Source organism: Parabacteroides acidifaciens (assembly GCF_003363715.1).
In the GTDB taxonomy this organism is placed as follows: Bacteria; Bacteroidota; Bacteroidia; order Bacteroidales; family Tannerellaceae; genus Parabacteroides; species Parabacteroides acidifaciens.
Genome location: NZ_QREV01000020.1, coordinates 1 through 57,671, shown reverse-complemented (window position 1 = coordinate 57,671; position 57,671 = coordinate 1). Strand labels below are relative to the sequence as shown.

The 57,671-nt window shown below is 47.6% G+C and carries 46 protein-coding genes and 1 tRNA gene (1 of these 47 running past the window's edge); 13 read left to right on the top strand and 34 right to left on the bottom strand.

The window, feature by feature from the left end; translation table 11 throughout:
- Positions 1 to 850, bottom strand: the start of a protein-coding gene (gene cas3, locus DWU89_RS10270) for a CRISPR-associated helicase Cas3' (protein WP_222940349.1). 1,373 nt of this gene lie to the left of the window's left edge; only the first 850 of its 2,223 coding nucleotides appear in the window; the start codon lies at positions 848 to 850; the stop codon falls past the left edge of the window.
- A gap of 235 nt (positions 851 to 1,085) precedes the next feature.
- Entirely contained in the window at positions 1,086 to 3,230 is a 2,145-nt protein-coding gene (locus tag DWU89_RS10265; protein WP_115499557.1) for an outer membrane beta-barrel family protein, read from the bottom strand.
- 151 nt (positions 3,231 to 3,381) lie between these two features.
- On the opposite strand from DWU89_RS10265, the gene DWU89_RS10260 reads away from it, so the two are divergent.
- A complete protein-coding gene (locus tag DWU89_RS10260; protein WP_115499556.1) occupies positions 3,382 to 4,878 on the top strand; it encodes a sensor histidine kinase in 1,497 nt (498 codons plus the stop codon).
- Positions 4,868 to 5,560, top strand: coding sequence for a response regulator transcription factor (locus tag DWU89_RS10255; protein WP_115499555.1), 693 nt, complete (start codon positions 4,868 to 4,870; stop codon positions 5,558 to 5,560). Before DWU89_RS10260 ends, DWU89_RS10255 begins: the two co-directional genes overlap by 11 nt.
- Positions 5,561 to 5,564: 4 nt before the next feature.
- Here the strand turns inward: DWU89_RS10255 and DWU89_RS10250 are convergent, their stop codons facing one another.
- Together DWU89_RS10250 and tpx are read right to left on the bottom strand one after the other, a co-directional pair.
- The gene (locus DWU89_RS10250; RefSeq protein WP_115499554.1) at positions 5,565 to 6,782 is read right to left on the bottom strand and encodes an MFS transporter; all 1,218 of its coding nucleotides are present in this window, start codon (positions 6,780 to 6,782) and stop codon (positions 5,565 to 5,567) included.
- Positions 6,783 to 6,915: 133 nt separating this feature from the next.
- Positions 6,916 to 7,419 carry a thiol peroxidase gene (gene tpx / locus DWU89_RS10245; RefSeq protein WP_115499553.1) on the bottom strand — a complete coding sequence of 168 codons (504 nt, stop codon included), beginning with the start codon at positions 7,417 to 7,419 and terminating at the stop codon, positions 6,916 to 6,918.
- Between the two features lie 160 nt (positions 7,420 to 7,579).
- Here tpx and DWU89_RS10240 point away from each other — a divergent pair, with 160 nt between their 5' ends.
- From DWU89_RS10240 to dinB, 3 genes are read left to right on the top strand one after another with little or no spacing between them, the layout of a single operon-like run.
- Positions 7,580 to 8,854, top strand: a complete 1,275-nt coding sequence (locus DWU89_RS10240; RefSeq protein ID WP_115499552.1) for a DNA recombination protein RmuC — start codon at positions 7,580 to 7,582, stop codon at positions 8,852 to 8,854.
- Complete coding sequence (locus DWU89_RS10235; RefSeq protein WP_115499551.1) at positions 8,851 to 10,434, top strand: YfcC family protein; 1,584 nt, start codon at positions 8,851 to 8,853, stop codon at positions 10,432 to 10,434. The genes DWU89_RS10240 and DWU89_RS10235 overlap by 4 nt, the downstream gene beginning before the upstream one ends.
- Positions 10,434 to 11,519, top strand: a complete 1,086-nt coding sequence (gene dinB / locus DWU89_RS10230; RefSeq protein WP_115499550.1) for a DNA polymerase IV — start codon at positions 10,434 to 10,436, stop codon at positions 11,517 to 11,519. Before DWU89_RS10235 ends, dinB begins: the two co-directional genes overlap by 1 nt.
- Positions 11,520 to 11,541: 22 nt before the next feature.
- Here dinB and DWU89_RS10225 read toward each other — a convergent pair whose 3' ends face one another.
- The 3 genes from DWU89_RS10225 to tamL all read right to left on the bottom strand — a co-directional run bounded on the left by DWU89_RS10225 (position 11,542) and on the right by tamL (position 15,351).
- Complete coding sequence (locus DWU89_RS10225; protein WP_115499549.1) at positions 11,542 to 11,931, bottom strand: L-rhamnose mutarotase; 390 nt, start codon at positions 11,929 to 11,931, stop codon at positions 11,542 to 11,544.
- Positions 11,932 to 12,761: 830 nt separating this feature from the next.
- Positions 12,762 to 12,835: transfer RNA gene (locus DWU89_RS10220), tRNA-Arg, on the bottom strand.
- A gap of 167 nt (positions 12,836 to 13,002) precedes the next feature.
- Positions 13,003 to 15,351 (bottom strand): translocation and assembly module lipoprotein TamL, encoded by a 2,349-nt coding sequence (gene tamL, locus DWU89_RS10215; RefSeq protein WP_115499548.1) that lies wholly within the window; start codon positions 15,349 to 15,351, stop codon positions 13,003 to 13,005.
- Between the two features lie 74 nt (positions 15,352 to 15,425).
- On the opposite strand from tamL, the gene DWU89_RS10210 reads away from it, so the two are divergent.
- Positions 15,426 to 16,196 carry a TrmH family RNA methyltransferase gene (locus DWU89_RS10210; protein WP_115499547.1) on the top strand — a complete coding sequence of 257 codons (771 nt, stop codon included), beginning with the start codon at positions 15,426 to 15,428 and terminating at the stop codon, positions 16,194 to 16,196.
- Here the strand turns inward: DWU89_RS10210 and DWU89_RS10205 are convergent.
- From DWU89_RS10205 to ileS, 5 genes are all read right to left on the bottom strand, one after another.
- Positions 16,116 to 16,499, bottom strand: a complete 384-nt coding sequence (locus DWU89_RS10205; RefSeq protein WP_115499546.1) for a hypothetical protein — start codon at positions 16,497 to 16,499, stop codon at positions 16,116 to 16,118. The two genes, DWU89_RS10210 and DWU89_RS10205, sit on opposite strands and share 81 nt — an antisense overlap.
- Positions 16,500 to 16,508: 9 nt before the next feature.
- Positions 16,509 to 17,312: a DUF4296 domain-containing protein gene (locus DWU89_RS10200; protein WP_115499545.1), complete on the bottom strand. Its 804-nt coding sequence runs from the start codon at positions 17,310 to 17,312 to the stop codon at positions 16,509 to 16,511.
- A gap of 13 nt (positions 17,313 to 17,325) precedes the next feature.
- A complete protein-coding gene (locus tag DWU89_RS10195) occupies positions 17,326 to 17,940 on the bottom strand; it encodes a lipoprotein signal peptidase (RefSeq protein ID WP_115499544.1) in 615 nt (204 codons plus the stop codon).
- Complete coding sequence (locus DWU89_RS10190; protein ID WP_115499543.1) at positions 17,941 to 18,321, bottom strand: TraR/DksA family transcriptional regulator; 381 nt, start codon at positions 18,319 to 18,321, stop codon at positions 17,941 to 17,943.
- Positions 18,322 to 18,434: 113 nt separating this feature from the next.
- Positions 18,435 to 21,860 (bottom strand): isoleucine--tRNA ligase, encoded by a 3,426-nt coding sequence (gene ileS / locus DWU89_RS10185; protein ID WP_115499542.1) that lies wholly within the window; start codon positions 21,858 to 21,860, stop codon positions 18,435 to 18,437.
- Between the two features lie 259 nt (positions 21,861 to 22,119).
- On the opposite strand from ileS, the gene DWU89_RS10180 reads away from it, so the two are divergent.
- Positions 22,120 to 23,016, top strand: coding sequence for an Abi family protein (locus DWU89_RS10180; protein WP_115499541.1), 897 nt, complete (start codon positions 22,120 to 22,122; stop codon positions 23,014 to 23,016).
- 16 nt (positions 23,017 to 23,032) lie between these two features.
- Here the strand turns inward: DWU89_RS10180 and DWU89_RS10175 are convergent, their stop codons facing one another.
- The 20 genes from DWU89_RS10175 to DWU89_RS10070 form a co-directional block, all read right to left on the bottom strand.
- Positions 23,033 to 24,094 carry a DUF3810 domain-containing protein gene (locus tag DWU89_RS10175; RefSeq protein ID WP_115499540.1) on the bottom strand — a complete coding sequence of 354 codons (1,062 nt, stop codon included), beginning with the start codon at positions 24,092 to 24,094 and terminating at the stop codon, positions 23,033 to 23,035.
- A gap of 28 nt (positions 24,095 to 24,122) precedes the next feature.
- On the bottom strand, positions 24,123 to 26,141 hold the full coding sequence (locus DWU89_RS10170) for a tetratricopeptide repeat-containing sensor histidine kinase (protein WP_115499539.1): 2,019 nt from the start codon (positions 26,139 to 26,141) through the stop codon (positions 24,123 to 24,125).
- 97 nt (positions 26,142 to 26,238) lie between these two features.
- Complete coding sequence (gene metH, locus DWU89_RS10165) at positions 26,239 to 29,946, bottom strand: methionine synthase (RefSeq protein ID WP_115499538.1); 3,708 nt, start codon at positions 29,944 to 29,946, stop codon at positions 26,239 to 26,241.
- Positions 29,947 to 29,955: 9 nt separating this feature from the next.
- Positions 29,956 to 30,417, bottom strand: coding sequence for an SsrA-binding protein SmpB (gene smpB / locus DWU89_RS10160; RefSeq protein WP_115499537.1), 462 nt, complete (start codon positions 30,415 to 30,417; stop codon positions 29,956 to 29,958).
- Positions 30,418 to 30,429: 12 nt separating this feature from the next.
- Positions 30,430 to 30,996, bottom strand: coding sequence for a YIP1 family protein (locus DWU89_RS10155; protein WP_115499536.1), 567 nt, complete (start codon positions 30,994 to 30,996; stop codon positions 30,430 to 30,432).
- Between the two features lie 33 nt (positions 30,997 to 31,029).
- Positions 31,030 to 31,791, bottom strand: a complete 762-nt coding sequence (locus tag DWU89_RS10150; RefSeq protein ID WP_115499568.1) for a BFO_2992 family lipoprotein — start codon at positions 31,789 to 31,791, stop codon at positions 31,030 to 31,032.
- A 795-nt stretch (positions 31,792 to 32,586) separates the two neighbouring features.
- On the bottom strand, positions 32,587 to 32,781 hold the full coding sequence (locus tag DWU89_RS20625; protein ID WP_158543363.1) for a hypothetical protein: 195 nt from the start codon (positions 32,779 to 32,781) through the stop codon (positions 32,587 to 32,589).
- Between the two features lie 19 nt (positions 32,782 to 32,800).
- Entirely contained in the window at positions 32,801 to 33,700 is a 900-nt protein-coding gene (locus DWU89_RS10140; protein WP_115499535.1) for an Abi family protein, read from the bottom strand.
- Between the two features lie 1,251 nt (positions 33,701 to 34,951).
- Positions 34,952 to 35,734, bottom strand: coding sequence for a BFO_2992 family lipoprotein (locus DWU89_RS10125; protein ID WP_115499533.1), 783 nt, complete (start codon positions 35,732 to 35,734; stop codon positions 34,952 to 34,954).
- Positions 35,735 to 35,785: 51 nt separating this feature from the next.
- Positions 35,786 to 37,021 carry a porin family protein gene (locus DWU89_RS10120; RefSeq protein ID WP_115499532.1) on the bottom strand — a complete coding sequence of 412 codons (1,236 nt, stop codon included), beginning with the start codon at positions 37,019 to 37,021 and terminating at the stop codon, positions 35,786 to 35,788.
- A 12-nt stretch (positions 37,022 to 37,033) separates the two neighbouring features.
- Positions 37,034 to 37,561, bottom strand: a complete 528-nt coding sequence (locus DWU89_RS10115) for an RNA polymerase sigma factor (RefSeq protein WP_115499531.1) — start codon at positions 37,559 to 37,561, stop codon at positions 37,034 to 37,036.
- Positions 37,562 to 37,718: 157 nt separating this feature from the next.
- Positions 37,719 to 38,051, bottom strand: a complete 333-nt coding sequence (locus DWU89_RS10110; protein ID WP_115499530.1) for a cation transporter — start codon at positions 38,049 to 38,051, stop codon at positions 37,719 to 37,721.
- Positions 38,052 to 38,075: 24 nt separating this feature from the next.
- Entirely contained in the window at positions 38,076 to 40,286 is a 2,211-nt protein-coding gene (locus tag DWU89_RS10105; protein ID WP_115499529.1) for a TonB-dependent receptor, read from the bottom strand.
- Positions 40,287 to 40,368: 82 nt separating this feature from the next.
- Positions 40,369 to 40,773, bottom strand: coding sequence for a hypothetical protein (locus tag DWU89_RS10100; RefSeq protein ID WP_115499528.1), 405 nt, complete (start codon positions 40,771 to 40,773; stop codon positions 40,369 to 40,371).
- A gap of 48 nt (positions 40,774 to 40,821) precedes the next feature.
- A complete protein-coding gene (locus tag DWU89_RS10095; protein ID WP_115499527.1) occupies positions 40,822 to 42,300 on the bottom strand; it encodes a glycoside hydrolase family 10 protein in 1,479 nt (492 codons plus the stop codon).
- A gap of 13 nt (positions 42,301 to 42,313) precedes the next feature.
- Positions 42,314 to 43,090 (bottom strand): glycerophosphodiester phosphodiesterase family protein, encoded by a 777-nt coding sequence (locus tag DWU89_RS10090; RefSeq protein WP_115499526.1) that lies wholly within the window; start codon positions 43,088 to 43,090, stop codon positions 42,314 to 42,316.
- 376 nt (positions 43,091 to 43,466) lie between these two features.
- Positions 43,467 to 44,420, bottom strand: coding sequence for a thioredoxin-disulfide reductase (gene trxB, locus DWU89_RS10085; RefSeq protein ID WP_115499525.1), 954 nt, complete (start codon positions 44,418 to 44,420; stop codon positions 43,467 to 43,469).
- A gap of 36 nt (positions 44,421 to 44,456) precedes the next feature.
- Entirely contained in the window at positions 44,457 to 45,116 is a 660-nt protein-coding gene (locus tag DWU89_RS10080; protein WP_115499524.1) for a LolA family protein, read from the bottom strand.
- Between the two features lie 9 nt (positions 45,117 to 45,125).
- Positions 45,126 to 47,615: an FtsK/SpoIIIE family DNA translocase gene (locus DWU89_RS10075; RefSeq protein ID WP_115499523.1), complete on the bottom strand. Its 2,490-nt coding sequence runs from the start codon at positions 47,613 to 47,615 to the stop codon at positions 45,126 to 45,128.
- 49 nt (positions 47,616 to 47,664) lie between these two features.
- The gene (locus DWU89_RS10070; RefSeq protein ID WP_115499522.1) at positions 47,665 to 49,230 is read right to left on the bottom strand and encodes an ATP-binding protein; all 1,566 of its coding nucleotides are present in this window, start codon (positions 49,228 to 49,230) and stop codon (positions 47,665 to 47,667) included.
- A 203-nt stretch (positions 49,231 to 49,433) separates the two neighbouring features.
- Here DWU89_RS10070 and DWU89_RS10065 point away from each other — a divergent pair, with 203 nt between their 5' ends.
- The 4 genes from DWU89_RS10065 (at position 49,434) to mdh (ending at position 52,833) form a co-directional block, all read left to right on the top strand.
- Positions 49,434 to 49,982, top strand: a complete 549-nt coding sequence (locus tag DWU89_RS10065; RefSeq protein ID WP_115499521.1) for a DUF5063 domain-containing protein — start codon at positions 49,434 to 49,436, stop codon at positions 49,980 to 49,982.
- A complete protein-coding gene (locus tag DWU89_RS10060; protein WP_115499520.1) occupies positions 49,979 to 50,560 on the top strand; it encodes a 3'-5' exonuclease in 582 nt (193 codons plus the stop codon). Before DWU89_RS10065 ends, DWU89_RS10060 begins: the two co-directional genes overlap by 4 nt.
- Complete coding sequence (locus tag DWU89_RS10055; RefSeq protein WP_115499519.1) at positions 50,561 to 51,745, top strand: class I SAM-dependent rRNA methyltransferase; 1,185 nt, start codon at positions 50,561 to 50,563, stop codon at positions 51,743 to 51,745.
- 146 nt (positions 51,746 to 51,891) lie between these two features.
- The gene (gene mdh, locus DWU89_RS10050) at positions 51,892 to 52,833 is read left to right on the top strand and encodes a malate dehydrogenase (RefSeq protein ID WP_115499518.1); all 942 of its coding nucleotides are present in this window, start codon (positions 51,892 to 51,894) and stop codon (positions 52,831 to 52,833) included.
- 127 nt (positions 52,834 to 52,960) lie between these two features.
- Here mdh and DWU89_RS10045 read toward each other — a convergent pair whose 3' ends face one another.
- Positions 52,961 to 53,701 (bottom strand): 3-keto-disaccharide hydrolase, encoded by a 741-nt coding sequence (locus tag DWU89_RS10045; RefSeq protein ID WP_115499517.1) that lies wholly within the window; start codon positions 53,699 to 53,701, stop codon positions 52,961 to 52,963.
- 55 nt (positions 53,702 to 53,756) lie between these two features.
- On the bottom strand, positions 53,757 to 55,298 hold the full coding sequence (locus tag DWU89_RS10040; protein WP_115499516.1) for a tannase/feruloyl esterase family alpha/beta hydrolase: 1,542 nt from the start codon (positions 55,296 to 55,298) through the stop codon (positions 53,757 to 53,759).
- A 69-nt stretch (positions 55,299 to 55,367) separates the two neighbouring features.
- Between DWU89_RS10040 and DWU89_RS10035 the strand changes: the two genes are divergently transcribed.
- On the top strand, positions 55,368 to 56,486 hold the full coding sequence (locus DWU89_RS10035) for a glycoside hydrolase family 43 protein (RefSeq protein WP_115499515.1): 1,119 nt from the start codon (positions 55,368 to 55,370) through the stop codon (positions 56,484 to 56,486).
- Positions 56,487 to 57,470: 984 nt separating this feature from the next.
- A partial coding sequence (locus tag DWU89_RS20875; RefSeq protein ID WP_208642465.1) for a hypothetical protein occupies positions 57,471 to 57,671 on the top strand: 201 nt, incomplete at its 3' end.

The following is a 57,671-nucleotide window of genomic DNA, read 5'->3' as shown; positions in this document are numbered from 1 at the left end:
AAGGAATAACGATGACAATCCGGTCTTTTTGATAACGAACGGCATGGGTGAGCGCCCAGGCCATCGACGCCAATGTCTTTCCCCCACCAGTCGGAACCGTCAGGCTAAAAAAACCGGGAAGCCCACCGCCCATCTCCCGGCAACGGGACAGGATAGCCGCCCGTTTCCCATTGATAAAAGAAGCAGGAGCATTTGCCGTAAGCGATTCCATATAGGTATCAAACCGGTCTTTCAACGTTTCCATAGAATCATATTGTCCGCGCCTGTTCGCCTGTTCCGGCTGCATAAACCGCTCCGTATCCAGATAGTCGGCATCAACCAGACAGGAGAACAACATGCGAATCCATTGATGTATCTCCTTCTCAAAATCATCAACCAAAGGCTGGTCTAACGAAGCAACCACCTCTTGCATCTCTTCCGGCGCATCTTTCAGCATCTCCTGATAGCAGTCTGTTTTAGACAAACGCCTATCCAGATTTGCCTCACCCGAAGAAGTCCAGTCTAACAATCCCGAATGGTGTCCGGCGATGCAATAAGCCAAAGGTTGATAATATCCCGGCAATTTCACCTTAGCCAGAATCGCTCCGGCCGAGGAATGGTCGGGTTTATTCACTACTTTCTGTTCCACCGCCATACCGGATGCGCTACGGATATAAGGTTGAAAACTATTCCTTGTATATTTTCCCATATCATGCCACCAGCCATTCTGCTTTCCCCAGGCCGCCGCCCCGAAAACAGCAGCAAACGATTCGCTTAAAAGGGCTGTACCGACAGAGTGTTCCTTTACCGTCTGTATCCGGAAAGCATCATCCTCGACCTTGACATGCGCTATAAAATCTTGTTCTTTCATTATATACGTGAAGGGATTTTAGTCCTCTGAAACAAACGGTTAAGGAAAAGTTTATACTATACCTCCCTACTTTTGTTTTATATTCAGTAATAACAAAGGTATGAAAGTTTTCCGTACTAAAGAACGAAAACTACGGGATAGTCAGCTATTTATCAAAACTCTTCTTCAAGTCCATGATTCCCGGAGAGATAAAAGAGAAAACTGAAAATCACGACCAGCTTGCAATTCCAATATATCAGATTCCCGTTCCAAAACGCGAAGTATCCACCTCTTTTGCTTTTTTCTCTTTGTAGCCACCGAAACTATAGCGCAATGTAAATGTCACATTCCGGCTGTCCTGCCAGAGTTTCATCCGGCTTTTCTGTCCCTGTTCATCCACGTGGGTGACGGGATTGCCGCCCTCGAACAAATCATTGCCCCGGACCGTCAGGCGCATCTTCTTTTTCGCGAATGTCCAGGTCAGGCCGGCCGAGACGTTATAGATAAAGTCGACATCATACAATCCCTGGATAACCGGAGAGATACAATAGCCCCGCAGATCCAACGACAAGTTACGGTCTTTGGTCAGATAGAACGTATTGTTCAGTTCGGCACGGCCAAACAGTTTTTTACGGTCGAAAGAGACATCATAAAGTGTCCCTTTGTTATGGATGGCACAACCCATCAATGTCAGCCTGGAACTCATAAAATCAAAAGGCCTGAAAGGGATGACGGCTACCGCACCGTACATATTGTAGATATCCATATTCACCGTCTGGAATACGGAGCGCAACTCATCGTGGCGCTGGTAGGTCATCTGCTGTATTTTATCGGGCTGGATATTGGCAAACAGGCCGAATACATACTTGCTCTTCAGGATATAATTCAGTTGCATCGAATAAGAGAGTTGCGGCTTCAAATCCGGGTTTCCGATAATAGAACTATAAATATTCATATAATAGGTATTGGGAGTAGTCATCCAATAAGAAGGGTAGGATTTATCACTCGAAAAGGAAAACATCAGCATACCGGACGGGGCTACTTTGTAAGTAAAGTTCAATTGAGGGAAAAGGCTGACCCTGTTCCATAATGTCTTTTTCTTGCCCGCCGAATCGACGGATGCCCTATAATATTGCAAGGAGACGGATGCATCCAATGAAATCTTTTTCCCGAACTGTTTCGTAAAACCGGCAAAAGCCCCCACGGAATAGTCTTTTTGTTTAAGGCGGAAAGTTCCTTCAGGAGCTTCTTCATCATTGATCGACTGGCCGGACTCGTTACGGGTATCGGAAAGAGAAGCCTCCACTCCGTAATTCAACATCCATCCTTTTTCCAACTTACGGCTGTCATTCAGATAAAGATCAGCACGTTGTACCTGCTGGGAAGACAGAGTCGAGATTGTCTGTTCTTCCTCTTTTTCAAAGTCATTCACCAAGTGTTGCTTGTCGTCATTCTTATAAAAAGTATAATCCATCCCGGCACTGAACCCTTTGTGGCTGACATAATCCATCCGGGCATTATGCAGATTGGAAGCTCCGGACAATTCCAACTCCGTCTCTACCCGCTGGATACCGACAAACTCGGTTAACGCGCCTCTTCTCGATATTTTATCCGGATCGTAAAAACGGCCGGTATAGGAAAGTGACAGCCGGTCTTTGTTCTTCAAATCGAAATCGAAAGCGCCCCGTATATTGTGGGAAAGGCTTACAAAATTATACCAGTCATCCTGCCTGATATCGTACGGCCGGCCGTTTACAGTCGGTTGGGCAGTCATTTCCTCTTCCTGGCGTCCGTGATTATAAGAAGCCGAATAAGAGATATCCGCCGAATAGTTCTTTCCGATATACGAAAGGTTTGCCTGGCCGGACGGAGAAAAGAAATAGCCTTGCTTGCCCGTCAAAGAGATTTCTCCCTTCAGCACGTCTTTTAATGATTTGTCATTTTCTATTACAACATTGATGGATGCTCCTTTCACGCCAAACCGGGGAGGTGTGCTATACATCACATCGATTTGCTTTACTTTGGATGAAGAGGTTGATTTCAATAAATCGGCTAATTGCTCCGCAGTCATCGAACTTTTCCGTCCGTTGATCAGGATCGAGGTCGAAGGGGTTCCGATAATCGACACCTTATCCCCTTCTTTTTGTATGCCGGGCAGCTCGCCTATCACATCAAAGGCGTTATCGACCGGCTTGTCTTTTACCAGGTTCGGAATGTCGTACTGCAATTTACCTTCCGACACCTTTACTAATGGCCGCTCGGCTTTCACGAACACCTCCGGCAGGTCTACGGTTATACTGTCATTCACGAGGATATGTTTCTTTTCCGTTGCGTTCTGTCCCCATACAGGTGCCTGGCCTGCCAGGAAAGCGATCCACAAATAATAATAGAAGTGTTTCATCGTATTCTTTTTTTTGTAAAGGTTGTATTCGGAAACGAGAGTTCCAAACTTTGCCTTTCTTTCGTAAGACTATATAACATCGTCCGGCCCGAATGTTATTTAGTCTTACCAAATGAGCCGGATCAGATAAACTTTCTCTACATTTGTTTATATGAAATCTTCGTTCAAATATATAGTCATACTGGTCATTCTTTCCTTGTCCGGAATCTTCATTTACCAGCTGTTCTGGCTAACCGGCCTCTATCACTCCCGGCAGGCCCAGAACCGGGAAGATATCCGGATGGCTATCAAAAACGCAGACCATATCGAACTGTTCGACCGGGCAGACTTCCTTAGCAAGGCATTACACAAACAGCGGGAGACTTCAGCCATTGCCGATACGGAAGGCGGTGTCGCTATCAGCACCAGCTTTCCGGATAAAGACTCGATCATCTCCGAACGGAGCATTTTACCGCTCGACACAAACATATACAATCCCAGCTACAACAGGAAGACACTCAGCAAAGAAGCGGGGGAAATGCTTAAAAGCACGGCCGTAAAAGTAGGGGATGATTTCAGTTCGCTGGGAGAATTGGGGCTACAGATGCAACGTGCCCTGCACGAAACAATCGACACGATCAAACCGATTAGCCTTGCCAGGTTCGACAGTATTCTTTCCTCCCATTTGCAAAAGAGCGAACTGGACATTCATCATTATACCGAAATATGGAACCTGGAGGACAGTTCCATCATATCCTCATCCGTTCCAGCTAACCTGGACCGGACAAAATATGAGCTATATAAATGGGATTACACGACTTACCACAAAAGGGCTTACTTCGTATATACCGAACCGACAAAGTGGGAAACGGTCCGGATGATGTCGGGCATCCTGTTTTCGTCTTTCCTGATCCTTCTGATCCTGACTCTTTCTTTTGCGTATATGCTCTGGTTCCTTATCCATCAGAAAACAGTGGAACAACTGAAAGATGATTTTACACACAATGTCACGCATGAACTAAAGACTCCGATCGCCATTACGTATGCGGCAGTCGAAGCCATGATCCATTACAACATAACCGGCAATAAAGAAAAAACGAACAAGTATCTGCATGTCTGCCATGAGGAACTGCAACGCCTCGGAAACATGGTCGAACAGATCCTTTCCCTCAGCCTGGAACGGAAAAAGGAGTTTAAACTCAAATTCGAACGGATCGACCTGAACGAACTGACCGGAAAGATTGTCGAACAGCAGACCATCAAATCTTCCAAAGCGTTTCACGTCTGCCGGAAATTTACTCCGGACACGATCTGCCTCGAAGCAGACCGCACCCACCTTTACAACATCCTTAGCAATATACTGGATAATGCAATCAAGTATTCCGGAGACGATCCGCAAATATCGATAACGGCAGAAGAAACAGACGGAGCTATCTCAATATGCATAACAGACAATGGAATCGGGATAGCCGAAGAACATCTGTCGCACATCTTTGACAAGTTCTACCGGATCCCAAATGAGAACAGGACTCCGGTTAAAGGATACGGAATCGGATTGTTCTACGTCAAAACCATGATACAAAAGCACAGCGGGACAATCCGGGTTGAAAGCCATCCCGGCGAAGGAAGTAGTTTTATCATCACATTACCCCAGACACATGAAAGATAAAAAGTCAATATTAGTAGTAGAAGACGAAGTAACCCTCTCCATGATCATCAAGGATGCGTTAGAGGAAGAGGGATATCTGGTTATAACAGCCTGTAACGGCCTGCAAGGGATCGACTGTTTCTACAAACAACATCCCGACCTGATCATAGCCGATGTCATGATGCCGGAAATAGACGGATTTGAAATGATCCGGCGGATACGAAAAGAAGACAAAGAGGTCCCGGTGCTCTTTCTCAGCGCCCGTTCCTCCACCGACGATATTGTCTCAGGCTTCGAGTTGGGTGCAAACGATTACGTACGCAAGCCTTTCAGCCTGCGCGAGTTAGTGGTACGGGCCAAAGCGCTCCTTATCAAAAGCAAGACGGAAGAAGAAAAAGCCGAGTTTTATGAAATCGGCCTGTACACCTTCTATCCTAAAACCCAGACACTGCTGATAGCCGGTGAAAGCGATACACTGTCCTTTAAAGAATCCGAGATACTGAAACGTTTATGCAAAAGCGAAAACCAGCCGATTTACAGCAAAGACATCCTGCTAAACCTGTGGGGAGACGACAGTTTTTACAATGCGCGCAGCCTGCATGTCTTTATCACCAAACTGCGCCACAAATTGGAGAAAGACCCTCACATCAAGATTCTGAATGTGAGAGGTATCGGGTACAAGCTGATCAACGAACAGCTTTAAGAGATTATTTCCGGAAACTACGTCTCAAATCGTCGATCGAAGGCACAAAGAACGACACAACTCCAATCAGCCCGACTAAAACCCCGCCGATCATAAACGTATTGCCGATACCGATCGTATCGGCAAGAAAGCCGGTACTCAACAACCCGATCATGGAAGGGAGCATATTTACACTCATATAAAAAGAGAATACACGTCCCATCACTGCCGGATCGATACGGGTCTGGACCACTGTTGTAAAAGAAGCCATATAAAGAGAACCGGAAACCCCTCCTACTGCCGTTAGTATGACAAACAGCGGATATCCTGAAACAGGCAGAATTCCAGATAAAAGAAACGTAACCCCCAACAGGATATACATCCAGTTAATCAGAGAAATCTCATTCAAATGAAACTTCTTCATCCCCAGGAAAGTACCTCCCATCAATGCCCCGATCCCCCAGGCAACCTCAACAAGGCTGATCTGGTAGGCATTCCCCGAATAATGGTTAAGTGTCATCAGCGGATACAACACGCTCACCGGCATAATGAAGAATGTACCCAAGATAGAAAGGGCGAACAACCACGACAAGCCGTTTTGACGGCGTACCTCCGTGAAAGCCTCCTTCGCCTCTTTCAGCAACCGGACCTTTTGGGTCCTCTCCGCATTTTCAGGATCAGGGATCGTCACGAACAATAGCGACGTACAGGCTAATGCCGCCCCGATCACATCCATCATCAGGATATTCGTCATCTTCATAAAAGAGATGAAAAGAGCCGCTAAAGCCGGTCCGGCAATATTACAGACAGACTGGATGATCTGATTGATACCGGCAATCCGGATCAGTTCGGATTTGGGAGCCAGCAAAGGGACGGAGGCTTGCATGGCCGGCATATGGAAAGCCGAACCGACCGACCGCAATGCCAGCAAAAGATAAACATGACCGAGCTTTGCAATATCCAGATAGAACAACACTGCCAGGAGCATCGTACAAAACGCAATAAAACTATCGGCCAGAATCATCACCAATTTCCTTTTCCAACGGTCCACAAAAATGCCAGTAAACAGCCCCAATATAGATTGAGGAAGCATAGCCGCAATAGTGGCTAAAGCCAAGACTTCAGCCGACTTTGTTTCAAAACTAAGCCATAAGACAATTGCAAAATTGACGATCGAGCTGGTCAGGATAGAGAAAAACTGCCCGGTCCATATAATAGCGAATACTTTTTTCCAGTTATTCATAATCGGTGCAAGTATACAAAGAAAATCCGAGATGGCAAACTGTCCTAAAAAAACGAAGGTCGCGGGATTCACATCCGACGACCTCCTACACTAACCCTTAACTTTAACCAATGAAAAACAATAATCTACTTAATTAGTTTTTTAGCGAAGCAATTGCGGCTTCGTAATTCGGTTCGTTCGTTATTTCGGAAACCAGTTCCTCATAAACAATCTTACCTGCTTCGTCGACTACTATCACGCCACGGGCTAATAAACCTTTCAGCGGACCGTCAACCATCAGCATCCCGTACCTATCTTCAAAACAAGAACAACGGAATGCAGAAAGCGGAATCACTTTATCAATACCTTCCGTGGTACAGAAACGTCCTTGTGCAAAAGGTAAATCCTTTGAAACGGCAAGCACCACAGTATTCGGAAGAGAAGCGGCTTCTTTATTGAAACGTCTTACCGAAGCGGCACACACAGCTGTGTCTAAACTCGGAAATACGTTAATTACAACTTTCTTACCTTTTAACTCTTTCAGATGCAATTCTGATAAATCACTTTTCACACCTTTAAAATCAGGAGCCTCTGCTCCAACTGCGGGCAATGAACCGTTTGTATTTACGGCATTACCTTTAAATGTTATTTTTGCCATCTTTTATTGTATTTTATGTGCTACATCAAAAGCGGCTTACAAATATAAGCTGCTTTGTATAACTTAAACAAAGGTTTCAGAAGAATGTTTCTTTTTTTAACTCTTTTTAATTACTATACACGATAACTCTTTTTCTATCTTTGAGCCAAAATAGAAAAACATGAATGGGTTGATTATTTGCTTACTTGTCATTATCATTGCCTTACAACTTATCTTCCGCCTCCGGAAAGAGCATTCGGACACTGCAGACGAACTAAAACGGTTGTTGGACGAAATGCAACGTTCTTTCGAGCGCATCGAAAAAAACTTTCGGGAAGACTTTCGCCTTAACCGTGAAGAAAGCCGTATTGTCGCCCGTGATAACCGAGAAGAACTCACACATTCCATGAGTGAATTCAGAGAAACTTTCGAACGGGGTATTGCTTCCTTTAACAACCTGCAACGGGAAAAATTTGCCAACCTGGACGAACAGCAGCGTTTATTGGTCGCCAACACGGAAAAAAGACTGGAAGAAATCCGTGTCACAGTAGATGAGAAACTGCAAAAGACGCTGAACGACCGGATCGGTCAATCTTTCCGCCTTGTCACCGAACAGCTGGAAAGCGTGCAGAAGGGACTTGGAGAAATGCAAACGCTGGCACAGGATGTCGGCGGCTTAAAACGTGTCCTCAGCAATGTAAAGACGCGCGGCAACATCGGAGAGATTCAGCTTAGCATGCTCCTCGAACAACTATTGGCGCCGGAACAATACGAAGCCAATGTGCATACCCGTAAAGGTTCGGATGCCGTTGTCGAGTTTGCCGTCAAGTTGCCGGGACGCGACGATGTACGCGAATATGTGTATCTGCCGATAGATGCCAAATTCCCGAAAGACGTTTACGAACAACTTTTGGATGCCTATGACCAGGCCGACACCCAAGCCATAGAAGCAGCGGGAAAATTACTGGAAACAACCATCAAGAAGATGGCAAAAGATATTTCCGACAAATACCTGGCACCTCCGGCAACAACCGATTTCGGAATCATGTTCCTTCCGTTCGAAGGAATCTATGCGGAAGTCGTGCGCCGTTCCTCCCTGCTGGAAGAACTGCAACGAAACTACAAAGTGGTGGTAACCGGCCCGACGACGCTTGCCGCCATCCTGAACAGCCTGCAAATGGGATTCCGTACCCTTGCCATCCAGAAACATTCCGGTGAAGTATGGACAATCCTGGGAGCTGTCAAGAAAGAATTCGAGAAAGTCGGTGGTATGCTGGAAAAAGCACAAAAGAACCTGCAAACAGCCAGCGGACAAATAGAAGAAGTATTGGGGACCCGTACCCGTGCAATCCAACGCAAGCTGAAAGACGTGGATACGCTCAGCGACAGGGAAGCACGTTCCGTCCTTCCCGAGATCGGATCATTAACAGACGAAGAAGACGAAAACAGCTTATGAAAAAGAGACAAATTCCGCATACATACGTTATTATATTCTACATCATCCTGTTCTGTGCAGTCCTCACTTGGGTGATTCCAGGCGGGCAATACAAGGAAAGCATCAATGCAGCCGGAGAGAAAACGGTTGTTTACGAAGCAGTAAAACATATCCCGCAAACCTGGCAAGTGTTCTCTGCCTTCTATAAAGGATTTGTCGAGAGGGCGGACATCATCGTCTTTATCCTGATCATCGGAGGGGCTTTCTGGATTGTCAACGACAGCAAGGCTTTCGATATCGGTACAGTCAGTTTCCTGCGCCGCACCCGGAAGATGGAGAATAACCGGTTATTGCGCAAGATTGGAGTCGAAAACTTCTTATTGACATCCATCATGTTATTGTTCAGCATTTTCGGAGCTGTATTTGGCATGAGCGAAGAAACGATTGCGTTTTGCCTGGTTCTTGTTCCGATGGCAATTTCGATGGGATATGATTCTATTACCGGAGTCTGCATGGTCTTTGTCGCTGCCGGGTTAGGATTTGCCGGTGCCATACTAAACCCATTCACAATCGGTATCGCACAAGGGCTGGCCGGTATTCCCCTTTTCTCGGGAATCGAATACCGGATATTCTGTTGGATAGTCATCAATGCTATCGGTTTCACCTGGATACTCCGATATGCCGCTAAAGTTAAAAAAGACCCGCAGTCCTCACCGGTGTACGAAGAGGATAAATATTGGAGAGATCTGCACAGCAACAATTCATTGGATGTAGTCTATCATACACCGCGAGCAGCCTGGATATGCTTTGGAATATTGACTGCCGTACAGATCGTCTTTGCCGCTTTATACCCGACTACGACTTTGCAGATCGGGAACAGTCTGATCAAAGGGCTTCCTCTCCTGCCTGTCTTAACAGTCGCTTTCATCCTGTCTTCCGTATTTGCCTTACGCAAAACAGTTCATTTATATATTCTGAACCTATTGTTCTTCACAATCTTTTATCTGATAACCGGGGTTATGGGATATGGCTGGTATATCATGGAGATTGCAACACTGTTCTTTGCACTCGGGCTGGCAGCCGGCATTGCTAACAACCGGACACCGAATGAGCTGGTCAAGCTTTTTCTGGACGGATGCAAAGATATTATGAGTGCTGCATTGGTAGTAGGTCTGGCAGGAGGTATTATTGTTATCTTGAAAGACGGTCTTGTCATCGATACGATCCTTTACAGCTTGGCAAAAGGGATGGAAGGACTCGGACAGGTGGCAACTGTCGGCATGATGTATGTTATTCAGACATTGATCAACCTGGTCATTCCGTCGGGAAGTGCCAAAGCAGCACTGACCATGCCTATAATGGCTCCTTTCTCCGATCTGATCAGATTATCCAAGCAGGCAACTGTCATGGCTTTCCAGTTCGGAGACGGATTTACCAATCTGATCACCCCTACTTCGGGAGTACTGATTGCCGTGCTGGGAGTAAGCCGCATCCCCTATGACAAATGGTTCCGGTGGGCTTGGAAGTTTATTCTGCTTTTAGTGGTAGTCGGATTCATATTATTAATTCCGACAGTCTTAATTCCGATGAACGGATTTTAATGGAGCGCAAGATCATACATATTGATATGGATGCATTCTACGCATCCGTCGAACAGCGGGATAATCCGGAACTTCGCGGTATTCCACTGGCTGTCGGGCACGCCGAGGAGCGTGGTGTTGTGGCTGCAGCAAGCTATGAAGCACGGAAATTCGGAGTACGTTCCGCCATGTCTTCACAAAAGGCAAAACGGTTATGCCCGCAACTCACGTTTGTACCCGGACGTATGGATGTCTACAAAGCCGTATCCCGGCAGATACATGAGATATTCCATGAATATACGGATATTATCGAACCGCTTTCGCTGGATGAAGCCTTTCTGGACGTAACGGAAAACAAGCAAAATATCCCGCTTGCCGTCGATATAGCCAAAGCCATCAAACGGAAAATCCGGGAAGAGCTGAATCTGGTTGCTTCAGCGGGCATTTCCTATAATAAGTTTCTTGCCAAAATAGCATCGGACTACCGCAAGCCGAACGGCCTTTGCACCATACACCCGACACAAGCCGAGGAATTTATCAAACATCTCCCGATCGAATCATTCTGGGGAATCGGTCCGGTTACGGCCCAAAAGATGCATACATTAGGCATTCACAATGGCGAACAGTTACGAGCCTGTTCACAGGAAATGCTTACCCGGCAGTTCGGAAAGGCCGGAATCTTATATTATGAATTTTCGAGAGGAATCGACTTGCGCCCGGTCGAAGCTGTCCGCGTACGCAAATCCGTCGGATGTGAACATACGCTGGATAAAGATATCTCCCGGCAGTCATCCGTCATAATCGAGTTGTATCACGTTGCCACCGAACTGATCGGCCGCCTGGAGCGGACCGGCTTCAAAGGAAACACCCTAACGCTAAAAATCAAATTCCACGATTTCAGTCAGAAAACCAGAAGCATCACTCAAAGCCATGAACTGACAACACTAACCGAAATATTACCTTTAGCCAAAGAACTACTGAAAGATATCGAATACGACACTCATCCGATCCGGTTAATCGGCCTCTCCATCTCCAACCCCTACGAGAAAAACGAGGAAAAGGCCCGCTGGGAACAGTTGAGTTTTGAGTTCAGCGATTGGGAATAACTATGCCATGTCCAAAGTCCCTTTATGGATATAAATAAAAAATCCGTTCCATCAACGTCCATTTTTCCGCCGAAGAGGCATTCGGCAATGTTTTTTGGAAACGGGCGACAAAACTCTCCCATTCGGCCTGACGCGGCAATGTGTTTAACTTTGCCATAGCCGAATCCCAATCAAAATCGAGTGGAGTCTCAACAATCATAAACAAGCGGGAACCCAACAGATAAATTTCCATTTCCAGGATACCGACAGCCCGAATGCCATCTCTTATCTCCGGCCAGGACTTCGCCTCACTATGCCACTGGACATATTCGTCGATCAACTCCGGATTATCCTTCAACTCCAACGTCTGGCAATATCTTTTCACAGGCCCGCTATATTCTTTAACCCTGTAACCGCATTTTGTTTCTTCCATTTCTTATTTATTAGTGCCAATTTGATTAACAAAGTTACACAATCATTCTTATAGCCCAGATATATTATCTGTCTAAAATCGTATTTTGTCGACTTTTAGACAGATACTGGCTCACCCAAAATCATTGGGGATAGCCACAAGGATGAGGCAAATTATACAATAACCCTCTTTTTGGGCGTTTTTCTATTTCGTCCGAAATCTTGATCCATTTTGGATTGACTCTTTTCACGGTTTTAATCTTCTTTACTGACAACAGATGGAGTGAGGTGCGCAGATTGTCTGAAAAAGAGTACAATTTGATTACCGAAAACAGAAAATATCGGCAAAGTGATAAACCTTAACTCCCGGAGAATCGAATATTTCAAAATAAAACGGACGACGCTCCAAATATCTCAAGGAAATTTTGGAGACTGGTTGCCGTGAGGTGCGCAGAAAATAGCCTTGACCCGGCACTTCATCGCTCTGAAGGTTGACTTCGTACTATATGAAGTCCGACTTCAGGGCAACAAAGTGCCGGATCAGAGCGACAAAGTCCCTCTTCATGGCGATAAGGTGCAGGAAAAGAGGAAAAAGTCCCTTTTTGAGGTCTAAAAAGCGGATTAACATTGGTTTTATTTCGGATGTCTTTCGAACCGGGAAAATACGTTTTTTACAATAAGCCCCCTCTGCCGCAGGCTCTCTTTTGCCAAATAATGAATTTATTTATCCCCAATGATTATCGGGTGGACCAAGAATACTCCAAAAGATCAAGTTGTGCAAATGTTGTGCAACTCATATAAATCAAAAAAATCGCAAACAACTATATTACAGTTATTTGCGATTTTGCTAAGTGATTCCGGAGCGATTCGAACGCTCGACCCACGCCTTAGAAGGGCGTTGCTCTATCCAGCTGAGCTACGGAACCATCCTTATTTGCGGTGCAAAGGTAGTATTATTATTTGAATATGCAAAGGCTTTTATTCCCTTTTTCGCCTTAGTTGTTATAAATCGGCTGTTCCTACTGATAAAAAAACAGGTTCCAATTCACGAATATTCTCAAATAATCACAAGAATGGATATATCCACCACCCATCAGAACGGATACCCCACCGCGAAATGCCAAGCGAAGTTGTCGTGGAAGTTGGGGTGCAGGATGGCCCATTTCTTTTTGCCGGTTTCTTGCGGGTTGTAGGCTTTCATACCGGTGTCGAAACGGATCAGGAAGAAATCGAAATCGAGGCGGAGACCTAATCCGTAGGAAGCGGCGATCTCCCTGTAGAAACGGGAGAAGTCGAAGTTGCCGTTCGGGCGGCTCTCATCCTTATGGAAGGTCCAGATATTACCGGCGTCGAGGAAGGCGGCCATCTCGAATTTCCAGAACAGCTTGGTGCGATACTCTAAGTTCAGGTCCAGACGAATGTCACCGACCTGCTGGGCGAACGACTTAACCGAGTCGGCCGGCATGCTGCCCGGACCAAGCGAACGGACAGACCATCCGCGGACACTGTTCGCGCCGCCGGAAAAATAACTGCGCTCGAACGGCAGCATCTTCGAATTGCCATAGGGATAACCGACGCCGACACCGACATGGAAAGCCAACTTATTACGGCTGTCCAAGACAATACTTTTACTGAAGTCCACATCACCTTTCACAAACTGGGCATAATTGATACCAAACAGCTTATACCGCCCTTCATCATCTTTGTCCGCTCTGGTCATTGCAGAAAGTGCATATAACAGGTTTCCCGCCATCTCGAACGACAGCCGCATGGAATGCGTGTTACGCAAACGGTTCTGGGGATTATAGTTGTTAAAGGAATATGTATATCCGGTCCCCAAAATAAACTGGTCCGTGAAATTGTAGAGCAAGGTCGATTCGGGCAGCGAATCCCTAAACGACTGGCTGATCTTCGGAAGATGCACATAATCGATATCCAACAATTTGAACACATGGCGTGCCTGCATATTGCTCCGCTCCTGCCAGATGTAATTCCATCCGGCCGAAACAATGGCCCGCTTGAACTCCGGCCGGGTTTGAATGCTGTAACTCATTTTCAACTCGGTAGTCGCACGTATCTTACGACGGAAATCTTCTTTCAGGAAAGGGAAAAGAAAACGGGGAAACAAGATAGAAGCCTCGGTTCCGAATTCCCAGAAATTATTACCTTCCGACTGATTGCCGGACAATGCCTCATAAGCGCCGCGGACTTTGGCCGAAAACACTTCCGAGCCTTTGAACAGATTACGGTGCTGATAATTCAAGCTGGAGGCAAAACCAAAATCCCCCGCCGAGTTCGTCCCTTCAACATCGACCCCGAATCCTTGGAGTTTGGCAGGCGAAGTCAGAATGGTACAGCTCAGCTTCATGGTGTCGTTTTCTTCTACCTCTGAAAAGCGGATGTTCACATTGCGCAAAGCCCGCAAAGTGGCAAAAGAGGAATAAGTCTGCTCGATTGTCCGCTCGTTATACAGGCGTCCCGGCGTGATATAGTTGCTCTTGCGCAAGACTCCCGGACGGATACTTCTTCCGTTTTTGCCATACAGGATATTGATATTGCCTGCTTTGACCGTATCATACGGCATTTCATTATCCGCTTCTAACGTCAAGGGATTATAATCCGTCACGATCGAAACATCCTTGATAAAGTACTGTCGGTGCAACGTATCGACTACGCTCCTGTCCGGCTTTTGCAACCGATAGGGCTTGAGCAGCATATCCAGGTCCACGATATTCCGGTTGAAAGAACTGTCGGCGATATAGGACAGATAATCACGGTTGAAGGCATAATATCCGCGCCGGCGAAGCAAGGTCGTGATACGCTGCCGCTCCTTGTCGAGCACATCGCGGTCAAAAAGGGCGCTGTCTTTTATCAAAGAGGTGTAGTCGTCCGAATAGGTACGGAAAGCCGAGGCGAATACCGAACGGTGGGGCGGCTTAAGCCGGGCAATGCTGTCGATCTTCGGGTCGCTCAGTTCCATCGAATAGTCATGTATGCGATAAGGCGTATTGGATACGATATTATACGTCACGACCGCTTTCTTGTGCTTTGAAGTATCGATAGATGCCGAAACATCCGCATTCACATACCCTTTATTGATAAAGAAACGTTCCAACTCGTCGACCGACTGTGTGACCAGCGTCGTATCCAGGATAACCGGCGCCTCTCCCATCCGGCGAAGCTGCTTGTTGATCCATCTTTTCTCGTTCCGCCCGGACCAGTCGTACACGAACAACTGCCATTTCATCAATCCGAACGCCTTGAAGTTAGGTTGCTGTCGCAAATAGGGTTTCAGTTCGTTATTCTTATAGGTCTTATTATCCGATACGATTTCGATTTTGTCCAGCAGGTATTCTCCTTCGCCGACAAATTTAGTCGAGCTACAGGAGGCTAAGAGCAATATGAAACAAATGAAATATAGTATTTGGATTCCCTTCATCATTCAAGCTTTTACGCACGCAAATGTAACTGAATTTAAAGAAATTCCCGTACATTTGCCGCATAAAAAGAGTAAAGATGCTGAGCAAAGGGAAACTAAAATACATCCATTCGTTAGAAATGAAGAAATATCGGAACGAACTGAATGCATTCGTTGCCGAAGGGAATAAACTGGTTGCAGACATGCTGCACGCTTTCGAGTGCGAACTGATTCTCGCCAAACCGTCCTGGATGGCGACGCAGGGAGACATACCGACGAAAGAGCTGTTAGAAGCGGACGACGAAGACATCCGCAAAGCCAGTTTCCTGAAAAGCCCGCAGGATGTACTTGCCGTATTCAAGCGCCCCGCCTGGTCGCTCGCCGAAGCCGATCCGGCGTCTTCACTCGTGCTGGCGCTCGACGGCATACAAGACCCGGGAAATCTCGGAACCATCATCCGGCTTGCCGACTGGTTCGGTATCGAACATATCGTTTGCAGCCTCGACACGGCGGATGTGTTCAGCCCGAAAACAGTCCAGGCGACAATGGGAGCATTGGCTCACGTAAAAGTCCATTACACCGATTTGGCAGTCTACTTGAAAGCACAGGCGGAGAAACAGATCCCGCTGTTCGGCACATTCCTTGACGGAGAAAATATGTACACAAAAGAATTGTCCGCAAACGGAATTATCGTCATGGGCAACGAAGGAAACGGAATACGTCCGGAGATAGAAGAATTGATCGATCAGAAACTATACATTCCGAGCTTTCCGCCGGAAAGAGAGACATCAGAGTCTCTTAATGTAGCCATTGCGACAGCCGTCATCTGTGCCGAGTTTCGCCGCCGGCAAGGAAATGCCGTTCAATAACAACAGGCAGGCAGGCTCACCGATCCCGGCCGCTTGCGGAAGCCCTAACTCCCGGCAAACATCGAAGCCGGGTTCCATGCCCATGAAATTATTGTTCCATGGGCATGGAATTTTAGTTTCATGGGCATGAAATTTCTCCCCGGATTCCACGACCGGAAAAAGGATGCCGTCATAAAACTCCGTTCCTGCAATTTCTTCTTCCAACGGGAAAACACCTGTCAGGACACCCTTGTCGTCCAGTTCGACATAGTGCATCCGGTAAAATTGTTTCCAGTAGATATAATGTGAAGCAACCCGACGCATAGCTCCTGTTTATTTTGGAATGGAATCCTGCACGGCCACCGAATCTTTAGGCATATCGGTCAAACGGCCGTAATTATACTTCATCAGGTTCAAGCTATCTAAATAGACTTTATAATAAGAGGAGTCTGCGTTATTCATAAAGATATAGCCATACACCCGCTTGATGCGCTTGGTCGGAACCGTTTTCAATATCGTCTCGTGATAGCCGTCGCGAAGGATCTTGTCGTTTACGGTCACGATCGTATCGCCCTGGTCGGCACTGATACGCACTTCCGGCTTATAAGCCATATCCTTATTGAGGCCCCAGACATTCATCCCCAACACAAACGAGCTTCCGGACGAATAATTCGTTTCCGGTTTGACATCGAATGTCACGCCGTTGAACAAAGCATCCGGCTCCAACCGAAGGGAAGTGCGGCGCGGCCAGATATCCACCGAGTCCTGCTTGGAGACGGGAGCCGCCGAAGCCTGCACATCGCCCAATGCTTTCTGCCGGCTATTCAGTTCATTCAGCACACGGTCGTACACCTTCATATAGATATCCAGGTTCCGGCCGTACCAGACCAACGAGCTGTCATATTCGGCCTGGGTGATGCCATGTTTGCGGAAGATAGACTGAAACAAGGCCTCCTTATGAGCGTTATCGGGAAATTCCTTGCTGTTCAGGTTGATCATGGCTTCCGCCAACTGCATATCCACCTGTACAGCCTGCATTTTCTTTTCCGAAAGAAGACCATCGGGCACTTTGCTGCAAGCGACCGCCAGGATGCCCAACAACAAAACGACACTATATCTATGCAGTCTGTTCCGCATTTATTTTCTTCTGTTATTTTTCTTTTGAAAGACTTGTCGACAACGTGTGGCGATAGAACAGCAAAAGCAGGAAAACGCCTACACAAATAGCCGAGTCGGCCAGGTTAAAGATCGGACGGAAAAAGACGAACTCTTCTCCACCCCAGACCGGCACCCAATCAGGCAGAACCGTCTGTATCAAAGGGAAATAAAACATATCGACCACCTTTCCGTGCAACCAGCCGGCATAACCTCCGCCTTCCGGCATAAAGGTCGCCACCTGACCGAAGCTATGATCGAACACCACGCCATAAAAAACGGAGTCGATAATATTCCCGATCGCACCCGCGAAGATCAGCGAGATACAAGCGATAAAACCGAACGTGTAACGCTGTTTCACCAACTTATACAGGTAATATCCGATAAAGCCGACCGCCACGATACGGAATACCGACAGAAACAGCTTCCCGATTACCTCTATCCCGAACGCCATCCCCGGATTCTCCGTAAAGTACAGATAGAACCAAGGAGTGATCTCGATACTCTCATGCAACTGCATGTGAGTCTTAATCCATATTTTAAGAGCCTGGTCAAGAATAAGGAGCAGCATTATGATTAACACTGCTCCCCAACCTTTGGAATATCTCATTTACTTAGCACCTCCCTGTTTAGCTTCGATACTCAAAGTAGCGTGAGGCACTGCACGTAATCTTTCTTTCGGGATCAATTTACCGGTTTCGCGGCAAATACCGTACGTTTTATTCTCAATCCGGATCAATGCAGCCTGCAAGTTCTGGATAAACTTCATCTGACGCTGTGCCAAACGGCCAGCTTCCTCTTTCGACAAAGTCGCAGCTCCCTCTTCCAACACCTTGAATGTAGGAGATGTATCGGCGACATCATTACCGTCAGAATTCGTGACACCGGACCTCAACAACTCATAATCTTTCTTTGCCTTATCCAGCTTTTCCAATATTATGGAGCGGAACTCCTCGAGTTCGGCATCCGAATATCTTGTCTTTTCTGCCATGGTTCATTAATTTTAGGTTCTACAATAGAATATATATCAGCGCTCCCTGTCGCAGTCCAAATATACAACATTATTTATATGCGGCAAGGAGCTCTTTCTTTTTTTATTAAAAATCATACTTTTTCAATGCGCACAGACAACTTGAAATCTTCGAAATCAAGTTCCGTAGCATCGCTGATCACATCCGTAATCTCCACTGACACAGCCAATACCTGGTTGGCGATATACGAGTTGAAATCCTGGATCGCCTCATCTGTCACATCGTTGGAAAGAACCGTTACCGAAATCTTATCCGTGATGTCGAAGCCATTGCTCTTACGCAAATTCTGGATGCGGTTCACCAACTCGCGCGCCAGACCTTCCTTGCGGAGCTCTTCCGTCACGGTGATATCCAGTGCGACCGTCAGGCGTCCTTCGTTGGCAACCAGCCAGCCCGGTATGTCTTCGGAGATGATTTCCACGTCTGCACGCTCGACCACAGCCTCCTGTCCTTCGACAGTTAGCGTGAACGTTCCGGCCTTTTCGAAAGCATTGATCTCGTCCTGGCTCATTGCCTGGATAGCAGCAGCCAACGCTTTCATGATCTTGCCATAACGCGGGCCCAACTTCTTGAAATCGGGTTTGATCTTCTTCACCAGAATACCGGCAGCGTTATCGACAAACTTCAGTTCTTTCACATTGACTTCATTCAAGATCAGGGCTTTCACCGCCTCGAGGCTTTCCTGCTGATGCGCATCCACAACCGGCACCATAATGGTCTGCAGCGGCTGGCGCACCTTGATGTTCACCTTGCGGCGCAGAGCCAGCACCATAGACGAAACGTCCTGTGCCATCTGCATACGTTCTTCCAGATCCTTGTCGATCAGCGCTTCGTTGCAAACCGGGAACTCGGACAGGTGAACAGATGCAACCGTCTCACGTCCGGTAGCGGCGATCAGGTCGCAGAACAGCTGATCGGCATAGAACGGCGCGATCGGCGCCATCAGCTTGGCAACAGTTTCCAGACAGGTGTACAGCGTCTGATAAGCAGACAGCTTATCGGTCGTCATGCCTCCGCCCCAGAAACGGCGGCGGTTCAGACGCACATACCAGTTACTCAGGTTGTCGTTGACGAAGTCGGAGATTGCGCGTCCAGCACGCGTCGGTTCGTACGCATCTAAGAATCCGTCCACATCTTTCACTAACGAATTGAGCAACGACAGAATCCAGCGGTCGATCTCCGGACGCTCTTTCCAGTCCACATCCGGCTCTGAATAGTCGAAGCCGTCGACGTTCGCATACAGAGCGAAGAACGAATAAGTATTATATAATGTGCCGAAGAACTTACGGCGAACCTCTTCGATACCGTCGATATCAAACTTGATGTTATCCCACGGAGATGCATTCGTAATCATGTACCAGCGCAGCGGGTCGGAACCATGCTGCTCGATCGTACTGAACGGATCGACGGCGTTGCCCAAGCGCTTGGACATCTTGTTGCCGTTCTTATCCAGCACCAGACCGTTGGAGACAACTGCTTTATACGAAACACTGTCGAACACCATCGTTGCGATAGCATGCAGCGTGAAGAACCATCCGCGTGTCTGGTCCACCCCTTCCGCAATGAAGTCGGCCGGATAGACCTTGCGGTCGTCAAACAGATCCTTGTTCTCGAACGGGTAATGGATTTGTGCATACGGCATCGCACCGGAATCGAACCAGACGTCGATCAGATCCGTCTCGCGCTTCATCGGTTTGCCGCTTGCGGAAACCAGGATCACATCGTCCACATACGGACGGTGCAAGTCGATCTTCTCATAGTTCTCCTTCGTATATTCACCCGGTTTGAACTTCAGCTCCTTATACGGATTAGCCTCCATCAAGCCGGCCTTTACGGATTTCTCTATTTCATTGTACAGTTCTTCAACCGAACCGATGCAGATTTCCTCCGCCCCATCTTCCGTCCGCCAAATAGGCAGCGGAGTTCCCCAGTAGCGGCTACGGCTCAGGTTCCAGTCCTGCAGGTTTTCCAGCCATTTGCCGAAACGTCCCGTGCCGGTGCTCTGCGGCTTCCAGTTGATCGTATTGTTCAGCTCGATCATCCGTTCGCGACAAGCCGTCGTGCGGATAAACCAGCTATCCAACGGATAGTAAAGAACCGGCTTGTCCGTCCGCCAGCAGTGCGGATAGTTGTGCACATGTTTTTCGATGCGGAACACACGGTTCTGCACCTTCAGCATCATGCATATTTCAATATCTAATGTCTCGTCTTTTTCACCTTTCGCCGGATCGTAAGCGTTCTTCACGAACTTGCCCTGCCAGGGATCATAGTCGGCCGCATTCATACGCGTCTGTACGAACTCCGGATCGAGGTCTTCCAGCAGATAGAACTTACCGGTCATATCGACCATCGGACGCTGGTTGCCGTCCTTATCGGTCAGCATCAAAGGAGGCACGCCGTTTGCTTTTCCCACACGGTCGTCATCCGCACCGAAAGTCGGGGCGATATGAACGATACCCGTACCATCTTCAACCGTCACATAGTCACCTGTGATGACACGGAAAGCGCCTTCTCCCGGATTCACCCAAGGGATCAGCTGCTCGTAGTGCATACCGGCTAATTCCGGACCTTTCCACTCGCCTACAACTTTAAACGGAATCAATTTATCGCCCGGCTTGTAATCGGACAATGCCAAACCGGCAGCCTTCGGATTGAAATGTGCATCCAGCAAATCTTTCGCCAGCACAACTGTCATCGGCATACCTGTATACGGATTGAAAGTCTGAACAGCCACATACGTGATATTCGGCCCCACGCAAAGCGCCGTGTTGGAAGGCAATGTCCAGGGAGTGGTCGTCCATGCTAAGAAGAACGGATCGCCGAACTCCGCCATCTCCGGTTTCGGGTCAAGGATGCGGAACTGCGCCGTACAAGTCGTGTCCTTCACGTCGCGATAGCAACCCGGCTGGTTCAGCTCGTGCGAGCTAAGGCCTGTCCCGGCAGCCGGCGAATAAGGCTGTATGGTGTAACCTTTATAGAGCAACCCTTTCTTATAGAGCTCCTTCAGCAGGTACCACAATGTTTCGATATACCGGTTATCATAGGTGATATACGGATTTTCCATATCCACCCAATAACCCATTTTCTGTGTCAAGTCCTCCCACTCCTTCGTGAACTTCATCACGTCGCGGCGGCAGGCTGCATTATATTCAGCCACAGAAATCTTTTTGCCGATATCTTCCTTGGTTATACCCATTGACTTTTCGACACCTAACTCTACCGGCAGTCCATGTGTGTCCCATCCGGCTTTGCGGTTCACGAGATATCCTTTCATCGTCTTGTAACGACAGAAAATATCTTTGATCGAACGGGCAATCACGTGGTGAATACCGGGCATACCGTTTGCAGAAGGAGGTCCTTCATAAAACACAAACGAGGGATGTCCTTCACGTATTTCAAGACTCTTATGGAAGATGTCGCCATCCTGCCATTTCTTCAGCACCTCTTTATTGACGTTCGACAAGTCAAACTTCGAGTATTCGGCAAATTTCTTACTCATATCGCGTTATATTTATCTATCTTCTCAAAAATTGCCGCAAAGGTAGCGATTAAATCCGAATTAGGCAATAAGAAATCACCGGCTATAAAATCCGTTTCCCCCATAGCAGACCCGCAAGGAAGAAAGATGGAGCAAATCAAAATAAATAGGACGACAGTTTTGTATTTCAAGAGAATAGTTTTATCTTTGCAGCAACATGCTTACCCCGCTTCCCGTCAGATCAGCGCGCTCAGGGTAAGCCTTTTATTTTTATACCTCTATGACTAAAATCTCTTACCCCAAACAACTCATATCTTTTGCGGATCAGATTGCTTTGCTCAAACAGCGTGGACTTGTTTTCACGGACGAAGCCAAAGCCTTACACCTGCTACGCAATATCAGTTATTACCGTTTGAGCGGCTACTGGTATCCTTTGCTGGCAGACAAGCAAAATCATTTGTTCAAGCCCGGCAGCACATTCGATGCCGCCTACAACATCTACAAGTTCGATAGTGAGCTTCGCAAGCTGATTATTACGGAGCTGGAAAAAATAGAGGTAGCTGTGCGCACACAGACCGCCTATATACTCTCTTCACAATGGGATGGATATTGGTTTGCCGATGCTTCCCATTTTAACAATCCGGTACGTCATGCCAAGATATTATCAAAAATAGATGAAGAATACCAGCGCAGCGACGAGGAATTTGTGACGGCTTTCAAATCCAAGTATTCCGATCCTTTTCCGCCAAGTTGGATAACGATGGAGATAACTTCTTTCGGTACACTGTCTATTCTATACAATAACCTGCTTCCCGGAAAGACCAAGCGGAGCATTGCGGATTATTTCGGGTTGCCCGACACCGTTTTTGCTTCCTGGTTGCACAGTATCGTTTATATCCGTAACATTTGCGCCCATCATTGCCGCTTATGGAATCGGACACTTAGCATCCGCCCGTTAATGCCACGTTCACCACGCAAATCATTCATCACACTTCCGGCGAACGGCACACGGCAGGTCTATTTCATATTGAGCATGATCGTTTATCTGTTGGATATAATCAATCCCAACCACTCGTTTGTAGAAAGGTTCAAGGACTTGCTTACCCGTTACCCTTCGATAGATACCCGTGCGATGGGCTTTCCGGCTGGTTGGGAAAACGAAGATATTTGGAAATAGACATCACTGGATACAGTCAATCCCTATGCTCATTATTATACAGTGCCATCAGCAATGCCACCACCTCCGAATAGTTCTTGCGGCCGGAGGGGATGTTGTTGCCTTTCAGGAACCAGTTGTAGGCGGTGGATTGGACTTCGCCGATCAAAGGACTGTATAAAGACTGCCAATAGGCCGTCTTACGGTTGTAGAGGTCTTTCACTTCCGGGGAAATGGTTGCTTTCCAGGCGTTAAACTCTTCTTCCGGCAACAATCCGTAGGCATTGCCCAGCACATAAGGCAGCAATGCGAAATAAGCGGAAAAACGGATCTCCGGCACTTCGGAACGCGCACAGACCAGAAAGCCGTACAAGTTCGCTTCCGCCTCGCTGGATATGCCTAACACATGCGCCATCTCGTGGGCATACGTAAACGGATACTGCACCGGAAGCAGCTTCGGGTTCAGATTGTATTCGGTAAAGAACGGCCCCATATAACCCAACACGCCTACGCCGCTCATCAGCGAAGGAATCAGCATCGGTTTGGGACGCAGATAACCGGCAGGCCGGACCAGGCCGAAACGCCCGTCGATCTCCCGATATCCTTTCTTTGTCTCCGCTGCAACGACCGCCTTGTCGATCGCTTCGACCGGGACAAAAGAGGCATTCAGCGAATCGGTATAGGCAGACAGAAATGAGCGGAAAGTGTCGACGGAATAAGCGGCATACGGAATCTCGGTCCGAGTAAAAAAGTCCTTCCTGAAATAGTTCAATCCCCAGGCCAGATAAAACCAAAGGTAGATCCAGAAAAGATACTCCGCCATCCGTCCGGCGATCACTGCCCATCGACGCTTTCTCCAACGGGCATAAAACGGATACAGGCACAAGCCGATGATACTCCCATAGATCAGGCAATCGCCCACAGAGAAGGGGAAAAAAGAAGAAAAACGAGACAACAAAGACGAAACGGACGGATAAACATTTCGCGCATACCATTCGCCGGCAGCGGGCGAAGCCTGCACACACCAGACCAGAACAAGCCCGGCAGCCAATATAATCCAGCGGATCCGTATCTTTTTAATCCATTCCGTTCCTTTCATCCTAACAACAAAGATAAGCAATCCCCATCTACTCTCCAAACGGATGGACGAAGATGAAACGCGCCCCTTTGTCGTAATCGGGATCGACTGTCAGCGTCCCGCCCAGGCGGATAGCGATCGTCCGGGCAATAGGCAATCCCAAGCCTGCCCCGGGGATAAATTCATTCACCTTTGCGAAGCGGTCGAAAATGACTTCCTGCTTATCCAACGGAATGCCGCATCCCGTATCGGTGACGGTAAAGACAACCTGCCGATTCTCCCGGTCGACACGATAGTCGAGGTTGATTTCTCCCTGCCCGGTAAATTTAACGGCGTTCGACAACAGGTTGTTTAGCAATTGTTGTAAGCGCAAATCATCGGTTTTCAGGATGAAATGATCATCCGAAGCGGTAAAGCCCAACTTGACACCCGGCTGCACCCGATGCCTGATTCTCTCCTGTGCATTCTGGCAACATTCGGACAGGTCGCAATCTTCCAGTATGACACTGAAAGAATCCGATTCGAGCCGCGACAGGTCTAACACGTCATTCACAAGCCCGAGCAACATATCGGTGTTGTTCTTGATTATTTTGAGATACTCGTTCCGCTCGGCCTCATCGGCATCTTGCAGCAGATCGGCAAACCCGACAATCGCGTTCAGCGGCGTCCGTATCTCATGGCTTATATTGGCGACAAACGACGTTTTCAGGCGGTTGGATTCCTCCGCCTGTTCTTTAGCCACACGCAGGCTTTCGGTGGTTTCGATCAACGTCTCGCGCTCGACTTGGAGATCGTTCTTTAATTTACGAGTACGATTGGAATAGCGGAATAAGACATACAGCAATACCAACAGTATGCAGGACACAAGAATAGAGGCCGTAAGCTGTAGCTGCTTCTCGGAAAGTTGCCGTTTCTGATAAAGCAGTTTCTGTTCCTGCATTTTCTTGTCGTTCAGGTCGTGCAGCATACGAAGCTGGTTCAATTGGCGGGTGAAAGCCGTCACATTCGTTTGCTCGACCAGCGACAGCAATTCGGCATACTGTTTCAACGCCTCATCCGTCCTTCCGGCGGCTTTCAGGATATCGACTTTCAGCTTCAGCGGTTCGGACGAATAATCGACAGCAAGCACTTTATCGATCTCCCGGAGCGCCTGCGGATAATCTTTGATAAAGAAATAATAGCGGGCCATCGCCAAATCATATACGGACGTAACATCCGGCCCCATGCTTTCATCCATATAAGAAGGCAAAAGGCTTACGGTTTCACGCGCTTTCGGAAGATTCTTTTCCGCCACATACAAATTAAGATAATTGGCATACAGCAAGCACTTTTTGGCCTTAATCGGATAATTTTCCCTAATATCAGACTTATAGCTTTCAATTTTCTGCAACGATTCTTCGAAACGGGCAAGAGTCGACTTCACATGATCCAACTCGTCAAGATGCAAATAGGCGATCAGCAGATAGGGGATAATCTGAAGTTCATAATCCGGCTTGCTTTTTGTTTTCAACAGGTCCAACGCTTCCTCGAAAGCAGTCACCGCATCGCTGTCCCGTCCGATCAGCAAATAAACCAGGCCCAAATATTCATTACTGGATATCAAGCCCGTCATATTATTCTTTTCCTTGGACAACATCTGAAGCATCACAGCCTCATTCATCGCCAATTCATATTCTCCGTTAATCAGATAATACCGGCAGTAATAATTCAGAAAATCGAATTTTGCCAGAGGGGTTTCCCGGCGTGCTTTTGTCACGGAATCGACCATATTGCCCCAATAGGTCAGGCTATCCAACCGGTTGATATTACAATAATAACGCCCCAATGAGGAAAGGGCGCTGTAATAATATCCCATTGAATCGACTTCTCCGGCAAGCTCTACCAATGATTTCAGATAGGGCACTTCCATCGGGGTCTCCCAGTTTTGCCGGGACAATTCATACAAAGCCTTGAGCCTCTCACCCGCATCATCCGTTTTCCCATCAGTCCTGCAAGATCCGTATAGATCCGTCAGGAACAGACAAAAAACGATCAACACCCCTTTTACGTATATATGCCTCTCTTTCATACAGCACCGCTCCATCTATTGTTTTTCAAAGATAGAGTTTTTTCCATAACGCTGTATGCGTTTTCCGGTAAATAATGAATATTAGGGCATAAAGAGATTAAGAACAGGAAATATTCTTATTCAAAATCTTCTTTGCCTCCGCTTCCGATAGATTCCGGCGGCGGGCATAATCCTTCATCTGCTCTCCGTCGATATTTCCGATCATAAAATACTGGGATTCAGGATGTGCGATATAAAGACCGCTGACAGTTGCCGTCGGGTACATCGCGCCGTTTTCCGTCAGCCTGACGCCGATCTGCGACATGTCGAGCAGGTTGTCCAACGTATAGTTGAGCAGTTGGTCCGGCAAGGACGGATAACCGACAGCCGGACGGATTCCCTGGTATTTCACTTTGAACAGGTCGGGCAAGGAATACGATTCGTCCGGAGAATATCCCCAATATTCCTGGCGGACCTTTTCGTGCAGATATTCCGCCGTCGCCTCGGCCAAACGGTCGGTCAACGTCTGGAGCAACATCGAATTGTAGGTGTCGCCTTCTTCCTCGAACTTGTTTTTCAGAGATTCGGCGCCGGCACCGGCTGTCACGACAAACGCGCCGACATAATCCGTACGCCCTTCGGAAAGAGGCATCACATAGTCGGCAAGCGATTTATAAACGCCTTCCTCCTTCTTTGTCTGCTGGCGCAAGACAGGGATCGTGACCTCACCGACACGGAGATTGTCGCCGTCGCTGTTTGCCGGGAAAAAGCCGTAAATGGCTTTGCAATAGTCGGCATTCATCTCGATAAGACGGTCGAGCAGTTTCGCCGCATCCAGATAGAGCTGCATAGCTTCCGCCGCCTTCCCGCGCTCCTCTTCGGGAACACCGGACAGCCAATTGGCACGACAGGCATCGCACTCATGCAGGCTGGCGACAGAGGCAAAACGCCCGCTCAGCTTCCAGGCACTGAAGAAAAAGACCCAGTTGATATAGCCAGCCACTTTATCCAAAGGAACATGGGGGATCACGTGGATGCCCATCTGACGGGGAACCACCGGATTATAGTGCGTCCAGTCGACCGGCTGCGGATTGGCCCGCGCTTCGGCAAGCGATACGAATACTTCTTTTTTCTTTTCCAACGAGGCGCGCAGCTCTTCATATTCCTTGTTCAGGCCTTCGATATAAGCATCGCGCGTATCGGGGTTCAAGAGCTTGGCGGCAATCAACGGATTCTGCGAAGCGTCGAGCACATGGATCACCGGATAATCGTAATGAGGAGCGATCTTAACAGCCGTATGCAGCTTGGAAGTCGTAGCTCCGCCAACCATCACGGGAATAGTGAGCCCGGCTTTCTGCATCTCGTCCGTCACGTGCACCATCTCTTCCAGCGAAGGCGTGATCAGGCCGGAGAGGCAGACCAAATCAGGCTTCTCCTCGATTGCTTTTTTCACGATCACGTCCGCCGGCACCATCACGCCCAGGTCGATGACCTCGTAGTTATTACAAGCTAACACGATCGAGACGATGTTCTTTCCGATGTCGTGCACATCGCCCTTGACAGTAGCGAACAGCACTTTTCCGGCTTTCGACGAGCTGGAAGCGACCTTCTCCGCCTCGATAGCCGGTTGCAGGACCGCCACCGCCTTTTTCATCGTGCGTGCCGTCTTGACCACCTGCGGAAGGAACATCTTCCCGGCGCCAAACAACTCGCCGACCTTGTTCATGCCGCTCATCAGCGGGCCGTCGATAATGTCCACCGCACGCGGATAAACCTTCAGGGCTTCCTGCAAATCCTCTTCCAGATGGTCGCCGATACCGCGTATCAGAGCGTTTTCCAAACGCTCTTCTAATGAACAATTGACAATTGACAATTGACAATTATCTGCATCATTCTTCTTATTAATTGTCAATTGTCCATTGTCAATTGTCCATTGTATCAGTTCTTCCGCCGCTTCCGGACGGCGTGCCAGAATAACATCTTCGAGCAGCGTACGGAAAGCGGGTTCGATATCTTCATAGAGCACGGACGACGACGGGTTGACGATTCCCATATCCATGCCTTTGCGGATGGCATGATAGAGGAATACGGAATGCATCGCTTCGCGCACATAATTATTTCCACGGAAAGAGAAAGAAAGGTTGCTGACCCCGCCGCTCACCTTCGCTCCCGGCAGGTTTTGCTTGATCCACTCGACGGCACGGATAAAATCGAGCCCGTAGCCGTTGTGTTCCTCCATGCCGGTCGCGATGGCCAACACATTCGGATCGAAAATAATCCCGTTCGGATCGAAATCGACTTTTTCCCGGAGGAGACGGTAGGCGCGTTCGCATACCTCTATCTTCCGTTCAAACGTATCGGCCTGTCCTTTCTCGTCGAAAGCCATCACGACCGTTGCCGCTCCCAACTGTTTGATACGCGCGGCATGTTGCAGGAAAGCCTCCTCGCCTTCTTTGAGGGAGATCGAGTTTACAATGCTTTTGCCTTGTACGCACATCAGGCCTTTTTCGATCACCTCCCATTTGGAAGAGTCGATCATGACCGGCACGCGGGAAATATCGGGTTCGGAAGCGATCAGGTTCAGGAACGTGGTCATCTCCTTCACAGCGTCGAGCATCCCGTCGTCCATGTTGATGTCGATCACCTGCGCACCGTCTTCCACCTGCTTGCGGGCGATCATCAAGGCTTCTTCGTAGTTCTCTTCCTTGATCAGGCGCAGGAACTTACGCGAACCGGCCACATTACAGCGTTCGCCGATATTGACGAAATTGTTTTCCGGCTTTACCTCCAGCAGTTCCAGTCCTGACAGCCAAAGACAGTCGGGCTTCGGGGCCGGCATATGCGGCTTCGCGCCTTTGACCAGTTCGGGATATTGGGCGATATGGGCCGGCGTCGTTCCGCAACAGCCTCCTAAGATATTGACCAATCCTTCGTCGATAAAGGGCTTCACGTGGGCAGCCATCTTTTCCGGCGTCTCGTCGTACGAACCGAAACTGTTCGGCAGCCCGGCGTTCGGATAGGCGCTGATATAATAAGGCGCGTGTTTCGCCAGTTCAGCTAAGTAAGGCTTCATGTCGGCAGCCCCGAACGAACAGTTCAGGCCGACACTGACAATATTGGTATGTTGTACGGAAGCCAAGAACGCCAGCAAAGTCTGCCCCGAGAAAGTGCGGCCGCCCTGCGCCGAAAGCGTCAGGGAAAGCATGATCGGCAAGTCTTTACCTTTCTCCTTCAAAACAGTCTCGGCAGCTTCCAGGCCGGCTTTCACATTGAGCGTGTCGAACGTCGTCTCGAACAAGACGATGTCCACACCGCCGTCCACCAAAGCCTCCACCTGCTCTTTATAGGCGTTATACAAATCCATATAGGTGACAGCCCTGAAGGCGGGATCACTCACGTCCGGACTCATGGAAGCCGTCTTGTTGGTCGGACCGACAGAGCCGGCGACGAATATCGTACGTCCGGGATGTTCCGCCATAAAGCCATCGGCCACTTCGCGCGCCAACCGTCCGGCAGCGAGGTTTATATTGCGCACCTGCTGCTCCATGCCGTAGTCTCCCATCGAGATGGCATTCGCATTGAATGTGTTGGTAGCAAAGATGTCCGCACCGGCATCCAGGTATTGGCGGTGAATGGACTTGATCACATCCGGGCGGGTGATGCACAACAGGTCGTTATTGCCTTTCAGGTCACCGGGCCAACCGGCAAACTGCTCGCCGCGATAGTCCTTCTCAGTCAGTTTAAACCCCTGGACCATCGTTCCCATTCCTCCGTCCAGAATCAGAATACGTTCTTTCAGGAGATTCAAAAATATCTCTTTATCCATTAAATGTCTTTATCGTTTGAATGCACGGTCCATCTCGCGGCGATCATCCCGTTCTTTGATGGAGTCGCGTTTATCATATTCTTTCTTTCCTTTGGCGATTGCGACCACGACTTTGGCCAGCCCTTTGTCGTTAATAAAAAGGCGGGTCGGAATGATCGTGAAGCCATTGTTGCGGGCTGCCCCCTCGATCTTGCGCAACTCCTTTTTCGTCAGCAGCAGCTTACGGTCGCGGCGGGCCGAATGGTTGTTATAAGTCCCGTAGAAATATTCCGCCACATACATATTTTTCACCCACAGCTCGCCTTTCTCAATGATACAGAACGTATCGACCAGGCTCGCCTTGCCCAGGCGGATCGATTTGATCTCCGTCCCGGTCAGCACAATGCCCGCCGTAAACGTATCGAGCAACTCATAATCGAAAGTTGCCCGCTTATTCTTTATCTGTATATTATTACTAATCTTCTCTTTCATCTCATTTATTTATCAAAAACGCAAACCGGGCATCAGCATCGACAGGACGACTTCGATCAGCCAGGGCGTCAGCAAAATCAAACTGGTCGCAGCCCCGACAAATTTCAGGCGGTCTTTTTCTTCCACCTGCATATAAGGGCCGGCACCCTCCCACACGATATAGAACGTGTATAAGACAAATATCCGCAAAAAGAAAAACTCCGGAAGCAACATCAACACGATATTCAGCGCGAACATCAGCGAAGACGAATAGCCGACGAAACGCTGGCACAGCTTCATGTCTTTCTCGCGTTTGAAAAAACCTTGCCAAAGCTCGTTCAGAAAATACGACGCCAGGTAAAAACCACCGAAGGCGGCAACCAGCGTCCGGATTGACGATTTCAGAGCCAGCTCGATGTCGAACTCTTTCCGGGTGAACAACACCCCAAGAAAAGCCGCCACCGTAACGATTCCGATCAGGGGATACACAAACCGGGATAAAAACTCATCGTCCTTTTCTTCCTTTTTCGTCAGAATATCCCAAGCTTTTCCCGGCTGGGAGATGATGGCCACTACCAATTTAAATATCTCTTTATACATCTTCAATACGTTCGTTTGCTATTTGTCATTAAGTTATTTCCCTGAAGGGTTTATCGTAAACACATCGGATGATTTCCAGACGATTGAAGCAGAGTCTTTCCCGAATGCGGATGCATAATTAACCCGGAACTTCACCTCATCGGTATTATTTTCTCCTGTCACTTTCTTCACAAAGTCCTGAATATTGAAAGCACAGGGGATAATCATCGATTGCCCGTTATCCTCCTCGCCGCCTTCAGCCGTCTTGATAGCGCGCAGATACAAGCTATAGACCTGATCGCCATTCAATACCTGATCCGGATTATAAGACAAGGCGAAACTATCTTCCTGCGCCGTCTTATGACCGCTCATTTCCGTAAAAAGAAACAGATTTCCCTTGATATAGGAAGAACGGGGCTGAAGGGTGGAAAGCAGTAATTCACCATTCTCGACGTTCGAGGTGTCTGTCAAGGTATTGAACAGCTGCCACTGGCTCACTTCCGAAAGTGTATTCTCATAAATGGTTGCAGTCATATAGCCTTTATTCGCCCCGCCGTCTGCATTTTCAGCCAGCCCGTAATCGATCGAATAATCGAACAGGATACATTCTCCATCTTCCACATTCGCATTCTGGAAGTTTTCCGAAGAGATCACATCCCCGCCTTTGACGAAAATAACCTTACCCACGGTCCCCACATTCGTTGCCACAACCCCGGTCTGATTCGCCATCGTCAATTGCGTCGCCGGGTCTCCCAAACAAGAGCTCAACACAACCAGGCAAAGGGCTATCACGCCATATAATACAGTCTTTCTCATTTCCATATACAATTTGAAATCGAAGTTATCTTCCTCCACACACAGAGGGAAGGCACAAAGGTAGCATTATTTTCTTACTCATACAATTGGGAAAGATTAAATCCATGTATATACGGATGTTCCGGGAGTGGTTTCAAATATGTTAAATACTGAACTTTTATATAAAGTTTTTTGAAAAAGAACTGTCATACTCTCATGTTTTCCATATAGGAATTGAATATCATGATACATAGCTATGATAGTTCTAATTACAACTATCATTTAACCATCATGAATATTCCGTTTAACTATCATTTTGTGTTGTTTCATCGAAAAAACAAGGTACCAGAAGTGTTAACACAGGACATTTTTGAGTAAGGCTTACTTCTTTTTAGTCAGATATGCCTTTGTCTTTAACATAAAGTCGTTATGTATTTTGTCGAAAATGCCCGTTTTAACACCATTTACATCCGCATCCGGAAGGTCTTGAGACCCGGGTCTTGGCTGTACTAAGACCCGAGTCTCAAAAAGCACGAGTGGTTACCAAATTGAAATTCAGCAACATAGAACATGAAAAAGGATAATAGCTTTTATGACAGTATGATAGTTGAAAATCCTGCCATCATGCCTGCTATCATTTGATATACGCATTGATATTCATGATATTCAAATGAACAAATGATAGTATGACAGTATAATTTGAAAATAAATATATTATTTTAGTATCCACGGACCTCGACAAACGCCAAGAAGTTTCGAATGTAAGAAAATGTGAACCATAAATGATGATTCAATCTTGCCAAATAATGAATTTATTTATCCCCAATGATTATCGGGTGAGCCGTAAATAGTGGCTGTTACGCTGCCGGAAATTGAGGGCGGTGGCGAAAAGGCGTTGCCGGGTATGATGGCGGACGGTGCGGCATGGGTGGTACGGCCATGCAAGCTGCTGGACGGCGAGAAGGTAAGGACGGTGTACGGAAGGGTGTAATTTATGTGACACTGTCTCATAAATAGGCATCACTGATGCCTATTTCCAAATATCCTCGTTTTCCCAACCAACGGGAAAGCCCATCGCACGGGTATCAATATTCGGATAGGCGGCTAACAGTGCCTTTAGCTTATCCTCGAATGTATTGCCGGGTGATACCGTAAAAAGGAAATAACGTATCATGCAAATGCGGTAGTACATCCTACGCTTGTCCGTCCGTGAAGAATTTATCCAGCCGAATTGTGTCCGGCGGGGTTCGGTCGTGATAACCGCCAGTTCCCTATTCCATGTACGACAATGGTGGCAACACATATTACGCAAACCAGCCAAAATCACGATCCATGAACTGAATACCGGAACTTGCAAACCGAAATGTTGCGCAATCCGTTTCTTGATCACATTGTCCTTCAAATTGGTATAGATGCGGCAAAGCATACCTAACGGCAATATCTCGGCAATCATCCATGCAGGCGGATAACTATCGGTATAGGCTGACTGGAAATGCAGGATGAAATCTTCTTTCGATTTTTTCAGTTCGGCATCTATCGTATCTTGTGTGTACTGGAAATTCTGCATATTGTAGAAATAGGCAGGGTTGGTAATCCAAAACAGGTCATTGAAATACTCGCTGGCGGCATTGGTCATGCAACTGCGGATAGCTATTTCTATTTTTTCGATTTCATTGAATAGAAGCAACCGCAATTTGCGGTCAAAACGGTACATATCCAATGCTTGGATAAAAGTCGCACCCGACTTGTATTGGTGTTGCTCTTTTGGCAACTTCAATAACGGGTAAAAATAAGCACTCAAACGGAAGTAGCCGATATTGTACAAATAATCTGCCGCTTTTCGCTCGTCCGTTATTACTAAACCTCTGCTCTTTAAAAGAGTAATATGTTGTTGGGAAGTATAGAAAACTTTGGTAAATGGCTGTTTCATAGGTATATATAAAAAACGACCTGCCTATTTGAGCATTGTTAAGAGGCTTGGCAGGTTCTATTGGTTGCAAATATAGAACTTTTCTCTTAAACCACAAAATATATTCCGGCATAATTTTGTAAAGTGTCCGGGTAATCCCCGAACACTTTACTATAATTACGGGTACAGAACATTGAAATCCCGTGAGCCGCCATCGTCTATCAATTCGTTGCGGTGCAGCCACCGGAGAATTTCAGTGCCGGACTGACTGCCGAAGTTGCGCACACAGTACAGTCGGGAAAGATTAAATCCGTGTATATACGGATGTTCCGGGAGTGGTTTCAAATATGTTAAAATATACAATATCCCCCTTCTCCGACCGTTTTTCTATTTCATTCGAAATCTTGATCGATTTCGGATTGACTCTTTTCATGGTTTTACCCATTCCGGCTGACATCGGACGGAATGAGCTGCCGAGGTCATCCTGAAAAGTGTGCAATTTGATTGGCAAAAACCAAAAACACCGACAAAGTGATAAACCTTAACTCCCGGAGAATCGAATATTTGAAAACAAAACGGACGGCGTTCCAAATATCCCAAGGAAATTCAGGTGCTTTTTTGCCATGAAAACGGTCCTCTTTTCAATTACGACCGTCATAATCTCCATTACGACCGTCATAATCTTCGCGAGGTGCCGAGTGCACTGCCTATTAGCACGGTCGTAATGGCAAAGAGGACGGTCATAATTACGGAAAACGCTCAAAAAAGAGGGAAAAGTCCCTTTTTGACGTCTGAAAAGCGGATTAACATTTGTTTTGTTTCGGAGCTTTTTTTAGCCTAAAAAATGCGTTTTATACAATAAGCCTCTTTTAAATCTATGGCATCTGCGCACCATAATAATTGATACAGCTTCACTATACTAAAAGGGTAGAACAAACTGAAGTATACAAAAGCCCGCCTGCAAGACAGCACAAAATCAGGAACCAGAGCTTCGCATCCACCGTAAAATCAAATCGAACGAAATCGTGCCTGCAATTCCTTGCAACGCCATTTTTACCTTCATTTTGTCGCCAAAATAAATTGTCGGTTTTAAGTTGATCCTGCGTTTTTCAACCCGGTTTACTTCTCTCTTTTCGCCGGTGAATGTAAGGCAAAGTAATGGCAGAAAACGCTCAAAAAAAAGCATCGAACAGAATCCGGATATTTATCCGTTTTCCATCCGATGCCTGTATTTATCTTAAGGAATAAGAATTCCTAAAATTTCAGAAATACTTATTCAGACTCTGCTATCGAGAACTGAGAGATATTAGAAACGCCCCAAGTCATGACTTTTGTGGAGTCTGAATTGAAGGACTTTGCATATTTAACTTGATAACTTGCAACTTTTTTACCAGCTGCACTTTCCCTACTCTTCAGAGTAGAATAAAACTGACCTGCATCAAAAATGGCCGCATCTTTAGCATTACTAAGAGTAGGCGCCTTTCCATCTGTCAGTTTCTGACAACGCAAATACAAAGTGTACACCCTTTCTGTACTATTCACTGTCGCTGGCTCCTGATCATAATCAAACATCAATCTATAATCATTTTTCTGATCTGTCAATATAGATTCAAAAATAGGCTCTGCAATAATTCTCTGATAATTAGCAGACATCATTAATACACTTTCAGCACCGGATAAAAGAACTTCACCTTCCAATGCTGTTGAATCTGATTCAGAGAAAGAGAAATTATATTTAGGTAGTGCGGAGGAAGCAGCACCCGACGCTACATAGAAACCATTCGTTGAAGCATTTGCATTATCCGGAGAGTCAAAATCCACCGTATAATTTGCAATCACACAATCGCCTGGATTATAGTTTACATCATTTGCAACAGCTGGTATATACAACGGATAATATCCCAAAGGATATATAAGCTTTCTCATCGTAGAGGAATAATCCACAATAGCATAGCTTTGTAATGTTTGTTTATTTCCTCCACTATCCAAACAAGAGGTTAACGTTACCATTCCCGCAGCGATTGCTGCCAATCCTAAAACTTTAAGTTTCTTCATTTTTTACTGTTCTTTTAATTTTATATTGTTTATTATTTATTTGTTTACTGTTCAAAAGCCCAAACGGAAACCCGCCTGCAGGTTGACATTAAACGGTTTCTCGGAGCGGATCGTTTCGATGTCGCTTCCATTGTCAAAATAATAGCCGGCGCCTGCTTCCGCATATACACTCAGGAAGCGAAGCAAGGGATAACTGGCTCCGACACGGCCGTTTACAGACCACATCCATTCTTTCATCCGGATATGTCTTTTCTCATGACGGATTTCATCATTCCCGACAAATATCTTGGAAGTCAGCTTACCGGCCACATTGATCTCCGTCATTCCGCCGGCGGCTGCATAAAACTGTATGCGTTTCCATTCCGCAATCTTATAGGACAAGGAAAGGGGTATTCCGATAAAATGCAACTTCTGCTTTGTCTCGCCATAATAAACGGCATTCGTTTCCCACTCGGAAGAAAGGAATGTATAGTTCAAACCGGATTGCAGGGAGAAACGGTCGTTCAGATAGTAACTGACGCCCATCCCGACTGTTACAGGTGTTTTATGATGAATGTTTATTTTTGGAGACTGCTCGTTGAAATAAGGTGAGTTCAGCTGGATCAGCTCTCTGTCGATCAGCGCCGTGTTCTTCAGCGCAAAGGTGTTCAGAGAATTGGATGTCCCGGCGGTCACGCTTCCTCCGCCCATTCCGAAGCCCCATCTTCTCACCGGAGCTTTACCGGCTTCCTTCACGGGTGTTGCGTCGGCAATCAGGGCACGCGTCTCAACCGGACGTATTTCAGATTCCTCCGGCACAGAGAGCTGTGTCAAAGGCACCTCGTTCCCGTGCTTGACGCGGGATCGCACTGGAACCGGCTCTATGAGCGGCTGATTGATAAGGTCTGTACCGATGCGGCCCCGCGTCAAGCGCGGGGACAAGGACGTTTGAGCAACAACAGGCTTATCCGTGCTATTTCGGGAAGGTTCGGCCACAGCAACTGGAGCGGCCGGCTGGGTTTGTTCCGCCAACTGCGTCTCCACTGCGTCTGTCTTTTCCCGGATTGTTTCGGCAACGGGCATCGGTTCTTTGTCGCGGTTCACGACATAAACGCCTCCGGTGACGACCAATAAGGAGATAACGGCAGCGGCAGCCCAATAGCGCAAAGTCCGCCGGAAAGGGACAGTCTTTGCGGCAGGCAGGCGGTCGGCAATGGCCTCCCAGTCACCCGGCAACGTGTCTGCTTCGAAGTCGTATAACTTCTCACGCAGCAAATCGTCAAATATGTCTCTTTCCTTATCTTTCATTTCCTTTTTTTCTCAATACAATTCGTTAATTCTGCGTTGTAACAGCTGCTTGGCACGCGTAAACTGCGAACGGGAAGTGCTCTCGGTGATGTTCATCATCTCGCTGATCTCCTTATGCGAATAGCCTTCTATCGCGAACAGGTTGAACACCGTACGAAAGCCGGCGGGCAGTTCATGCACCAGTTTCATCAGCTCGACCGCCGACATATCGGATATTGCGGAACTGTCCGGATGAACGAGTTCCGCCGTGTTATCCAAGTCGGTCGCCTCGCGCAAAACATCCGATTTACGCAAATACTCCAACGCACAATTGACAAAGATCTTTCGCATCCACCCTTCAAATGACCCGATCCCCGAATAGGAATCCATACTGGTGAAGACTTTTACGAAACCGTCCTGCAACAAATCACGGGCAGTCTCCCTGTCGCTTACGTAACGCAGACAAACGCCCATCATTTTGCGGGAATATGTTTCATACAGCTCCTTCTGAGCCAGCCTTTCCCCACTCTTACAACCCTCTATCAGTTGTTTCTCCGTCATTTAATGTGTGCCTTCACGCCCTTTTCAAGGCTGTACATTTAATATGATGTTAGAACCGTCCGAAACGCTGCATTCCGGAATAAATATTTTTCCATCAAAAACGTTCCAAAGATACAGTATTCTCGCGAATATTGAATAAGGAGAGACAAATCATCCTCTATTTCTTTTTCTTCGGATCAACCGGGCAACCGGCGCCGTTATCGACCGGAGTCGCCTCCATGCCAATCTTCTTAAAGGCTGAAGCCAACTTGGTCTTGGAGGTTTTATCTGCACGGTAGGTAACAACTGCCGTGCGGGTGTTCAGATCACATTTCAGATCGGTCACTCCTTTTTCAAAGGCGATATTCTTCTCGATCTTCTTAACGCAATTTGCACAATCCATGCCTTCTACAAAGAAAGTCACGGATTCCTTTTTCTTCTTTGCATCCTGTGCATAGGCCGTGGAAAAAGTAAATACGGCACAAATCAAAGCTACTACTAATTGTTTCATGATATAAATAATTTAATTGACACATTATCTGCTGATATTAAAACGCAGTCCGGCATAAATCTTCCGGCCGTGGACCGGTCCCCAGACCATCGATCCGTCGAAGTTATCTCCGCGCGGATTCCCGGCGTCGATGATGGGATGCGGCTGTTTATAGTCGAATAAGTTCTCGGCTCCGACATAGACAGACCAGCGGCGGAAATACTTCGTGATCTGGGCATTCACGACTGTATAGGCTTTAAAGTCCGGCTCCCACAACGGGTTTACGGCATCCGGAGCCGGCATCCGTCCGCCTCCGTTGAACTGTCCGGTCAGGTCGAACTGCCATTTCTTCAGGGGCGTCTGGTAAGAAGCGGTCAGCAGGCCTTTATAGTCGCTGACCAGGGGCTTTTTCAGACGCCGGGTTATGCCGTCCGCATTCCGGTAATCCGTTTTTGCATCGGTATAACGATAGGCGGCGGTCAGTGTAAAGCCGCGAAAGAACGGATAAGTGGCTTCGACCTGGAAGCTATTCGAATAGGAACGGCCGTCCAGGTTATAGAAACTCACGGCATGCGGGTCGCTGTCCATGTCCACAACGACTTGTTTCCGGAAATCCGTATAATACCATTCGCCATTCAACGTCAATTCCTTTCCGAAAAGCGGGATATAAAACGAAAGGTTCACACCTGTATTCCAAGCCTCTTCCTGGTCCAGATCCGGAGCGATATTCATTTTACGGCTACTGGACAGCAGGAAGTTATTTTCAGCCAGCACGTTTGCCGTCCGGAATCCTTTTCCTGCCGAGGCACGCACATGGAACCAGTCGAAGGGATTGTATTTGACATGCAGGCGGGGCGTGACAAAAAAGTCGTACAACGAACTATAGTCCGCACGCAGTCCTGCCAGCACGATGAGTTTGTCATTCAGGTTATATGTATATTGCGCATAGGCGCCGGGAACGATTTCCGTCCGGTCGAAAGGCGTCCGGATGCCGTCTTGCGTCAGGTTTTCATCAAAACCGTCGTAGTTCATGCTCAGACCTGTGCTCAGGCTATGCGCCGGCGAGAACTCTTTTTCGTAGAGCAGGCTGGCATAGACATTGTTTTGATACACATTATAGGGGATGCGGTCGTACATGGATTTCTGCTCATGATAGGAGCCGGAAAGGATCAGGGCTACGCTTTCCACCTTTTCCTTATCGATGATATAGGCCTGTTTCGTGAACAGTTCCGCCCGGTTCGTTTGCAGGCGGACCCGATAGGGATCGGCAAAATCATGATGCTTTGTCGCTTGACCGCCGGTACGGTTCTCATGCAGATAACGGACGCCGTACTGGGCCACATAATGGTCCAACTTGTGATACCAGCGGTTCATCAGGTTCACCTGTTCTTTCAGGGGCGTATCCAGGAAACCGTCGTCATTCCCGTCGTGCTGCATCTTGTCATTCGAATAGTGCACCAACAAGCCGGTCGAGACTTTATCGTTGATATGCCAGGAGGCATCCGCGTTTCCTTCATACCGGCCGGCGTCGCTGCCAAAGAGATTCACGGAGAAGATGTCGGCCGTCGGAGGCTTCTTAAACTCCACATTGATCTGGCCGGCCAGCGCCTCATAGCCATTCTTGACGGACGATGTCCCTTTCGATACCTGGATGCTTTCCATCCAGGCGCCGGGCACATAATCCAATCCGTATAAGGAGGCGGCACCCCGGAAGTTCGGATAATTTTCCGTCAGCATCTGCACATATGTTCCGGCAAGCCCCAACAGCTTGATCTGGCGGGCGCCCGTCGCCGCGTCCGCATAAGAGACATCGACAGACGGATTCGTCTCGAAGCTTTCGGCCAGGTTACAGCAGGCGGCACGGCAAATCTCGTCATAGGTGATCTTCTGCGTCTGCAACACGCTGGTACGGGAAGCGATCGTTCCCATCTTACGCTCGCTGATAACGACTTCCTGCAGGGCTACTTCACCGACAAGCACGACGCGCAAAGGTTTGCCATCGGAAGTCACCGGAACAACCGACGTCGTATAGCCGATATAACTGACAACCAGATTCTTCGAATCATCATTCTTCTCGAGCTCAAAATAGCCGTCCGCATCGGAAGTTGTTCCAAACTGGGTCCCTTCCCAATAGATATTAGCTCCGATCACAGGTTCATTCTGTTCATCGTAGACATGACCTTTCACCGGCTTTCCGGCAGAAGCCGAGACGGCAATAAAAAACAATAGTAATATAGTATAGAGTTGTTTAGACATAAATTCCTTATTTGTTATCCAAAATAAAACAGACGTTTGCGCCCATGGATTTTTCCATCAGCGGAGAATAACAAACAGTTGCCTAAACTAAAAGGACAGTCAATAAAGAAAGATATATATCAGGAGTAATTCCGGGAGGAGCATCTCGTACCACATCAACAGCCTTATCCATGATAAGAGCGGGAACAAGCGAAATATTTGAGGCCGTCAACGAAACCAGGTCGATTGCGACAGGCTGCAAATTAAGCAACGCACCTTGGAAAACAGTCCAGTCAAAGCTGATATGCTCCACATCGCAGCAATTGTCTTCTCCGTCCGCGTGACAACAGGATGAAACATGTTTTGCCATTTCCGTACAATGCTCGTGCTCATGTATGGCTGTCCGGCAATCCTCGCAACAGTAGGTAATCAGGTTTACGCCGGCGCCACCATAAAACACAAGTGCAGCCAGAAAAACGATAAACAGATATGTCACAGTCTTTTTCATCCTGCGCAAAGATAAAGCATTCCGGGAGTTTCTTCCAAACGGTTAATATTATTTAGGAAATTTGGAAAGGTAATAGTAAGTTTCCCTGGAGAGCTTGCTTTCGATGTGGTAGCGGGAAGAGGCGGAGACGGAAAAAGTATATCCGCGCTCCGATGTCGTGTCGACAGGCAGGTAAAGGAAAGTATCCCGGATGCCGGTCAGCAGTATGTTTTTTGCCGACGCCGGATCGATCGAGTCGGTCAACGAATAATAGACGGTATAGGTCAGGACATCTTTCACCGAATCGGGCTTCTGCCAGGAAAGTTTCAGTTCGTCGCCCTCACGCTCTGCCAGAATCTCTTCCGGGGCGGGCGGGATCTCGTCGTTCAGCCATGCGAGGGGAGGAAGTTGCGCCGGGTATTTATAGTAATTGTCTTTCAGCTCGTCGTACAGGCCTTTAGTGTTATCCAGGACATTCGCACAGCGGAAGAATGTGCAACCGGCACCGCCGTAATAGCGGCTGTAATCGATCTGGTCCGTTACGTCGTTGACTGTCCAGTCCGCCTCCGCCTTGAGCATCCGGTAAGCGCCCAGACCGGGCACAACCAGGCGGCCGTTGCAATTGTCCACCCAATTGTCTACAAAGGGGAAAAAGTTATCGTGCAGGTAATACATCATCGGGACAATCATGTCCTGTTTTCCTTGCTGCATCCACATCTTCGGGTCTTGGAACACGCTTTCGTAGGCTGTCCAGCCGGCATTCGGGACACGCTCGATACGGTTATATTTGCCAAGCGGGGAACTGCTCACCTGCACCCAGGGTTTAACAGATTTCACATAGTCGTAAATGCGGAAGACCATCTTATTGATATTCTCCCGCCGCCATTCCGCCAATGGCCTTTTCTTGCCGTATTTGTTGTACAAGGCTTTATCGGGGAAAGATTTAGCCTGCTCGGGATAGCGGATATAATCGAAATGGATGCCGTCGATATCGTAGCCGTTCACCAACTCCTTGACTAAAGAGAGGATATAGTCGGAAGTTCCGGGCACGCCGGGGTCCAGATACCATTCGCCATTATGCCGTTTACAAAGATTCGGATGCCGTTTGACAACAGAGAGTTTGCCTTGTTCTTTCACGCTTTTATCCGTTCCTAAGGGGAAAGTGACGAACCAGGCGTGGCATTCCATTCCCCGTTTATGGCATTCGTCGATCACAAAAGCCAAAGGATCGTAGCCCGGCATCACGCCGTATTTTCCGGAGAAAGTCTTGCTGGCCGGCTCTATCTGCGAACGCCAGATGACATCGCCGCGCAAACGGGCCTGCAGGAAAACGGTATTGAAGTTCGCATCCTGCAAACGGTCCAGGATGTCGCACACTTCACGTTGCTGCGCTTTACGCCCGGCTTCCGTCGTAGCGGGTTTCTGCGGCCAGTCCAAGCCATAGACGGTTGTCAACCAAACGCCCCTGATCTCCCGCTTGGGAGGATCGACGGCATAAACGGCTTGTAGGAGCAACAAAAGGAATAACGGCAGGCAATACTTTCTCATTTCACATATTTATTCAGCGGTACAAAAGTACGGCTTTTTGCGCTTCTTCGGGATAGTCTGTTGTCAGAAAGTCCGCGCCGCTCTCGATCATTTCCTTCATCACCTCCGGATCGTCGACAGTCCAAACATTGATTTTCAATTTCAGGTCTTTCGCTTCCTTAAACCATTCGGGATGTTTTTGCATCACCTTATAGTTATAATCCAGGCCGGCAAATCCGAGTTCTTTCAATTGCTTCGGAGACAAGTCGCCGTTCAGATAATAGACAGGGGTTTTAGGAGACAAGCGGTGTAACTCTTTAGCTGCTTCAAGACTAAAAGCGATATATTCGGTACGCTTTCCCAACTTCTTGCTGTTCACCATGTCGACGGCTATCTTTGCAGCTTCGCGATCGCGTTCGGGAGTCGCATGGGATTTCAGTTCAAAAATCAGTTTAGCCTTTTTCAGCTTCTTCGCTCTGTTCAGATACTGTTCCAATGTGGGAAGCGTTTCACCGTTCGGGAGCTTCAGGTCTTTTAGTTCCGCATAGGGAGTCGTCTGGATATGTTTACCCTGAATCTTGCTATCATGGAAAACAACCGGGACATTGTCCGCTGTCAGATGCACATCGAACTCGGACCCATATACTTTTATTTCATTCGCCCGTTCCAGAGAACGAATCGAGTTTTGAGCAGACCCTTCCGTCTTCCAATAGCCACGATGAGCAATCACTTTCGTTTTGCCTTTAGCGGCTGCCGGCACTGTAATCAGTACACAGAAAAGAAAAAGGAGAGAGAATCTTAATTGTTTCATAACATGGTATTTTTAGTTAGTTTGCAAATTCGGTAAATGCTGATTTAACGGTGCGTTGCGGAGGCCTCGTAGGGGCGGTTCGCGAACCGCCCAAAGCCCTGTAAGGGCGACAGATCATAGCCCAAGGCTCACGCCTTGGGTTTAAAGAGGACCACCTTCTGTCTTCGAGCCCTGTAAGGGCGATACATTGTGACACTGGATGTTACCGGTGCCGCCCTTACAGGGCTAAGAGGAGAAGGGAGACGTTTTCCTTAACCCAAGGCTCACGCCTTGGGCTGAGATCTGCCGGGCTTACAGCCCTAAGACAACGTCGCTATTTGGGCGGTTCGCGAACCGCCCCTACGAGGCCGTTATATTTGCATCGCTAAATCATCATTTATTTCCCGTGCTCCGACAAATAGCGTTCCGCTTCGATTGCAGCGGCGCAACCACTGCCGGCAGCCGTAATGGCCTGGCGGTAATGCGGGTCGGCGACGTCACCGGCGGCGAATACGCCCGGGACTTTTGTTTTCGGCGTACCCGGAATTGTCTTGATATAGCCCACTTCGTCCGTTTCGATCCAGGGCTTGAAGATCTCAGCATTCGGCTTATGTCCGATAGCTAAGAAGAAACCGTCGATGGCGATGTCTACCTTTTCTTCATCCGGTTCGCCCATGCGTTTCACCAGGTGTGCACCCTCAACGCCATCCTCACCAAACAGGCCGACGGTGTTATGTTCGAATAAGACCGTAATGTTCGGAGCGTTCAATACGCGTTCCTGCATCACTTTCGAAGCACGCAAATACGGCTTGCGGACAATCAGATAAACCTGCTTTGCCAGGCTGGCCAGATAAAGAGCTTCTTCGCAGGCCGTATCTCCGCCTCCCACGACAGCCACCACTTTCTTGCGGTAGAAGAAACCGTCACAAGTAGCACAGGCAGACACGCCCATGCCTGCATATTTCTGTTCATCCGGCAATCCTAAATATTTGGCGGTCGCTCCGGTAGCAATAATCAATGTTTCCGTCTCGATCACTTTCTCACCGTCGATCGTCACTTTATAAGGTGCGGCCGACAGATCGGTTTCCGTTGCAATACCGATACGGATATCCGCACCAAAGCGGGCAGCCTGTTGTTTCAGGTCTTCCATCAGTTCCGTACCGGTCACACCTTCCGGATAACCGGGGAAATTCTCGACTTCGGTTGTAGTGGTAAGCTGTCCGCCCGGCTGGATGCCTTCGTAAAGGACAGGAGACAGATTAGCACGTGAAGCATATATAGCCGCCGTATAGCCGGCAGGGCCGGAACCGATAATCAGGCAGCGAACCTTTTCATTCTGATTTGTATTCATCTCGTATTTTTTAATTTTTAATTCTTAACTCTTAATTTACCGAAGGTCTACGATCTCTGCATCAGGATAGTCTTTTTCGTTAAAAACAAAAAAAGAATCCGGTTGGTTTACTCCCGTTTCCATTTTGCCGATTCGGATCGTATTGCTGAGTCCGTTCTTGGCGAATACGGCGATCGAAGCGGGCAGGCCGGAAAACTTCTCGATCTGGAGTTCTACTCTTATGATATCGCTTTTCTTTTTAGGCGTCAATTCGATGTCATAGGCTGCCTTACCGTTGGGAGCGGTACTTTCTCCTTTTAGCGTCGCTGAGAAGCCTTTCTTATAGGAACGGAGCAGCAACGCAGGATTTGTCGCCTGCAACTCCTCTCCCGTCGGTGTCGACACATTCACTTCTTCATTGCGCTCGACATACGACCATTGTGTCGTCCCGTCGAACCAGGTAATCATATCCGGGGTTTTCAACACGAATTTATCGCCTTTAATATCGATTGTCCCGTCAAAGCTCTCCGATACTTTTTGCACATCCGAACGCGTCTGCATCGTAAAATAGGCTTTCAAACCATTCGAATTCTCGTAAGCGGAAGCCGCTTTATCCAAGATAGACGTGGCGTTCTGCGCCCCGCCCTCCAAGTTGAATCCGAGCAAAAGACACAACAGCAGAACGGATAGTCGAGTTATTTTCAATTTATAATTCATTTATCTTTTTCACTTTAACGAATTCAACAACTGTTCCAGGCTGTATTCATCCGGAATCAATACCTGGCGTGCCTTGCTTCCTTCAAAGGGACCGACAATGCCGGCTGCTTCCAGCTGGTCCATCAGACGGCCGGCACGGTTGTAGCCGATTGCAAACTTACGCTGGATAAGCGAAGTCGAACCTTGTTGCTGGATCACGATCAGGCGGGCCGCCTCGTCAAAGAGCGGATCGCGGTCAGACAAATCCACCGTTCCGGCAATCGAAGAATCGCCTCCTTCTCCAACATATTCCGGCAACAGGTAAGCAGTCGGATAAGCCACCTGCTCTCCGATATGTTCCACGATATCTTCCACCTCCGGCGTATCGACAAATGCACACTGCACACGCGTCGGCTCACTGCTTCCGGTAATCAGGATCAACATATCGCCTTTACCGATCAGGCGGTTTGCACCTTGTGCATCCAAAATCGTACGGGAGTCGACCTGCGACATCACCTTAAAGGCGATACGACTCGGGAAGTTACTCTTGATCGTACCGGTGATCACCTTCGTATCCGGACGTTGCGTTGCTAAGATCATGTGGATACCGACGGCACGGGCTTTAGCCGCAATACGGGAAATAGGCATTTCGATTTCGCGACCGGAAGTAGCGATCAGGTCGGCAAACTCGTCGACTATCGCCACGATATACGGAAGGAAACGATGTCCCTTTTCCGGATTCAGGCGGCGGGAAATAAACTTCTCATTATATTCCTTGATGTTACGTGCCGAAGCGCTCACCAGCAACTCATAGCGGTTCTCCATCTCGATCACCAACGAGTTCAAGGTTGCCACCGCATCTTCCGGCTCCGTCACAATCGGTTTGTCGGCATTCGGCAACTTGGCTAAGTAATGCCGTTCGATCTTCGAATAGATACTGAATTCCACCCGTTTCGGGTCGATCATCACGAACTTCAGTTCGGCCGGATGCTTCCTATATAATAAAGAAGTGATGATTGCATTCAGACCGACAGATTTACCCTGTCCGGTCGCACCTGCCACCAACAAGTGGGGCGTTTTGCAAAGGTCGAACATAAAGACCTCATTGATAATCGTCCTTCCGATCGCCACAGGCAGGTCGTATGTGCACTCCTGGAATTTGCGGGAAGCGACAACAGACTGCATCGAGACGGTCTGCGGCTTGTTGTTCGGCACTTCAATACCGATCGTTCCTTTACCCGGCATCGGAGCGATTATACGAATCTGCAAGGCGGAAAGGCTCAGCGCGATATCGTCTTCGAGGTTTTTGATCTTGGAAATACGCACGCCGGCTTCCGGCACGATCTCGTAGAGCGTCACTGTCGGTCCGACCGTGGCCTTGATAGAAGCGATACGGATGCCGAAATCTTCCAACGTCTGCTTAATCATCTGCTGGTTGGCGTCGAGTTCCTCACGGTTGACTTCCACATTGCCGGAGTCGTAGAATTTCAGCAAATCGAGCGGAGGAAACACATAACGAGACAAATCCAAGCGCGGATCATATTTGCCTAACTCCGCCTGGTCGCACATTTCTTCTTCGCCGTCGGGTATCTCCACTTCAAAGTCGACATTCTTCTCACCTTCTGCGGTTTTCGGAGCGTCCTCTTCCTCTTTTGCTATTGTATATTCAAATTCGTTTTCTTCTTCCGCTTCATGCTTCTCTTCTGCCGCTTTCCTGATTTCAGCTTCCGTATCGAAGACGTATTCATCCGGCTCAACAGTCGTTTCATTCACCGGTCTGCGAGGCGTGATTACCGGTTCTCTCACCGGCTGTTCTTCCGGCAACGTTTCGTTTTCAGGTTCGTCTTCCGTTTCCGGTGTTTCTTTCTTCTTCCGTTTCAAGCTGTTCTTTAGCCATCCAAAAGAAAAGACATTTTGCAGGAACGGAATCGTACGCTTACTGGTGAAGATCGCAATGATCAGGAATATGCCGACAAGCAACAGGATCGTACCCGGTATGCCGATATTATTCATCATCATCTCCGACAAGTAATAGCCGTGCTGGCCTCCTAAATAGATGAAAGTGTCTTCGTATCCACTGATAAAGACAAAAGCAAAGAACACCGATCCCCAGATCAGCATCGCGGCACTGAACAAGAAACGTTTCAGCAAGGATACTTTATTCAGGTTCATCAACTTTGCCCCTACCGATCCCAAGAAAAACAAGATCAGAAACGAAGAGATTCCAAACCACCGGTTCATCAGCAAGTCCGCCAGGAAAGCCCCGCGCACGCCCGTCCAGTTATCCACCGATCCCCGGTTTGTGACCAGGTCTGCCAACGGCACGTTCTCTATCTTGCTCTGATCCGCCCCTCCGGTAAAAAAGAATGAGATCAATGCCAGACCGACATATATTGTAATAATAGAAATAACCAATCCGGTTATGAAACGGGTGCGTTCATTGGTAAAAAAGTTTTTAACCCTTTTGAATTTACTCTCGCCGTTATTCGTATTTTGTTTTGCAGTTGTCTTCTTTGCCATTACGTATAATTTTACAACGTGCAAATGTACACAGAAAATTTAAAGTTCCCTACGACATTTGTATTTTCCAATCCGCAATATTGCGTTCCTCCTTACTGAAAGAAGCTCCGACCTTCACCAACTGCCTTCCTTCAGATTGATAGGGTATCAGATAGCCTTTTTCATCAATTTGCCGGAGAGCTTCTTCTACAGTTCCATCCAGCTTAAACTCAAACACATAAATATAATCAGCCGTCTTCACAACAGCATCAGCACGTCCTTTTGCGCTTCTCACTTCCACATCGCAGAACTGCCCCATCAGCTTGAATACTATATAAAAAACAACCTGATAATGACGTTCGGTCTTCGCATTCAACTCGTAAGGAAAATCAGCAAAGAAGGCTTGCAGACGGTTCATGAAAGCATCGACATTACAAGTTTCCAATTCCTGAACAAACTTCCCCACGTAAAAACCTTTTTCATCATCCGTAACAGCTGTATAAAAAGGAGCAATAAAACTCAGAAAACCATATTTCACTTCTTCATTGGGAAAGCCCAAACGATACAACCGGAACCGATCATCAAACTCCTTAAGCGTCAAGTAACCACTCTGGTAAAGCAACGGAACCGGGTTCATTACCTCAACCCTGTATTCAGTAAAAACTGATGACGGCGCTTCCACTCCGTCAATCAATGTTCGCAGGTCATACTCGCTCTTTTTCAATACATCAACAAGAAAAGTCGGTGTCCCCGTCTGAAACCAATAACTGTCGAATCGGCTATATTGCAAGGCATTTAAAACGCTGAAAGGATTAAATATACCTACCGTATTCTCGCTGAAATGATAGCCGTCATACATACGCTCCAATCTGTCCAGCGCCCCTTCATACGACAAGCTGTTCGTTTCGGCTAAAGCCTTTATTTCGGGTTCGAAATTATTTTTCAATTCTTCAAACGTGATGCCGCAAATCTGTGAAAACCGTGGCACCATGCTGATATCCGACAACTGGTTCAGATCGCTGAAGACGCTGACGTGCGCAAACTTTGTCACTCCCGTCAGGAAAACAAAACGCAAATACCGGTCTGCACTTTTCAAAACTCCGTAGAAACTTTTCAGCGTATCCCTGTACGCGCCCAAAAGTTCTTCATTGTTCAACGCCTGCAACAAGGGTTTATCATATTCGTCCACCAACACGACGACTTGCATCCCCGTCTTCTCGTTAGCCCGGCGGATCACCCCCATAAAACGAGCCGGAAGCGTCTTTTCATCCTCCCCTTTCCCATATAGTTCTTCCCATTGCGTCAGGTTGTTGCTCAGGATATATTCCAGTCGTTCCGGACTTGTATATTTTTCAGCATTCAAATCCAGGTGCAAAACCGGATATTGCAACCATTCCGATTCCAGCCGCTCGATAGCCAATCCCTTGAACAGCTCTTTCTTCCCTTCAAAATAGGCTTCAAAGGTAGACAGCAACAGACTTTTCCCGAAACGACGCGGACGGCTCAGGAAATAAGGGATCCCCATCGTTGCCATTTCATAGACAAAGGCAGTCTTGTCGACATAGACGAAATCACGCCTGCGAATATTCTCAAAACTTTGTATGCCTATCGGCAGCTTTCTGACTCCAGTTTCCATAAATCGAACGTTTTTGCAAATATACAATTAATCTCTCAGTTTACCGGCCAACAGGCCTTAAAGTATTTACTCCGGCTTAGCAGACAAAAGAGATTTGTATTTTCTATAACCTTAAGGAAATAACTCCCATAATTCCGATTATCGAAATATATTTGTTACTTTTGCAGGTTATAAACGCAAAGGTATCGATTAAGATAATCAGCATGGAAAAAGAAAACAACCCGATATACGAACGCAACACACTGGAATTTGTAACAGTTGCACTGGAATTCTGCACATTCGTCGAGAATGCCGGCGGAAGCGGTCTTTTTGACTTTTTGGACAAAGCGGTCAAGCTATTGCCGCTACTCTATCTGAAAGCCACGCTCCTGCCCGAGGCGGAAGAGGACGAAGATGCAGACCCGGAACTGACTGTTACGGAAGACATGTATGAATCTGTCCGCAACCGGATTGCAGGATTATTGGGAGAAAAGGATTCTTATCTGGAAACTTTCCATCCGGATATGCAATACAGCGATACACCGATAGCCGCCTTTATCTCGGAAAACCTGGCGGATGTTTACCAAGACACGGGCAACTTCATCTCCCTGTTCCGCCAGGGAAACGAAGCGGTGATGCTCGAAGCAATTTCCCTGTGCCGTAACAACTTCCGCGAATTCTGGGGACAACAATTATTAAATGCATTAAAAGCCCTTCATGCCGTGCGATACAGCGAGGAAGAGCCTTTAGAAACCAACGAAGAAGAAGAATGACACAACAATATACACATTCAATAACGAAAGAAGCAATATCCCAGCTTCCCTTAGAGGAGTTTACCGGACGAATCATCGTTATCGACACATTGAGAGATACGGAAAAGGCGGTCAGCTACCTGTCTGAGTTTCCGGCAGTCGGATTCGATACCGAAACCCGTCCCAGCTTTAAGAAAGGACAACGCTACAAAATATCGCTCATGCAGATATCGACGGACGAAGCCTGTTTCCTGTTCCGCCTGAACCGGATCGATATACCGGAAGCGTTAGAAAAATTCCTGGCGAACGAGAGAGTCTTGAAAATCGGACTTTCCCTGCGTGACGACTTCGGAGCGATGCGGAGACGCACAGACATAGAGCCGGCCAATTTCCTGGATTTGCAGAACTATGTAGGCCAGTTCGGCATTGAAGACGCCAGCCTGCAAAAGATATACGCCATCCTGTTCAATAAAAAAATATCAAAAGGACAGCGCTTGAGCAACTGGGAAGCCGATGTGCTGACCGAACCGCAACAAAAATATGCAGCCCTCGACGCATGGGCCTGCCTGAAAATATACAACCAATTGAAACAGATATAAATGAAGGAGTGCAAAGTATTTCTCAAACCGAAGAAAGAAGAATCGTTGTTACGTTTCCATCCCTGGGTATTCTCCGGAGCCATCCAGACAATCGAAGGCGAGCCGGAAGAAGGTGACTTGGTAGAAGTATATGGGACAAACGGACGTTTCTTAGGTATCGGACATTATCAGATAGGCAGTATCGCCGTGCGTATTTTATCATTCAAACAGGTTGCGATCGACGCTGCTTTCTGGGAAGAACGCATCCGCATTGCATACACCCTGCGCCAAACGCTGGGGCTTGCCGGAGTGGAGAACAACAATACGTTCCGTCTGATACACGGCGAGGGAGACAACCTGCCGGGACTGGTCGTCGACATGTATGCCCATACAGCCGTCATGCAGGCACACTCTGTCGGCATGCACTACGCACGTCACCAGATTGCCGAAGCGCTGAAAACCGTCCTGGGAGATTCTTTACAGAATATATATTACAAATCGGAAGCCACACTGCCCTACAAAGCGAACTTAGGTAGTGAAGACGGCTACTTGTACGGAGGCGAAGTGGAGGACATCGCTCTGGAAAACGGACTGAAATTCTGTGTCGACTGGCAGAAAGGCCAGAAAACCGGATTCTTCGTCGATCAGCGCGAAAACCGTTCGTTGCTGGGACATTACTCAAAAGGCCGTTCCGTCTTGAATATGTTCTGCTATACCGGCGGCTTCTCGTTCTATGCCATGCGTGGCGGTGCGAAAGTGGTACATTCGGTCGACAGCTCTGCCAAAGCCATCTCACTGACGAAGAAGAATGTGGAACTGAACTTTCCCGGTGATCCGCGCCATGAAGCCTATGCGGAAGACGCGTTCAAATATCTGGAAAAGATGGGAAGCAACTACGATTTGATTATCCTCGACCCGCCGGCCTTTGCCAAACATAAAAACGTATTGCGCAACGCCCTGCAAGGCTATCGCAAGCTGAACGCCATCGCTTTCGAAAAGATCAAGCCGGGAGGCATCCTGTTCACTTTCTCCTGCTCGCAGGTCGTAAGTAAGGAAAACTTCCGTCTGGCCGTGTTCAGCGCAGCCGCCCAATCCGGCCGCAGCGTCCGTATTCTGCACCAACTGACACAGCCCGCCGATCATCCCGTCAACATTTACCACCCGGAAGGTGAATATCTGAAAGGGCTGGTATTATATGTAGAATAAGGGCGGCAGAGCTTTAGTTATATTTAATAAAGGAAGGCACAAAATATATACGGAAATATTTCTTTATTCCGCAATACGTTGTAACTTTGCTCACGCTAAAAAAGATAGAAGTATCATTATAAGTAAAACATATAAAACTTATTATTATGTCTAAAGTAACAGTTGTTGGCGCCGGTAATGTAGGTGCTACTTGCGCAAATGTTCTTGCCTTCAATGAAGTGGCAGACGAAGTTGTAATGCTTGACGTTAAGGAAGGTGTTTCCGAAGGTAAAGCAATGGATATGATGCAGACTGCACAGCTGCTTGGTTTCGATACCACAGTTACAGGTTGCACAAACGACTACGAAAAAACAGCTAACTCTGACGTTGTTGTCATCACTTCAGGTATTCCCCGTAAACCGGGTATGACTCGCGAAGAACTGATCGGCGTTAACGCTGGTATCGTTAAGAGCGTAGCGCAGAACATCCTGAAATATTCTCCGAACGCAATCTTGGTAGTAATCTCCAACCCGATGGATACAATGACTTACCTGTCATTGAAATCTTTAGGTCTGCCGAAAAACCGTATCATCGGTATGGGCGGTGCATTGGATAGCTCCCGTTTCAAATATTTCCTGTCTCAGGCTTTAGGTTGCAATGCTAACGAAGTTGAAGGCATGGTAATCGGTGGCCACGGTGACACGACTATGATTCCGTTGGCTCGTCTGGCTACTTACAAAGGTATTCCTGTAAGCAAACTGTTGAGCGCTGAAAAACTGCAGGAAGTGGTTGCTTCTACTATGGTTGGCGGTGCTACACTGACAAAACTGTTAGGTACTTCCGCATGGTATGCACCGGGCGCAGCAGGAGCATTCGTTGTTGAGTCTATCATCCACAACCAGAAGAAGATGGTTCCTTGCTCTGTTTATCTGGAAGGCGAATACGGAGAATCTGATCTTTGCATCGGCGTTCCTGTTATCCTGGGTAAGAACGGTATCGAAAAGATCGTTGAACTGGAACTGACAGCAGAAGAAAAAGAACTCTTCGCAAAGAGCGCAGCAGCTGTTCACAAAACAAACGAAGCTTTGAAAGAAGTGGGTGCTCTATAAATCAGATTATAGATTTAATTCTTTATAAAAAAGAGGATAACCCGGTGACGGATTATCCTCTTTTTATTTCATGCCCATGCAATTCAATTTTCATGGGCATGCGATCCAAATTCCATGGGCATGGGATTTATTTCAATTCGCGAATCTTGATGTTACGGAACCAGATAGGATAGCCATGATCCTGCAGACCGATATAGCCTTCATGAGCGATACCTTCCTGGAAGCCTTTGAAATCTTTGAATTTACTATTGGCAACCATATCGTCCCATTCTTTTGTCCACAAAGTGTACTCTACGACTTTCTTCCCGTTTTGAGTATGAGTGACTTTTCCGTCTTTCACACGGATCACGATCGTATTCCATTCGCCGGTCGGTTTTACAGTCTTAGGATCAGCTGGCAAAATATCATACAGAGAGCCAGCCAAATGGTTCGCTAACTTGTTATCGTCTGCATCCACATTATCCAACACCTGCACTTCGGGAGCGGCGTAATAGATCGGCTGTCCCGGAACTTCGCGTACATAATAGAAGATACCGGAATTACCCTTCGGGCTTGTCTTCCAGTCTACAGAAAGTTCGAAATTCTTATACTTCTTCTCTTTATACAAGATATCGCCATTGTTGCCATGTCCCGGTTTCTTTCCCGGAGCGGTAAAGACTTTCATTGCCTCATCTTCGATCACCCAATTGGAAGGCATTCCGGTGTTGTTGCATTGTCTCCAACCCGTAAAATCCTTCCCGTTAAACAACAAGGTCCAGCCCTGTTTCTTTTCTTTTTCCGTCAACGTATTATTTGCTTTCTGGGCAAAACAGGGAACTGCGGTCGCAATGGCCAAAAGAACTAAAAATGATTTCAACAAATTTTTCATGATACATTCTATTTGATTAGACTTTGAGAATATTAAAACTACACAAAGATATAAATTATTTCAGATATTTTCCTGCCGGAACCGGAACAATTCCTCTCGGATGTGTCGCCCTTTCATAATTTCGGGACTTGGCCGGATCACCACCCTTGTATCGAGGAAAATCAGGATATGGATACACAGGCCGCTGCATCTCGACCGTACCGTCTTTATACCGCGTGGCGATCATTCGTTCGGGAGCTTCATTCCTTTCAACCCAATCCATGAGTAAAGTCAGGACATCTTGTTCACGGTCAAGATTAGGTGGCGTCGGGAACGATTGTCCGAAATCGTTTACTCCGGGGCCTCCGCCGCAGTGGTTCATGCCGGGAATAATAAAGTAACGGAAGAAATCTTGCGTCTCTTCCAAACTGCCGACCTTTTCGGCCACCCGTTCATAGTAATTGACGGCATCCTGGAAAGGGACGATCGGATCACATGTACCGGTGTACATAATGATTTTGCCGTTCCTCTTTTTCAGCGGCAGCAGATCAGGGTTATTGGCATTCAATATCGGAGCCAGCATGGAATCGACTTTCGCCATGTCGCGGTCAAAATCGAATTTACGGTAATCGAACTCCTTCCCGAAAGCCCAGATAAAAGGATAAAGCAATCCCTCCACGGCTGATTTTCCCTGAAAATATTCCAGCCCGGAAGGTTTGTCTTCGCTACCCGGAGGAAAAGGGCAATAGATTCTCTCACCGGTAACCGGGTTTACAGGGCCATTGAGTATCTTTCCCACTATCTCTACCTGCTTTGCGGATAAGAAAGAGCTGAACTCGTTGACATCCGCAACGGCCATTCTCGGGTCGGTCAGAAAGTTATCAGTCGACGCGCCGCCGTCCTTGCCTGCATTCCTGCGTATAACGGTTTCCGTTATTTTTTGTAGCTGCTCCTTGGTGAACATAAGCGACGGATCTTCGTTACACAAAGCATGGCACCACAAAAACATCGCATGGAGGTGCGTCCGGTTGTTGGCAGGCGCTCCGGCCAGTATTCCGTCATAGTCCTCCGGATAACGCTGCGCCTCGGACAACGCCTGTTGCCCTCCGGTAGAACATCCCTGAAAATAAGAATAGAGAGGTTCCTTTCCATAATATTCCCGGATGAATTTCTTTGCGACCACCGTCATCTCGTGTGTTGCCCGATATCCGAAGTCCTTCCATTTTTCAGGAGAGTCGTAAAGCAGATGTGCGCCCGGCGAAGTTCCCATATCGGTATTGGCGACGGCAAACCCTCTCCTTAAACCGCTTACCAGGGCGCCATAACTGATGCTGCCCGCTCCCCCACCGTTTCCGGTTCCCAAGAAGCGTCCGTTCCAATTCTTGGCAGGCAGCCAGACTTCTATCCGGATATTGGATTCGGGCACAGGATGCGAAACGACAGCAATGCGGCGGAACGCTGGGAGTCCGGTTATCTCTTTTTGGGAATGGGGTTCCTTAAATGTACCGCCGGTAATATCTTCCATAGAAGTAATGACTTGCGCCGAACCGGGGACGATACACAGGACAACAAGAATGAGCACTAAAAACAATCGGTCTGAATAAGTATTTCTCAACATAATACGTAGTTTTTCCTTTTCACACAAAGATAAAGAAAAAAACCTTATATTTGTACATAATAAATTGATATGAAAGAAATTATAATTACGTGTTGTCTCGCTCTGACCTCTTTGTGCTGTTACTCACAAACACAAACAGGCGGGATACGTCCCGGTGAAATATGGCCGGACGACAAGGGCATCCATGTGAATGCCCACGGTGGAGGCATGCTTTATGCCGACGGTACTTATTATTGGTTCGGCGAGTTTAAGAGTGATACGACCAGTGTTGCCCTCGATGGCGTGACCTGCTATTCTTCCCGCGACCTGGTTCACTGGAAGAACGAAGGTATTGCAATGCCGGTCATGCCGGTCGGTTCTTACAGCGACATCGAAAGTGGCTGCATCCTGGAACGGCCGAAAGTAGTTTACAATAAAAAGACAAATAAATATGTCATGTGGTTCCATCTGGAACTGAAAGGGAAAGGATATGCTGCCGCCCGTGTCGGTGTCGCCGTAAGCGATAAGGTGACAGGTCCTTACCGTTTCGTCCATTCCTATCGTCCTTGTGCCGGATTCTGGCCGGAGAATATGCCGGAAGAATATCGTTCCCTGCAAGTAAAGGCTGATGATTTTAAGGAATGGTGGACGCCCGAATGGCGTAAAGCCGTGGAAGAAGGCCTGTTCGTCCGCCGGGATATGGAAGGCGGCCAGATGTCGCGCGACATGACCATTTATGTCGATGACGACGGGAAAGCCTACCATATCTATTCGTCGGAAGAAAACCTGACGCTGCAGATCGCCGAGCTGACCGACGATTACCAGAGCCATACCGGACGATACATCCGCATTTTTCCGGGCGGGCATAACGAGGCTCCTGCCATCTTCAAGAAAGACGGAACTTATTTCATGATCACCTCCGGTTGTACGGGTTGGGCTCCGAATGAAGCCCGCATGTTCTCCGCCCCTTCCATCTGGGGACCATGGAAACAGCATCCGAACCCATGCCAGGGAGAAGATGCCGAGCTGACCTTCCATTCGCAAAGCACGTTTATCTTCCCGATAGCCGGTAAAAAAGACGCCTTTGTCTTTATGGCCGATCGCTGGACACCGAAGCATCCCTCCGATGCCCGTTATATCTGGCTTCCGATCCTGTTCGAGAACGGATTGCCTGTATTGAGGTGGATGGACACATGGACACCGGAATAAACCTGTTCCCAGGTTTATTCGTTTTTGTCAAGTTTTGAACCTCCTGCAAATCTGATGAATATTACAATAACCCCCTTTTTTGCCGTTTTTCTATTTCGTCTGAAATCTTGATCGATTTTGGATTGACTTTTTTTGCGGTTTAAGCTTCCCTTTCTGACAATAAGAAGAGCGAGGTGCGCAGTCCGTTTCGAAAAGCGTGCAATTTGATTGCCGAAAACTAGAAACGCCGGCAAAGTGATAAAGCTTAACTCCCGGAGAATCGAATATTTGAAAACAAAACGGACGGCGTCCCAAATATCCCAAGGAAATTTAGGTGCTTTTTTGCCATGAAAACGGTCCTCTTTCCAATTACGACCGTCCAAATCTCCATTACGACCGTCCCAATCTTCGCGAGGTGCCGAGTGCACTACACATTAGCACGGTCGTGGTGGCAAAGAGGACGGTGGTAATGGCGGAAAACACTCAAAAAAGGCGAAAAAGTCCCTTTTTGAGGTCAAAAAAGCAGATTAACATTTGTTTTGTTTCGGATGTCTTTTGAAGCTGAAAAATCCGTTTTATACAATAAGCCCCCCTGCCGCAGGCTCTCTTTTGCCGTTGATTTCAATCAACGGATTGATAAGCACCCGGCTTTGCCGGATTCCTCTGTGGGTTTGACCCCCCTTTCAAATATCTACAAGTAATCCTATTAAAGGGACTCAAGCCCACAGAGGAAGAGGCTTTGCCCCCTAAGCTCTAAAAACGTTCGTTGAAACGAAACGGCAAAAGAGAGCCTACGGCAGAGGGCTTATTGTATAAAACGTGTTTTTTAGTCTCAAAAGACACCCCGAATAAAATAAATGTCAATCCACTTTTCAGCCGTCAAAAAGGGGCTTTTTCCTATGATCAGGCTCCTTATCGCCATGAAGAGGGACTTTATCGCTCTGACCCGGAACATTGTTGCTCTGAAGTCGGACTTCATATAGCACGAAGTCAACCTTCAGAGCGATGAAGCGTTACTTCAAGACTATTTTCTGCGCACCTCATGGCAACAAGCCCCTAAAATTTCCTTGGGATATTTGGAACGCAGTCCGCCTTTGTCTGCAAATATTCGATTCTCCGGGAGTTAAGTTTTATCACTTTGCTGTTGTTTCCGGTTTTCAGCAATCAAATTGTATGCTTTTCGATATGGGCTCGGCACCTCATTTT

What these genes read in the sequence shown, in the direction of transcription:
- DWU89_RS10235 (WP_115499551.1), top strand. Translation starts at nt 8,851, where the DNA reads ATGAAAAAGAGACAAATTCCGCATACATACGTTATTATATTCTACATC.
- DWU89_RS10205 (WP_115499546.1), bottom strand. Translation starts at nt 16,499, where the DNA reads ATGCGTCGGGTTGCTTCACATTATATCTACTGGAAACAATTTTACCGG.
- DWU89_RS10125 (WP_115499533.1), bottom strand. Translation starts at nt 35,734, where the DNA reads ATGAAGAAACTTAAAGTTTTAGGATTGGCAGCAATCGCTGCGGGAATG.
- DWU89_RS10060 (WP_115499520.1), top strand. Translation starts at nt 49,979, where the DNA reads ATGACACAACAATATACACATTCAATAACGAAAGAAGCAATATCCCAG.
- tpx (WP_115499553.1), bottom strand. Translation starts at nt 7,419, where the DNA reads ATGGCAAAAATAACATTTAAAGGTAATGCCGTAAATACAAACGGTTCA.
- DWU89_RS20625 (WP_158543363.1), bottom strand. Translation starts at nt 32,781, where the DNA reads ATGAGACAGTGTCACATAAATTACACCCTTCCGTACACCGTCCTTACC.
- DWU89_RS10080 (WP_115499524.1), bottom strand. Translation starts at nt 45,116, where the DNA reads ATGAATTATAAATTGAAAATAACTCGACTATCCGTTCTGCTGTTGTGT.
- DWU89_RS10110 (WP_115499530.1), bottom strand. Translation starts at nt 38,051, where the DNA reads ATGAAACAATTAGTAGTAGCTTTGATTTGTGCCGTATTTACTTTTTCC.
- DWU89_RS10095 (WP_115499527.1), bottom strand. Translation starts at nt 42,300, where the DNA reads ATGAGAAAGTATTGCCTGCCGTTATTCCTTTTGTTGCTCCTACAAGCC.
- DWU89_RS10115 (WP_115499531.1), bottom strand. Translation starts at nt 37,561, where the DNA reads ATGACGGAGAAACAACTGATAGAGGGTTGTAAGAGTGGGGAAAGGCTG.
- DWU89_RS10065 (WP_115499521.1), top strand. Translation starts at nt 49,434, where the DNA reads ATGGAAAAAGAAAACAACCCGATATACGAACGCAACACACTGGAATTT.
- tamL (WP_115499548.1), bottom strand. Translation starts at nt 15,351, where the DNA reads ATGATGAAGGGAATCCAAATACTATATTTCATTTGTTTCATATTGCTC.
- DWU89_RS10075 (WP_115499523.1), bottom strand. Translation starts at nt 47,615, where the DNA reads ATGGCAAAGAAGACAACTGCAAAACAAAATACGAATAACGGCGAGAGT.
- DWU89_RS10105 (WP_115499529.1), bottom strand. Translation starts at nt 40,286, where the DNA reads ATGTCTAAACAACTCTATACTATATTACTATTGTTTTTTATTGCCGTC.
- ileS (WP_115499542.1), bottom strand. Translation starts at nt 21,860, where the DNA reads ATGAGTAAGAAATTTGCCGAATACTCGAAGTTTGACTTGTCGAACGTC.
- DWU89_RS10260 (WP_115499556.1), top strand. Translation starts at nt 3,382, where the DNA reads ATGAAATCTTCGTTCAAATATATAGTCATACTGGTCATTCTTTCCTTG.
- DWU89_RS10155 (WP_115499536.1), bottom strand. Translation starts at nt 30,996, where the DNA reads ATGTATAAAGAGATATTTAAATTGGTAGTGGCCATCATCTCCCAGCCG.
- DWU89_RS10190 (WP_115499543.1), bottom strand. Translation starts at nt 18,321, where the DNA reads ATGGCAGAAAAGACAAGATATTCGGATGCCGAACTCGAGGAGTTCCGC.
- DWU89_RS10265 (WP_115499557.1), bottom strand. Translation starts at nt 3,230, where the DNA reads ATGAAACACTTCTATTATTATTTGTGGATCGCTTTCCTGGCAGGCCAG.
- DWU89_RS10255 (WP_115499555.1), top strand. Translation starts at nt 4,868, where the DNA reads ATGAAAGATAAAAAGTCAATATTAGTAGTAGAAGACGAAGTAACCCTC.
- DWU89_RS10045 (WP_115499517.1), bottom strand. Translation starts at nt 53,701, where the DNA reads ATGAAAAATTTGTTGAAATCATTTTTAGTTCTTTTGGCCATTGCGACC.
- DWU89_RS10150 (WP_115499568.1), bottom strand. Translation starts at nt 31,791, where the DNA reads ATGAGAAAGACTGTATTATATGGCGTGATAGCCCTTTGCCTGGTTGTG.
- DWU89_RS10040 (WP_115499516.1), bottom strand. Translation starts at nt 55,298, where the DNA reads ATGTTGAGAAATACTTATTCAGACCGATTGTTTTTAGTGCTCATTCTT.
- metH (WP_115499538.1), bottom strand. Translation starts at nt 29,946, where the DNA reads ATGGATAAAGAGATATTTTTGAATCTCCTGAAAGAACGTATTCTGATT.
- DWU89_RS10195 (WP_115499544.1), bottom strand. Translation starts at nt 17,940, where the DNA reads ATGAGATATTCCAAAGGTTGGGGAGCAGTGTTAATCATAATGCTGCTC.
- DWU89_RS10070 (WP_115499522.1), bottom strand. Translation starts at nt 49,230, where the DNA reads ATGGAAACTGGAGTCAGAAAGCTGCCGATAGGCATACAAAGTTTTGAG.
- DWU89_RS10120 (WP_115499532.1), bottom strand. Translation starts at nt 37,021, where the DNA reads ATGAAAGATAAGGAAAGAGACATATTTGACGATTTGCTGCGTGAGAAG.
- DWU89_RS10035 (WP_115499515.1), top strand. Translation starts at nt 55,368, where the DNA reads ATGAAAGAAATTATAATTACGTGTTGTCTCGCTCTGACCTCTTTGTGC.
- DWU89_RS10175 (WP_115499540.1), bottom strand. Translation starts at nt 24,094, where the DNA reads ATGAAAGGAACGGAATGGATTAAAAAGATACGGATCCGCTGGATTATA.
- smpB (WP_115499537.1), bottom strand. Translation starts at nt 30,417, where the DNA reads ATGAAAGAGAAGATTAGTAATAATATACAGATAAAGAATAAGCGGGCA.
- DWU89_RS10140 (WP_115499535.1), bottom strand. Translation starts at nt 33,700, where the DNA reads ATGAAACAGCCATTTACCAAAGTTTTCTATACTTCCCAACAACATATT.
- DWU89_RS10090 (WP_115499526.1), bottom strand. Translation starts at nt 43,090, where the DNA reads ATGAAACAATTAAGATTCTCTCTCCTTTTTCTTTTCTGTGTACTGATT.
- DWU89_RS10100 (WP_115499528.1), bottom strand. Translation starts at nt 40,773, where the DNA reads ATGAAAAAGACTGTGACATATCTGTTTATCGTTTTTCTGGCTGCACTT.
- DWU89_RS10240 (WP_115499552.1), top strand. Translation starts at nt 7,580, where the DNA reads ATGAATGGGTTGATTATTTGCTTACTTGTCATTATCATTGCCTTACAA.
- dinB (WP_115499550.1), top strand. Translation starts at nt 10,434, where the DNA reads ATGGAGCGCAAGATCATACATATTGATATGGATGCATTCTACGCATCC.
- DWU89_RS10170 (WP_115499539.1), bottom strand. Translation starts at nt 26,141, where the DNA reads ATGAAAGAGAGGCATATATACGTAAAAGGGGTGTTGATCGTTTTTTGT.
- DWU89_RS10210 (WP_115499547.1), top strand. Translation starts at nt 15,426, where the DNA reads ATGCTGAGCAAAGGGAAACTAAAATACATCCATTCGTTAGAAATGAAG.
- trxB (WP_115499525.1), bottom strand. Translation starts at nt 44,420, where the DNA reads ATGAATACAAATCAGAATGAAAAGGTTCGCTGCCTGATTATCGGTTCC.
- DWU89_RS10250 (WP_115499554.1), bottom strand. Translation starts at nt 6,782, where the DNA reads ATGAATAACTGGAAAAAAGTATTCGCTATTATATGGACCGGGCAGTTT.
- DWU89_RS10055 (WP_115499519.1), top strand. Translation starts at nt 50,561, where the DNA reads ATGAAGGAGTGCAAAGTATTTCTCAAACCGAAGAAAGAAGAATCGTTG.
- DWU89_RS10225 (WP_115499549.1), bottom strand. Translation starts at nt 11,931, where the DNA reads ATGGAAGAAACAAAATGCGGTTACAGGGTTAAAGAATATAGCGGGCCT.
- DWU89_RS10200 (WP_115499545.1), bottom strand. Translation starts at nt 17,312, where the DNA reads ATGCGGAACAGACTGCATAGATATAGTGTCGTTTTGTTGTTGGGCATC.
- mdh (WP_115499518.1), top strand. Translation starts at nt 51,892, where the DNA reads ATGTCTAAAGTAACAGTTGTTGGCGCCGGTAATGTAGGTGCTACTTGC.
- DWU89_RS10180 (WP_115499541.1), top strand. Translation starts at nt 22,120, where the DNA reads ATGACTAAAATCTCTTACCCCAAACAACTCATATCTTTTGCGGATCAG.